At 28.7% G+C, this 49,698-nt stretch carries 13 protein-coding genes; 12 read left to right on the forward strand and 1 reads right to left on the reverse strand.

Features of this window, described 5'->3' with window-relative positions; genetic code table 11:
* Nucleotides 1–1,788 (forward strand): bifunctional diguanylate cyclase/phosphodiesterase (locus CP960_RS03395; RefSeq protein ID WP_119184485.1); only part of this gene is annotated, 1,788 nt, incomplete at its 5' end.
* Between the two features lies 1 nt (nt 1,789).
* Here CP960_RS03395 and CP960_RS03400 read toward each other — a convergent pair.
* Nucleotides 1,790–2,461: a response regulator transcription factor gene (locus CP960_RS03400; RefSeq protein WP_101183828.1), complete on the reverse strand. Its 672-nt coding sequence runs from the start codon at nt 2,459–2,461 to the stop codon at nt 1,790–1,792.
* 315 nt (nt 2,462–2,776) lie between these two features.
* On the opposite strand from CP960_RS03400, the gene CP960_RS03405 reads away from it, so the two are divergent.
* From CP960_RS03405 to CP960_RS03455, 11 genes are all read left to right on the forward strand, one after another.
* Nucleotides 2,777–4,087, forward strand: coding sequence for an ATP-binding protein (locus CP960_RS03405; protein ID WP_101183829.1), 1,311 nt, complete (start codon nt 2,777–2,779; stop codon nt 4,085–4,087).
* The gene (locus tag CP960_RS03410; protein ID WP_101183830.1) at nt 4,088–5,635 is read left to right on the forward strand and encodes a tetratricopeptide repeat protein; all 1,548 of its coding nucleotides are present in this window, start codon (nt 4,088–4,090) and stop codon (nt 5,633–5,635) included. It abuts the gene before it with no gap.
* Between the two features lie 260 nt (nt 5,636–5,895).
* Entirely contained in the window at nt 5,896–38,322 is a 32,427-nt protein-coding gene (locus CP960_RS03415) for a calcium-binding protein (RefSeq protein WP_101183831.1), read from the forward strand.
* 39 nt (nt 38,323–38,361) lie between these two features.
* Nucleotides 38,362–39,195 carry an FkbM family methyltransferase gene (locus CP960_RS03420; RefSeq protein WP_101183832.1) on the forward strand — a complete coding sequence of 278 codons (834 nt, stop codon included), beginning with the start codon at nt 38,362–38,364 and terminating at the stop codon, nt 39,193–39,195.
* A complete protein-coding gene (locus tag CP960_RS03425; protein ID WP_101183833.1) occupies nt 39,188–40,975 on the forward strand; it encodes a tetratricopeptide repeat protein in 1,788 nt (595 codons plus the stop codon). The genes CP960_RS03420 and CP960_RS03425 overlap by 8 nt, the downstream gene beginning before the upstream one ends.
* 8 nt (nt 40,976–40,983) lie before the next feature.
* Nucleotides 40,984–43,101, forward strand: coding sequence for a type I secretion system permease/ATPase (locus CP960_RS03430; protein WP_101183834.1), 2,118 nt, complete (start codon nt 40,984–40,986; stop codon nt 43,099–43,101).
* Between the two features lie 3 nt (nt 43,102–43,104).
* Nucleotides 43,105–44,376: an HlyD family type I secretion periplasmic adaptor subunit gene (locus tag CP960_RS03435; RefSeq protein ID WP_101183835.1), complete on the forward strand. Its 1,272-nt coding sequence runs from the start codon at nt 43,105–43,107 to the stop codon at nt 44,374–44,376.
* A 150-nt stretch (nt 44,377–44,526) separates the two neighbouring features.
* On the forward strand, nt 44,527–45,438 hold the full coding sequence (locus CP960_RS03440) for a hypothetical protein (RefSeq protein WP_133121130.1): 912 nt from the start codon (nt 44,527–44,529) through the stop codon (nt 45,436–45,438).
* Between the two features lie 105 nt (nt 45,439–45,543).
* Nucleotides 45,544–46,614, forward strand: coding sequence for a hypothetical protein (locus CP960_RS03445; RefSeq protein ID WP_101183837.1), 1,071 nt, complete (start codon nt 45,544–45,546; stop codon nt 46,612–46,614).
* Nucleotides 46,615–46,620: 6 nt separating this feature from the next.
* Nucleotides 46,621–47,352, forward strand: a complete 732-nt coding sequence (locus CP960_RS03450) for a hypothetical protein (protein ID WP_101183838.1) — start codon at nt 46,621–46,623, stop codon at nt 47,350–47,352.
* 4 nt (nt 47,353–47,356) lie between these two features.
* Nucleotides 47,357–49,698: TolC family protein (locus CP960_RS03455; RefSeq protein WP_133121131.1), on the forward strand; the 2,342-nt coding region annotated here is incomplete at its 3' end.

Consider the following 49,698-nt stretch of genomic DNA (forward strand, 5'->3'; position numbering starts at 1 on the left):
AAAATCTCAAATGATATGGATAAAACTTTTTCAATATTTATAGATTTTTTTAAAAGAGCAAATACAACAAATGAAAAAATTGAAACAAAAAATATGAAATTTTATGAATTTAAAGAGCTTGCAATAAATGCAAATAAAATGATAGATATTAAGTTGCAAAATGAGTACGAAATAGAGTCTAAAAATAAAGAAGTTCTTATAAATCTATCTTTACTAAATGAATACAAAAAAGCAGTTGATGCTAGTGCTATTGTTTCAAAAACAGATAAAAATGGTGTTATTACTTTTGCAAATGAAAAATTTTGTAAAATATCAGGTTTTTCAAAAGAAGAGTTAATTGGCTCAAAACATAGTTTAGTAAAACATCCAGATACTAAAACAGAAGTTTATCAAGAGCTTTGGAAAACAATTTTAAATAAAAGAGTTTGGAAAGGGGTTTTAAAAAATAGAACTAAAGAAGGAAAAACATATTATGTAAAATCTACTATTGTTCCTATTTTAGATTTACATAGTAATATTAAAGAGTTTATTGCAATAAGATATGATATTAGTGATTTAATAAATCAAGAAAAAAGAATAAAACTTCAAACAACAGATATGCTAACAAATCTTCCAAATAGACAAAAACTTTTAGAGGATTTAGAAGCAAAAGATGGAATGATTTTAAGTGTATTTAATATTTTAAGATTTAAAGAAGTAAATGAGTATTTTGGATTTGAAATTGGAGATAAACTTTTATTAGAAGTTGCTAGAAAATTATATTCTTTATTAAATGATAGTAAACTAAGTTTATATAAGCTTCAAGGAGATGAGTTTGCTATTCTTGCTCATGTAAATGAAATCTTCCTTGAAGATTTTAAAAAGAAGTGTTTTGAAATAATTAAACAAATAAAAGTAACAAAATTTGAAGTAGAAGAGAATATTTTAGAAGTGAATTTAATATGTGGAATCTCTTCTGAAAAAAACTATTTTATAAATGCAGAAATGGCTAAGAATCACGCAAAATTAGAAAATAAAGATATTATTGTATTTGATGAAAATAGAGAAATAAAAAGTAATTTAATTGAAAATATAAATTGGACTAAAAAACTAAAAAAAGCATTAAATGAAGATAGAATTGTTGTTTTTGCGCAACCAATTATTTCTAATGAAACAAATAAAATAGACAAATATGAGTGTTTAGTAAGAATGATAGATGAAGATGGCACAATTATCTCTCCTTTTAAATTTTTAAATGTTGCAAAAAAATCAAAACTTTATAGTGTTCTTACTCAAAAAGTTATAGAAAAGTCTTTTAACTATTTTAAATATAAAGATGTAGAGTTTTCAATAAATCTTAGTTTAGAAGATATTTTGCATAAACCTACAATAAGCTTTTTAGAACAAATGTTAAATGAAAATAAAAAAGCAGCTCAAAGATTTATAGTAGAAATAGTTGAAGAAGAGGGAATTGAAAACTATCAAGAAATTAGTGACTTTATAGAAAGACTTAAATATCTTGGATGTAAAGTTGCAATTGATGATTTTGGAACAGGGTATTCTAATTTTGAATATTTAATGAAGTTAAATGTTGATATAGTAAAAATTGATGGTTCGATGATTAAATATATAAATCAAGATTTAAATGCAAAAGTTGTAACAGAGCTAATTGTATCTTTTACTAAAAAATTAAATATAAAAACAGTAGCAGAATTTGTTCATTCTGAAGAGATTTTTGAGATAGTTAAAGATATGGGAATAGATTATTCACAAGGATTTTATTTAGGAACTCCAAAGGCAATAGAATAGACTAAACGTCTATTCTATATCCTATCCCTGAAACATTTTTTATAATCGTTTTTTCGATTTTTCTTCTTAAGTCTTTTACGATAGAACGTAATGCATCTTTAGTCATTTCACCTTCCCAAATGATTTGATTAAACTCTTCATAGCATACTGCTCTATCTTTATTTTTAACTAATACATCAAAAAACATTACTTCTTTACTTGATAAAGATATTAACTCACCTTTTTTAAAAAGTGCTTTATTGAATTTATCATAAGTTAATGTTTCTGATAATTTAATTACATTTGAACTATTTGAATCTAATGTTCTTACACAATCTTTCAATGAATCAAGAAGTGTATTTAAGTTAAAAGGATAAATTAAATACTTAATTAGATGTAAGTTAATTGCATCATAAAGTTTCTTTTTATCTAAGTTATCAGTTGCTATGATAACTTGTGCTTTTTCATTTACACTTCTTATTTGTTTGATAAACTCTTCATTTGAAACTTCTGGAAAAGAGACATTATAAATAACAATCTCTGGTTTTTCCTCTTTGTAGATTTCTATTGCATTGATGCAACAATCTGTTTCAATGAAGTTGTTACAATAAGATTTTAGTTCTGAAACAACATACTCCTCTTCCCTTTTCTTGTCATCCACATACAAGATTTTAATATGTTTTAAAGCGTTCATTTCCCCATTCCTAATAATAAGTCTTAGTTTAATGATAACTACAAATAATTAAAATATAATTTAACTGTTTAAAGATAAAATTATAGTTTTATTATAAATAAATCTAATAAAAATTTTTTAAAATCCTATAATATGGTACTTTGGCATATTTAAAATAGAAAAATAATAATTAATTTTAAGGAAAAAAGAATTTTCAAAAAAAAAACACAAATGTGACTTTTTTACACAAAATTAGTCATAAGAATGTCAAATTTTAAGATTAGTAAACTAAGAAATTATTATGTATAATATAAAAAACATCTAAAGAATGAGAGCATGTTACTAAATAGAAATGAACAACTAAAACAGTTACAAGACAATTTTGAAGCATTAACTTCAAAAATACATTTTATTTTTGGAAGAAAGTATATAGGAAAAACAGCATTAGTTACAAGTTTTTTGAAAAATAAAGAATCAATCTTTATTTCATTAAATGATATGAGTAGTAATTTACTCTTTTCTTCTATGGCTGATGAGATTATACGACACTTTTCAATATTTAATAGTAATCAGAATTTTAGCACCTTTGAAGATGTTTTAACTCTTTTAGAGAAACAAAATATTCAAAATAGACTTATAGTTGTAATAGAGGACTTTCAAAATATTTTAAAAGTTGATAAAACTGCTTTAGATATACTACTTTATTCTTGGAAAAAGAGATTAAGTAAAAAAAATATTTATTTAATTGTGACAAGTTCAGTTTTGTTTAAAGGTAATTATTTAGATAATATAAAAAAATATTCAACTATAACTTTTCTTAATAATTTAAGGTTTAATACAATAAACAATATTGTCAAAAATCTTTCAAAACTTGACCAACTTTGTCTTTATACTCTTTTAGGTACATCTCCTAAGTATTTGAAATATTATAATAAAAACATGAACTTAGCAGAAAATATATATGCAATATTTTTATCATCAAACTCATATTTATCAAATCTTGGAATAGATATATTAAAAGCAGAGATTCAAGATATAGGAACATATTGCTCAATTTTATATGCAATCTCTCTTGGAAAAACGAAAATTGGAGATATTGCAACTTTTTTAAATGTAAAATCAACTTATCTTACAAGATATATACAAAAGCTTCTTGATATGATGATTATAGTTAAGCAAACACCTATTAATAGTGATGAAAAAAGTAGTAAGTTTGGAAGATACTTAATACAAGATAATGCACTAAATTTTTGGTTTTATTATATCTACCCAAATAAAGCTTCCATACAAAAAGAGGATTTAACTGTTATTACTAAAAAGATTCAAGAAGATTTTATGAATAAAACTGTTCAAGAAAGTTATAAAAGATATATAAAAGAGTATATAAATAATTATAAAAGAGAAACTTTTGGTTATGAACCTATAAATATAGGAAGTTGGTGGGATAATAATGGAAATGTTATTGATATAGTTGCATATGATAAAAAGACAATAACTTTTGTACTTGTATTGTGGCAAGATGAAGACATGGCTAAGATTTCATATGGAAGACTAAAAGTGATTTCAGAAAAAGTTGAAACAACTTTACAAAAAAAGTATATTATTGTCTCTAAAAATAGTTTTTTAAATAGTAAAATAGGTATTTAATTGAATAAAGAGTTAAAAAAAGCAATATTTTATCATGAAAATAAAAAATTAAAAGAAGCCACTATAAGGTATGAAAAACTTTTAAAAAATCAAAGTAGTTTAAAAAGAAGTGATTTGAGTATTTTATATGTAAATTATGCAAATATTTTGTTTTTAGATTATGATTTTAAAAAAAGTGTTTTTTATTATAAAAAAGCTTTAAATATTGATGAGTTCTCTTATAAAACTCATTTTAATCTAGGTGTTGCTTATTTACAATTAGATAGTTTAAAAAAGGCTATTAGCTCATTTTTAGAAGCAATAAAATTAAAAAAAGATTATTTAAGTGCATACGTTAATTTAGGAGTTTGTTATAAAAGGCTAGAAAAATATGATATGGCATTACAAACATATAAAAAAGCAATTTTATTAAACCCTAATGATGTTGATGTGATTTTTAACTATTCAAATACATTATATAATTTAGAAAGATTTAATGAAGCAATAAAAGGATTTAAAAAAGTTATAAATATACAAAGATTTCATTATAAAGCTTATTATTCAATGGGAATCTCTTATTTAGCTCTTGGAAAATATAGTGATGCACTTTTTTGTTATGAAAAAGCAATAGAATTCAAACCAGATTATGCAGATGCCCATTTTGCAAAATCAAATATTCTTTTATTGTATGGAGATTATAAAAAAGGTTTTGAAGAGTATGAGTATAGATGGGAAGCTAAAAATGAACTAAAGAAGATATCATATGGTATACCTACTTATGATGGTGAGGATTTAACTAATAAAACTATTTTAATACAACAAGAACAAGGCTTTGGAGATAATATACAGTTTATTAGATTTATCAATTTAGTTTTACAAAAGGGTGCAAAAAAAGTCTATTTTGCAGTAAAAAAGGAGCTAAAACTTATATTTGAGAACTCTTTTAAAGAAGTTCATTTTGTATCAAATAAAACCTCTCTTGAAGATGTAGATTATTTTTGCTCTCTTATGTCTTTAGCAAAAGTTTTTGATATTAGAGTAAATAACTTAATTACAAATGAACCTTATTTAAAACCACTTTTAAGTAAGAAGAATATTTTAAAAAAAGGTTTTGATTATCATGTTGCTTTTGCTTGGCAAGGGAATAAGGAGCATAAAAATGATAAAAATCGTTCTGTTGATATAAGCTATTTTAAGATACTTTTCAAAGAGTTTCCAAATATTGCTTTTTATTCACTTCAATTAAATGAAAAAGAGAATTTTTATAATTATGAAAATGTATTTGATTATAGTAAATATATATCTAATTTTAATGATAGTGCACACATCGCAAATAGTATGAATTTGATAATCTCTATTGATAGTAGCCTTGCTCACTTAAGTGGTGCTTTAAAGAAAAAAACTTGGTTGATTTTGCCTTTTGTTCCTGATTTTAGGTGGATGATAGATACTGAATTTACTCCTTGGTATAGTAGTTTAAAACTGTATAGGCAAGATGAAACAAAAGATTATTTAAAAGTTTTTCAAAAAATAAAATCTGATTTAAGAGCAGAGCTTAATAAGAATTAAGTATTCATTTAAGAATAATTTTATAAAAAATACATAAAAAAACAATAAAATTAACTTAATTATGTTATATGACATAATATTATCTAATCATAATAAAACTTCTATATATAGCTTTAAAAAGTAAAAGTAATCTAAAATAATTTTATATTATGTAATGAAACATATAAAAATCATAAAAAATCATAAAAAATATATTTATATACATTAAAATTAGATATAATAAATAATAGTAACATTAAAGTGACAATTAAGGTAAAGAAATGGCAAAAGATAATGAATTAGTAAAGTATTTAAATAGAAAAGTACAAATTAAAGGTAAACCACAAAGTGGAGAAAATATTGCAGTTTATGTAAGACCTGGAGATAAAATTGACTTGCAATCAAATGAGTTAAACTTAGATGATGCAAAGTATAAACTTATTGGGGGAGATATTATCTTAGAGTTCCCTGATGGAGGTGTTTATACTTTTGTATCTATGGCTTTAATGGGATATAATGATACTCCACCAAGCTTTACTATTGGTGGGAAAGATTTAACTTTAAGTACTATATTATCTGAAATTGAAGAGATTAATAATTTGCCATTAGAAGCAGTTTTAGCTAATGAGGACATAGATGTTGTTCCTAGCTCTGCTGAAGAAGTTAAAGAGTTAGAAGATGTTACTGAACAAAGCAGTAGTGCTACACCTATAATTGTTACTGAAGTTGAAGTAGATGAAGATGAAAATGAGTTTGATACTGAGTTTGAAGAACCTTTAGATGTAGAGATTCCACCAGAAATTCCTGAAGAAACAGAACCTCCTGTTATTGCTGAGCCTCCTACTGATGATGGTACTCCTGAAAAAGAGGATAATGATGCTCCTCCTGTTGAGTTTGCTTTCTCTTTGGATATGAAACATGTTTTACAAACACAAAATGAATCAATTCAAGGAAGTGGTGCAGATGCAAGTAGGGTATTAACTGTAAATGGTGGAGGAGGTTCATATTATGAAAATATCTATCCAAATAGTAATATTTCTGCTAATCCTTCAGAAATAGTTAAACAAACTAATCAAGAAGAAATGTCTTATAAAAATGCTGGAATTAACAATTATGATAGTGTATTAATAAACTCTGATAATCCAGATTATTTTGGAGAAGGATATACTTCAAGAACTATAACTTTAAATCCTACACAAGGTGCAGGTTTTAAAATTCAAAAAGTTTGGATAAGTTCAGATGATTTGCCTGAAGGTTTTAAAATACACAATGCTACTCAATCAGGTAATAGTTGGTTAATACAAAGAGATAATCCTGATACAGATGAAATAGAAGGTTTTACTGTTGATGCACAAGGAAATATAAATATTATAATGACTATGAATACAGATGTTGATAAAGATTTTGCTTTAAATATAAAAGCACAAACTGTATTTGATATAAATAATATTTCTCCTGAATTGCAAGCAGATATAGAACCACCTAGTAAGACTACACATGAGTTTGATTTAACTATTGGAGTAAATTTAAAAAAGATAAATGATGAAAGTGATCCAAGTGAGTATAAATATCAAGAGATTGATAATGATGATATTGATTTAATTGATGGTCAATCAGAACAAACAGGTTTTGTTATTAGTTCAAATATTAATGATACAAAACTTTATGGTTCAACAACTTTAAAAAATACTATAAATGGTGGTATCTCAAATGATACTATTTATGCAGGAAATAATGATGATACTATTTATGGAAATAGTGGAGAAGACACAATTACTGCTTATGCAGGTGATGATACCATTGAATCAGGAACTGGAAATGACTTTATAGTTTCTGGTTTAGGTGATGATACTATTGATGCTGGAGAGGGTAATGATACAATAGATTTTTCTCATATTGATAGTGTTAATCCTGAGGGAATTATTGCAGATTTAGTAAATGGAACTATTACAGGTGATGGAAATGATACTATTTCAAATATTGAAAATGTAAATGGAACACAAGATATTGATATTATTATTGGTGATGATAAACAGAATATTTTAAATGGTAATAAAGGCTATGATACTATTAGTGGTGGAGCAGGAAATGATACTATTAATGGTGGAGAAGGAAATGATACTCTTGCAGGAAATGCAGGAAATGATTTTCTTGAAGGTGGAGTTGGAAGTGATACTGTAAGTTATGAAGATGCTGTAAATAATGTAGATAATCAAGGTGTAGAAGTTATTTTAGACCAAGATTTTGAAGATGGTATTTATGGAACTGCTACTGGTATTGATGGAGCAGATGAATTAAAATCTATTGAAAATGTAATAGGTTCTAATTATGATGATACTATAACAGGAAATGCTTCAAAAAACACTATATCTGCATTAGCAGGTGATGATACTATTTATGTTAGCTCAAATGATGATGTAATAGATGGTGGAACACACAATAGTAAAGGTGACACTATTGATGCATCAAATTCAAGTGTTTCTCATACAATAAATCTTAAAGAAGAGTATATCTTAGGTGAAGGATATACTCAAATTAAAAATGTTGAGAATGCCACAGGCTCAAGAGGTAGTGATACTATTATTGGTAATGATGATAATAATACACTAAAAGGTGGAATTAATAATGATACTTTAATTGGTAATGCTGGGAATGACTATTTAGATGGTGGAACAGAAAATGATACTTTAAGTGGTGGAGCAGGTGATGATATTTTAGATGGTGGAGCAGGTGATGATGATTATGCTGATTATAGTGATGAGCAAAGCTCTATTAGTGTAGATTTATCTAAAACTTCATCTCAAGATACAAAAGCTTCTGGAAATGATACTTTAAGAAATATTGAAAATTTAATTGGAACAGATTATGCAGATACACTAAAAGGTAATAGCCAAGATAACTCAATTTTTGGTGGTTTAGGTAATGATACTATCTTGACAGGTGGTGGTGATGATTATGTAGATGGACAAAGTGGTTCTGATGATTGGATAAGTTTTGAAGGTGTAAGTGATACAGTAACTTTAGATTTATCAAAAACAGATAAACAATCTTCTGGATATGGAAACTTAACTATTTTAAATGTTGAAAATATTTTTGGTGGAAGTGGGAATGATACTTTTGATGGGAACTCTTCAAATAATACAATTTTAGCAAATCAAGGAAGTGATTTAGTAAGAGGTGCTCAAGGAAAAGATTATATTGATGGTGGCTTGAATGATGATACTTTATATGGAGATAGTGGAGATGATACACTTTTAGGTAAAGAAGATGATGATACTTTATATGGTGGAATAGGAAATGATTTTCTTGATGGTGGAATAGGAAATGATACACTTTTAGGTGGAAGTGGAAGTGATATTTTAGATGGTGGAGAAGATATTGATTTAGTTGATTACTCTTTAGAAAATAGTTCTGTAAAATTAACATTAGGTGATAATGGGATACAAACAACTGCTATTGTTGGTTTAGAACAAGATATTATTAGAAATATAGAGAATGTAAAAGGCTCTACTGTTGATGATACTATTGTAGGTAATAATTTAGCAAATACAATCTATGGAAATAGTGGAAATGATACTATTGAGGCAAAAGCTAATGATGATACTGTTTTTGCTGGTGCAGATGATGATTTGATTATTGCAGGTGAAGGTAATGATGTTTATTATGGACAAGAAGGAAGTGATACGGTTGATTATAGTTTAGAAACTGGAAAAATCGATGTTACTTTAAATGAGACTAATCAAGTAGATTTAAATATAAATGGAGTAAAAAAAGACACTCTAGCTTCAATTGAGAATGTAATTGGTGGTTCAAATGATGATACTATTATTGCAGATAGTAATAAGAATATTCTTGATGGTAATAGTGGAGATGATACTTTAGATGGAAAACAAGGAGATGATACACTTCTTGGAAGAGTTGGAAATGATACTTTAGTTGGTGGAGAAGGAAATGACTATATTGATGGTGGAGAAGATATTGATACGGTTGATTATAGTTATTTAGACTCAATTTTAGGAAACGATAAAGGTATAAATGCAGACTTATCAAACAATAGAGTTGATGACCAAGTTGGGGGAACTTTTGTTGGTGTTGATAGAGTACAAAATGTAGAAAATGTTATTGGTACAAAGTTTGATGATAGTATTACTGGAAATAGTAAAAATAATAAATTAGAAGGTAAAGCTGGAGATGATGTCCTTGTAGGTTTACAAGGAGATGATACTTTACTTGCGCAAGATGGAGATGATACTTTAAAAGGTGGCTTGGGAGATGATATTTTAGATGGAGGAGATGGAGTTGATACTGCAGACTACTCTGATGCAACAGAAGATTTAAATATAGATTTAAACTCTCAAGGTTCAAAATCAATTAGTGTTAGTCAAGGAAGTGATACATTTATATCTATTGAAGGTGCAATTGGTGGAAGTGGTGATGATACTTTAAAAGGTACTACAGAAGCTAATACTTTAGTTGGTAATGAGGGTAATGATACTTTACTTGGTTCTGGTGCTAATAGTGGAGTTGATTATATAGATGGTGGACTTGGTGAGGATTTTGCAAGTTTTGCTTTTACTTCAAATGATATAACTATTGATTTATCTTTAAATGATGTAGAGCAAAATACATCTGAGGGTAAAATTATTATTAAGAATGTTGAAAATCTTGATGGCGGAGCAGGAAATGATACTATTATTGGTAATGATGAGATAAATACTTTAACTGGTGGAGCAGGAAATGATACATTAATAGGAAAAGGTAAAAATGATACTTTAGATGGTGGAACAAATGCTTATAAATTAACAATTACACCACAAAATAATGCTACATATACTTTGAATATTGCAGGAGTAACTGTAAGTTTTATTGCAAGTGCAACAACAACTCTAGCTGAAGTTTTAGATGGTTTAGTGACAAGTTTCAATAGTGATTCTATGGCTACAACTATTGGTAAAATCATGCATGATGGTACAAATATTTACTTAGAAACTAATGAGAGTTTTTCTTCTAGTTCAAATGTTTCTTTTGAATATAAACAGTATACAGATACAGCTGATTACTCAATTGTATCAGGTACAAGTGGAATTAATGTTGATATGAACTTAGGTGATGATTCTTCACGAAATGAAGGTTTAGTAACTATTGATGGAGATAATGGAAGAGATACATTAGTAGATATAGAAAATATTATTGGTACAAAAAATGATGATAAAATCACTGGAGATAGTGATGATAATATAGATAATAAATTTGAGGGACAAGCTGGAAATGATACTATAAGTGGTGGAAGTGGAAATGACACTCTTTTAGGTCAAGAAGATGATGATATTTTATATGGTAATACTGGAAATGACACTTTAGATGGTGGAAGTGGAGATGATACTCTTTATGCAGGCTTAGGACAAAATAGAGTTATTGGAGGTATAGGTTCTGATACAGTTGCTTATGATGTAGATAAAGCTATAGATGTTGATTTATCAAATTTTGGTGCACAAGATATTTTTAAAGATGGAACACAAGTTGATACTATATCAGAAGTTGAAAATGTTATAGGAACAGCTCAAAATGATAAAATAAGTGGAAATAGTGATAAAAATATTTTAAGTGGACAAGGTGGAGATGATACTTTAGATGGAAGAGTAGGAGATGATACTTTATATGGTGGAAGTGGAAATGATACATTAAAAGCTTCTACTGGAGATAATTTGCTTGATGGTGGAGAAGATATTGATACAGTTGATTATAGTGGTAATAAAGCTATAAATGTTAATTTATCAAATACAAGTTCACAAGATGTATTTAAAGACTCTACTCAAAATGATACCTTAGTAAATATAGAAAATGTTATAGGTTCAAATGCTAAAGATACAATTAGTGGAAATATTTTAAATAACTCTCTTTTTGGTTCATCAAATGATGATATTTTAAGTGGTGAGGCTGGAAATGATATTTTAAATGGTGGTGATGGAACACAAGATATTGCTGATTATACTTCTTCAACTTCTGGGATTATTGTTGATTTAAATGATACAGATAATGATGGATTTCAAGTATTAAATGATGGATTTGGAGATAAAGATAAACTAGTTGATATAGAGATAATTAAAGCATCAAATAATAGTGATAGATTAAGTGGTTCAAATACTAATGATACTTTTATAGCAAATGATGGTGATGATACTTTAAAAGGTTTATTAGGTGATGATGTTTTAAATGGTAATAAAGGAAATGATACTTTTATAGCAGGAGTTGATAGTAATAGTGATGGTATTTTAGAAAGTGGTGATGATGGTATTGATACTATTGATGGTGGAGAAAATAGTGATACTGTTGATTACTCAAACTTAGATAATACTCACTTTATTGATGTTAGTTTAGATGGTTCTACACAAGTTGATGTAGTAGTATCAAATGCTTCAAATGATAAGATAAAAAATATAGAGAATGTTTCTGGTACTCAAGGTAATGATAAAATTATTGGAGATAGTAAAGATAATACTTTATTAGGAAATGCTGGAGATGATATTTTAGAAGGTGCAGCAGGAAATGATGTTTTAAATGGAGGAGATAATAACTCTAAAGGAGATACTGTATCTTATGAAACAGCACAAAGTTCAGTAAATGTAAATCTTGGCTTAGATGGGGTTGCTCAAAATATTAGTGCAGAACAAGGGAATGACACATTAATTGATATTGAAAATGTTATAGGTTCAAGCCATGAAGATAGTTTGATTGGTAATGCTTCAAATAATACCTTAGAAGGAAGAGATTCAAATGATATTTTAATTGGATTAGCAGGAGATGATAATTTAATTGGTGGCAAAGGTAATGATACTTTAAGAGGTGGAGCCAATGATGATATTTTAAATGGTGGAGAAGGAATAGATACAGCTGATTATTCAAATGCTACTGAGGATTTAGATATAGATTTAAATTCACAAGGTTCAAAAGTAATAAGTGCTAGTCAAGGAAGTGATACTTTTATCTCTATTGAGGGTGCAATTGGAGGAAGTGGAGATGATACTTTAAGAGGAACTTCTGGGGTTAATACTTTAATTGGTGGAGAAGGAAATGATACACTTCTAGGAGGTGGCGCTGGTGATGCTTTAAACTTTGATTATATTGAAGGTGGTGCTGGAAGTGAAGATTTTGTAAGTTATAGTTATATTGATGCTTTAGGACAAAAAGTTGTAATTGATTTAGCAAATAGTGAAGTTCAAGATACTGTTGGAGCTGGGCATATAAAAATAAATACAGTTGAAAATCTTGAAGGTGGAGCTAAAGATGATACTTTATTTGGTAATGATAGTGAAAATACACTAATTGGTAGAGAAGGAAGTGATGTTTTTGCCAGTAAAAATGGAGATGATACTTTTATTGGTGGAAAAGCAACAATAGTAAACAATAAAGTAGTAGCAAATGATGATAATGAAAATGATACAGTAACATATTTGGATGCTTCTGGGCAAATTAGTGTTGATATGAATGTGGCATCAGAAGATGATACTACACTAAATATTGGTAGAGTAACTAATGATGGTTATAATAATGTAGATACTTTATATGGAATAGAAAATATCATTGGTTCAAATTATGCTGATAATATTATTGGTGATATAGATGATAATGTAAATAATAAGTTTGTTGGAGCAAATGGAGCAGATAGAATCTCAGGTGGAAGTGGCGATGATACTATTTATGGTGGATTTGATGATGCAACAGTAGAAACAACAAATGAAGAAGCTTTAAAAGATACTTTATATGGTGGAAGTGGTGATGATACTTTATATGGAAATAAAGGAGATGATACACTTTATGGTGAAGCTGGAAATGATGTATTAAGAGGTGATGAAGGATTTGATACAGTTGATTACTCAAATGAAAATAAAATTGTAGTAAATTTAAGTGAAGGTGCAACAGTTACTATTGATAGTAACAATAATAGTAGTTTTGAAAATGATGGAAGTGATGATAAAGATACTTTATATGGAATTGAAAATATCACTGGTTCAAACAGTGGAAACGATACAATAACAGGAGATAATAACTCTAATACTATAAAAGGTCTTTTAGGAGATGATACTTTAAGTGGAGCAGGTGGTGCTGATACTTTAGATGGTGGTTTAGGAAATGATACTGTTGATTTTTCATATTTAAATAGTGGTTCTTCAAAAGTAGTAGTTGATTTATCAAATAGTAGCTCTACTGTTAATACAAGTAGCAATATTGCAACTTCAGATATTGATAGTTTAACTTCAATTGAGAATGTTCAAGGAAGTAAAAACGATGATACAATAACAGGAGATAGTCAAGCTAATACTTTATATGGTAATGGGGGTAATGATACTATTTATTCAAGCTCTAACAATGATACAATAGATGGAGGAACACAAACTTCAAAAGATATAATGAGCTATGAAAATAGTAGTTCTTCTATTACTTTAAGTTCTAATGTAAATGGTTATGATGTAATTAAACAAAGTGGAGGGCTTGATTCTTTAACAAATATTGAAGAGGTTCATGGAAGTAACTATAAAGATACACTAATAGGTGGAACTTCAAATGATACTTTTAAAGCAGGTAGTGATGATGATATCTTAAGTGCTCAAGGTGGAAATAACTCTTTATATGGTGAAGCTGGAAATGATACTTTTATTACTGCACAAGGAGATGACCTTTTTCATGGGGGAGATAATCAAGATTTAGTTGATTATAGCTCTATTACTACAAATAATACTAATCCTTCAAGTTCTCATACAGGTGTGGTTGTAAGTTTAGATAATGCAAATGCACAAAATGTACATAGTAGCGCTGGAAGTGATACTTTAGTAGATATTGAAAATATTAAAACAACTAATCTAAATGATTCTATTTTAGGAAATAATGATGCAAATATTATTTATAGTTTAGATGGAAATGATACTATAAATAGTGCAGGTGGAGATGATGTTGTTTTTGCTGGAAGTGGTGATGATACGATTGAAGGTGCTTTAGGTGCTGATGAATTATACGGTCAAGCAGGAGATGATACTTTTAAGTTTTCAGCTAACTCTAATGATGGAAAAGATGATGTTATTGATGGAGGAGATGAAGCAGATAACTCAAGAGGAAAAGATAGTTTAGATTATAGTTTATTAAATGAATCTATCTCTTTAGATTTAAATGATAATAGTACTTCTTATGTAAAAGTTGGAAGTGATAATTTTCATCATCAAGTAAAAAATATAGAGAATGTTATTGGTACAAGCCATGATGATACTATAAAAGGTGATAGTGCAGATAATTTACTTGAAGGAAGAGTAGGAAATGATACTTTAAGTGGAGAAACAGGAGATGATACACTTTTAGGTGGAACTGGAAGTGATATTTTATCAGGTGATGCAGGCGATGATATTTTAGCAGGTGATGGAGATGGAACATCATCTTATACAAATGAAAATGGTGAAGTTGATACGGTTGATTATTCTAGTGAAAAAAATGAAGATTTAGTTATTGATATTTCAGATGGAGCTCATTTTATTAGTTCTTCTCAAGGTACAGATACTTTCTATGGAATAGAAGGGGTTATTGGTGGAGAAAAAAATGATACTTTAACAGGAAATAGTGGTGCTAATACTTTAGTTGGTAATAAAGGAAATGATACACTTTTAGGAGGAGGAGCTTCTTCTGGATATGATTATATTGACGGTGGAGAAGGTGATGCTGATTTTGTAAGCTTTGAATATACTGCAAAAGACATTACTGTTGATTTATCAAAAACAGATGTAATACAATCAACTGGCGATGGAGATTTGATAATCAAAAATATTGAAAATCTTGCTGGTGGATATGGAAATGATACTATTATAGGAAATACTTCAAATAATACTTTAGAAGGTGGAGCAGGAGATGATACTTTAATAGGAAACGCAGGAAATGATGTTTTAAGAGGTGGAAGTGGATATGCTCTTACAATAGCAGTTCTTACTTCTGTTATTAGTTTTGAAGTAAATGGTCAAACTATTAGTTTTGATAATACAAGTGCTTTAAAAACAAAAGCAGAGGTTTTAGATGAGTTAGTAAAAATCTTTGAAGCAAATAGTGTTGCAAGTTCTAATAATACATCTGTAAAAGTTGAAGGTGAAACTTTACATATTAAAACACAAGAGAGTGTTACTGGAAATAGCAATTTAAATATAACAAAAGATAGTGATACAGTAGATTACTCTTCTTTAAATGCAGGAATAGGTATTGAAGTTGATTTAACTACACCAGATACAAATGGTTATAACGTATATAATGATGGTTTTGGAGCAAAAGATAGATTAGAAGGCATAGAGAATATTAATGGGAGTATTTACAAAGATATAATAAAAGCTGATGATAATAATAATACAATCTTTGGAAATTTAGGTAATGATACTATTGATGGACAAGGTGGAGATGATTATATAGATGGCGGAGCTGGTGATGATAAAATAATTGGTGCTGCTGGAAATGATGAACTTTATGGACAAGCTGGAGATGATACATTTATTGCATTACAAAATGACGGAGAAGATGTAATAAATGGAGGAAGTAATAGTAATATTGGAGATACTATTGATTATACACAAGCTTCACAAGCCTCTTATCACTTAGAAGTTAATTTAAGCAATAACGAAGTAGCAAATATTGATGCAAATAGTGCAATCATGACCAATGGAACTACTTTTGTAAAAGATACTATTACAAATATAGAAAATGTTATTGGTACAAATGCAAATGATACTTTTGTAGGTAATAGTTTAAATAATAGTTTTAGTGGAGAAGGTGGTAGTGATACTATTAATTTTGCTAATTCAAATGATAAAGTAGTAGTTGATTTACAAAATAATAGTGCTTTTGGAAATGATATAGGAACTGATACAATCTCTTCTATTGAAAATGTTGTTGGTTCTAGTAGTGATGATACTATTATAATGTCAAATGAAAATGAGATAAATAGAGTTGATGGAGGTTCTCACGATACTACGGTTAGTGGTAAAGGAGATACTATCTCTTATGAAAACTATACAAGTTCAGTTCAAGTTGATTTACAAAGTGGTGTAAACAATGTTGATGATACTATTTTAAATATTGAAAATATAACAGGTGGTATTAATAGTGATACATTAAGAGCAGATGCAAATAAAAACTCACTTTTAGGTTCAAAAGGAGATGATACTTTACAAGGAAGAGGTGGAGATGACTTCCTTGATGGTGGAGAAAATAGTGATACAGCTGATTATTCAGATGCAACAGGAGATGTTGTAGTAGATTTACATAGTGCGACAAATACTGCAAGTGGAGCAGGTGTTGGTACGGATACTTTAAAAGATATAGAGAATATTCTTGGTTCAAATTTTGATGATACTTTTATTGGAAGTATAGATAATGCAAATATTTTTGATGGTGCAGGAGCTACTGATACTGTTGATTATTCAAAATTAACTGATTTAAATAATGATAAAGTTGTAGTTGATTTATCAAATGAAATAGCAACAGTAATAAGTGGTGGAACAAAACCTAGTGATACTTTGAAAAATATTGAAAATGCAATTGGTACAGCAGGAAATGATACTTTTATTGGAAATAGTGTAAATAATGTATTTGATGGTGGAGTAGGAAATGAAAGTGATAAAGCTGATTATTCAAATGTAAGTAATACAGGTATTACAGTTGATTTATCACAAGCTGTACAAACTGTTAGTGTCTCTTCTTCTAATATTGATACTGTTAAAAATATTGAAGACTTTGATGGTTCAAATCAAGATGATATTTTTATTATGAAAGGAAATGATACAACATCAAATGTAATTGATGGAAAAGCAGGAGTAGATACAATAAGCTATGAAGCATATTCAAACTCTGTTGAAGTGGATATGACTACAAATACAAATAATACTTCAGATAGTTTATTAAATATTGAAAATCTTAAAGGTGGAAGTAATGATGATACTTTAAGAGGAAATGATTTATCAAATAGTATTGAAGGTTTAAATGGAGCAGATACTTTTTATAGCTCTAAAGGTAGTGATACTTTAATTGGTGGAGATGATAGCTCTATTGATATTGTAAGTTATGAAAAAGAGACAAAAAAAGTTGTAGTTAATGCAAATGCTGATGAGTATTTAGTAACAAAAGTAGCAAATAGTAATAATGAAGATGTTTTAAAAGGTATTGAAGAAGTTCATGGAAGTGACTATGAAGATGATTTTACTGGTGGAGATAACGCTGATACTTTTAAAGGTGGAAATTCAAATGATATTTTAAGAGGTGAAGGTGCTAATGATTTACTTTATGGACAAAGTGGTGATGATACTCTTTTAGGTGGTATTGGAAATGACTATTTAGATGGGGGAACAAATAGTTTAGTTGGTGATACTGTAAGTTATGAAAATAGAAATGAGAGTGTAAATGTTGATTTAACTTTAGGTGAAGCAACAGCAACTATTGGAAGTAGTGAAACAGACACATTAAAAGATATTGAAAATATCACAGGTTCTACTGTTAAAGATGAAATCACAGGTGATGAAAATAAGAATACTTTATTGGGTATGCAAGGCAATGATACTTTAAGTGGTGAAGCTGGAGATGATTATATTGATGGTGGAAGTGGTAATGATGAGGTTATTGGCGGTGCTGGTGCTGATAGATTATATGGTGGAAGTGGAGATGATACTTTTAAAATCCATAGTGAACAAAGTGAGTTAACGGGCGATATTATTGATGGACAAGAAGATATTGATACTCTTGATTATAGCAATATAAATAGTGGTGTTAATATTAGATTAAATGGTTCAACAAACTCAAAAGCTACTATTATTAGCTCTTCTGAAGAGCATACTATTAAAAATATTGAAAATGTAATTGGAACAACTGGAAATGATACAATTCAAGGAGATAGTAACAATAATATACTAAATGGTAAAGATGGAATTGATACAATTAGCTTTGAAGATGCCACATCAAATATAAGTGCAAATATTGGAACAGATGATAAAACAATTGATTCAAATTTATTAAATGCTACTCAATCAACAGGTGATGGAAGTGTTGATACTATTGAAGAGTTTGAAAATATAATTGGTTCAAAACAAGATGATACTTTTGTAGGTAGTTCTAGCTCAAATAAAATCACTGGAAATTTAGGTCAAGATACAATTTATGGACAAGCTGGCGCAGATGATTTAAGAGGTGGAGAAGGAAATGACCTTTTAAATGGAGGAAGTGGTGCAGATGATATTTATGGAGATGGTGGAACAGATACAGTAACTTATGAAGATGCTTCAAATGTAAATGTAAATTTAAGAGGTATAAGTAATGGTATTGCTAATGAAAACTATAATGGAACAACTTCAACTGATAAATTATATAGTATTGAAAATGTAATTGGCTCAAGTGGTGATGATACAATTGAAGGTAATGAAGAGGATAATACTTTAATTGGTGGAGCTGGTAATGATACAATCAGTTTTGAAAACTCTACAACAGGAGTAACTGTTGATTTAACAAATACTACATCAAAACAAAATACAAATGATGGTAATGATTTAATTCAAGGTTTTGATAATATACTTGGTTCAAAAAATAGTGATAATTTAACAGGAAACAGTAATGCTAATATTATTCATGCGGGTTTATTAGATGATACAATTGAAGGCTTAGCTGGAAATGATACTATTTATGGACAAGCAGGTGATGATGTTATTGATGGTTCTTCTGATTTAGATACTTTATATGGAGGAAGTGGAGATGATACTTTTATTGCATCTTTATTGGATGGAAATGATGTAATAAATGGTTTTGAAACAACAGGAACTGAAAGTAGTGATGATAAAGATACTATTGATTATAGTGGGATTAATGACTCTTCGTATCATTTAGAAGTTAATTTAAGTAATAGCGATATTGCAGGAGTTTTAAATAATAGTGCAAATATAAAACAAGATTTAACCACTGAACAAACTGATACTATTTCAAATATTGAAAATATAATAGGAACAAGTGGTAATGATACTATTATTGGAAGTAGTGAAGCTAACCAATTAAAAGGTGAAGCAGGAGATGATACTTTTATTGGTGGAGCTGGTAATGACCAGATAATTGGAGGAGCACATACTGTTGGTTTAAATGGTGGAGATTGGGTAGATTATAGCTACTCTTTAAATAACATCTATACAGATTTAAATTCAGAAAATAGAGTTTATATTGATACTGATGGCGTAACAGGCTTTGGTGTAAATGATGAAGTTGATACTTTAAGTCAAATAGAGAATATCAAAGGTTCTAATATAAATAGTAAAGCAGATACTATTATAGGAAATAGTGAAGATAACTCTATTTTAGGTTTAAAAGGTGATGATACTATTGATGGTGGAGCTGGAAGTGACTATTTAGATGGAGGTGAAGGAGAAAATACTCTTTCATTTGAAAGTCTTAATGAAGGTGTTAGTGTAGATTTAAGTAATTCAAGTGCTACTACAAGTAAACATAGTGATACTATAAAAAACTTTACAAATATTATTGGTACAGATTTATCATCTCAAGAAGATATTTTAATAGGTGATAATAACAATAATACAATAAAAGGTTTAGCAGGAAATGATACTTTAGAAGGTAAAGGTGGAGTTGATAAACTTTTTGGTGGAAGTGGAAATGATACTTTTATTTTAGGTATAAATGATGGAGAAGATACTATTGATGGAGAAGATGGCTCTTCTGATACAGTTGATTATAGTAGTTTAAACTCTTCTGAGAGTCTAAATTTAGATTTAGATACTTCAACAGCAACAACTGCTACTGTTACTAATGGAAGTACAACCTTTACAGATAGTGTTGTAAATATTGAAAATATTAAAGGTGGAGCTGGAGATGATAAACTAACTGGTGATGCTTTTAAAAATAGTTTATGGGGTAATGCAGGAGATGATATTTTAGATGGTGATTATGAAGATGATAAACTATTTGGTGGAAGTGGAAATGATACTTTACTTGGTGGCTTAGGAGATGATGAATTACATGGTCAAGCAGGAGATGATAATTTAAGTGGTGGAGCAGGCAATGATATAATTGATGGTGGAGAAGCAGATGAAATATTTGGTGATACTATTGATTACTCTTCAAAAAATACAAATTTAGATATTAATCTTAAAAAAACAGATGGCTCTTATGCAACTGCTTATTTAGATACAGAACAAGATAAATTAGCAAATATTGAGAATATTGTAGGAACTATTTATGATGATAAAATCATAGGTGATGAAGGTAAAAACAGACTTGAAGGTAAAAAAGGTGATGATACATTAGCAGGAGATGCTAGTGATGATACTTTATTTGGAAATGAGGGGAATGATACTTTTATTGCTGGAATTTATGACAAAAATTTAGATGATTTTGTTTCTGGAAATGATGGAAATGATTATTATGATGGAGGAGAAGGTCAAGAAAATAGTAGTGCAGATACTTTAGACTATTCTGCTTTTGATTCTTCAAAAAATATTGAAGTTGATTTAAGTGCAACTGATTCTTTAAATAGTGATTATGCTACTGTAAATGTAAATGATGGAACAACTGATTATGTTAAAAATATTGAAAATATTATAGGCTCTAAAGGTAATGATATTATTAGTGGAGATGCACAAAATAATATCTTAAATGGTTCATTAGGAGATGATACCTTAAAAGGTAATGCAGGAAATGATACTATTATTGGAGGAGAAGGACAAGATAAGGTTGATTACTCAGACGCGTTAAAAGGTATAGTTGTTGATTTAAGAGATGCTGTTGAAGTAAGTCAAGATGGATTTGATTTTCAAGATGATTTAAGTGGTATTGAAATTCTAGAAGGTTCTAATTTTGCAGATAGTTTAACAGGTTCTAATAGTAATGATACTTTTATTGGTGCTAATGGAAATGATAAGTTTTTCTCAACAAAAGGTAGTGATACTTTTTATGGTGGGAGTTTAGATACAAATGGTACTCATACTATTGAAGCTGGAGAATATAATAAAATTGACTATGAAGAAGAGAAAAGAATATATGTTGATTTAAGCCAAACTAAAACAGATAGTGATGGAAACATATACTCAGAAGTATTAAAATCAAATAGTAATTTAACAAGTGATGGTTTTACAAATTTAGAATCAACAGATAAAGTATATTCAATTGTAAATATTAATGGTACAACTAATGATGATACAATAATTGGAAATAGTGAAACAAACTTTTTTGAAGGAGATAGTGGAGCTGATAAGTTAGAAGGAAAAGGTGGAGATGATAACTTAAAAGGTGAAGCTGGAAATGATACTTTTGTAGCTACAAGTGCAGATGATGGAAGTGATACAATTGATGGTGGAGAAGATAGTGATACAATTGATTATTCAAAACTTACATCAAACTCTATTGAAGTATCTTTAGCAGAAGATTTTACAGTATCTACTGTATTTGTTAAAAATGCAAATAATGACTCAATTGTAAATATAGAGAATGTTATTGGTACGCAAGTAGATGACACAATAACAGGAAATAGTAAAAACAATACTTTAATAGGTGAAGCAGGTGATGATACTTTAGAAGGTGGAAGAGGAGATGACCTTTTAGATGGTGGAATAAATAGTAGTAAAGGGGATACTGTTTCATACTCAAAAGCTAACTCATCAGTTAGTGTAGATTTAGGTTTAAATGGTATTTCACAAAATATAAGTGTAGAACAAGGAAATGATACTTTAACAGATATTGAAAATGTTATTGGAAGTGCTTATAATGATATATTCTACTCAAATGAAAATGCAAATAATAGTTTTGATGGAGGAATAACTGATAGTTTAGGTGGAGATACTGTTGATTACTCAAAACGTTTATTAGATAGTGATGATAAAATAGTTGCAAATTTAGAAACAAATAGTGTTCAAATAACAGATGATTTAGTTGTTACTGCAAATGATAGTTTAACATCTATTGAGAATATCACAGGTACAGCAGGGAATGATACAATAACAGGAAATAGTGATAAAAATACTTTAAAAGGTGAAGCTGGTGATGATATTATTGAAGGTGGAGCTGGAGATGATTATATAGATGGAGGAGTAGATAATCTAGGAGATACAGTCTATTATAATAACGCAACTTCTGGTGTTAATGTTGATTTAGGTATTGATGGAACTGCACAAACTGTGGGTGGAGGACAAGGTGTTGATACTTTAGTTGATATTGAACATGTAATAGGTTCTTCTTATGCAGATACATTTAAAGGAAACAATAGTGAGTCAAATACTTTTGATGGTGGAAAAGATTTAGATTCAGGTATAGAAAATATCAATGATGAAAATGATACTGTTGATTACTCTAAGCTTACAAATAGTAGTGATAAAATTGTAGTTGATTTAAGTAATACAAATAAAGATAATGTAGCAGTAACAGTTGCAAATGTAGCACAAGGTAGTGATACTTTAATAAACATAGAAAATGTTATTGGTACAAGTGGAGATGATACATTTACAGGAAATAGTGATAGTAATAATCTTCAAGGTGGAGATGGAGATGATACTTTCTTTGTAAAAGATGCTTCATCAAGTAATGAAATTGATACTATTAATGGTGGAAATAATACAAGTGTTGGAGATACAGTAGATTTTAGTAAGGTAACAAACTATTATGTAGATGTAAATTTAAGTTCACAAGATTTACTTTTAAAAGACTCTTCTAATGTTGTAGTAAGAGATGATAATGTTTTAAATATTGAGAATATTACAGGTACTCAAAATGAAGATAAAATTATAGGAGATAGTTCTAAAAATATCTTAAAAGGAGAGGGTGGAACTGATACTATAAAAGGTGAAGCTGGTGATGATATTATTTATGGTTCAGATAATACTGATAATGCATTGTCTTCTACTGATTATGAACTTTTAGATGGTGGAGAAGATAATGATACTATTTATGGTGGAGCAGGAAATGACTCTATTTTAGGTGGAACAGGAGTTGGAGAAGATTCACTTTATGGAGAAGCAGGAAATGATATTATTAAAGGTGGAAGTGGTGTTGACTTTATTGATGGTGGAGATAATGACGATTATATAAATGGAGAAGCTGGAGTAGATGAATTAAGAGGTGGACTTGGAGCTGATGAGATATATGGTGGAACAGAAGGTGATACTATATATGGAGATAATATAGACTCTAGTGATACTCAAACTTCAAATGATAATGATACTATTTTTGGAGAAGATGGTGTAGATTATATTTATGGTGGTTTTGGAGATGATACTTTAAGTGGTGGAGCAAATAATGACTATATTTATGGTGGTTTTTCACAAACTGAAGATTCAGGAACAAATGATACTGTAACTTATGAAAATGCAACAAACTCTGTAGTAGTTGATTTTGTTAATAATAAAGCAACAGGTGAAGGAACTGATGAATTATATGGTATTGAAAATGCCATAGGTTCTAAATATGATGATACATTTATCTCAAAACTCACTGTATCAAATAGATTTGATGGTGGAGATGATGAAAGTGGTGAGATAAATGGAGATAGTATTAGTTATGAAGAAGTAAATGTTGATAGTATTGATGATAAAGTAGTAATTGACTTGTCAACTAGTGCAGATGCTCAAGGTTATTATAAAGCTGATATTTATCAAGATGGAGCAGTAGTTACAAGTGATTATTTGAAAAATATGGAGAATATCACAGGAACTAATGGAAATGATACTATTACAGGTGATGATGATAAAAATACCTTAGTTGGCTTAGATGGTGATGATACTTTAAGTGGACAAGGTGGAAATGATGTAATAAACGGAGGAGCTGGAAATGATACAGCTTCATTTATTGAAAAAAATGTAGCTGTTGAGGTAGATTTTAAAACAAATAAGGCTACAACTTCAACTGAAACTGATACTTTAATAGATATTGAAAATGCAATTGGTGGTAGTTCATCTGATACTTTTAAAATGAATGAAGATAATAAAACTAATATTATAAATGGAGGAGATACAGCTCAAGAAGATACAGTATCTTATGAATATTATACTACAAATGGTGTAACTGTAAATCTAAGTACAACACAAGCTCAAACTGTTGTTGATAGTAGTGGAACTACTGATATTGATACTATTTTAAATATACAAAATATTATAGGTTCATCTAAAGATGATAAAGTTATTGGAAGCAGTGAAGATAACTCTATTGTTTTAGGAAGTGGAAATGATACTTTTATTGCTGGAACTGATACAAATAATGATGGTATTTTAGAAAGTGGTGATGATGGAGTTGACTATTTTGATGGGGGAGTTGGCACATCAGATTGGGCAGACTATTCTGTTATATTAGATGATTTAAACTCTTCTACAAATGGTATCGAAGTAACTTTAGATGGGGCAAATGAGGCTCAAGTAAATGTAAATGGACAAACAAGTAGTGATACTATATTAAACGTAGAACATATAAAAGGTACTCAAGATAGTGATAGTATTAAAGGTGATGTTCAAAATAACTCATTAGTTGGACAAGCAGGTAATGATATTTTAAGTGGTGAAGCTGGAATTGATAGACTACAAGGTGAAATAGGAGATGATACCTTACTTGGTGGAAGTGGAGATGACATCTTAGAAGGTGGAGATGGAAATGATACTTTAACAGGTGGAGTTGGAAGTGATAAAATATATGGTGGAACATATGATGATAATAGTTCAACTCATACTGATACTGGAAATGGAGTAGATACTGTTGATTATACAAATGCTTTAGAGTCTTTAACTATTGATTTAGATGTAAATGCCACTGGTGGACTAGATGCAAATGGTACAGAAGAAGGTCGTTCTGATGGTGCAATAGGAGACCAAGGTCAAGGTATTGATGAATTATATGGAATAGAGAATGTAATAGGTTCAAACTTTGCATCAGATACAATTTTTGGTAGTGATGAAGCTAATATTATTGAGTCTAAGGCTTATGATGATTATGTGGAAACAAGAGCTGGGAATGATACTGTATATGCTGGAAGTGGTGATGATACAATTGTTGCAACTAATGCAAATGATGGGGTTGATTATATTGATGGTTCTAGTGGTGTAGATACTATTGATTATAGTAAATTAAATGAGAGTATAAATCTTGATTTAAGTGGTGCAGCAAGTGTTGCTTTTGATGGAGGAGTTGTTAAGGATTCTTGGGAAGTTACAGTTTCTAATGGAGACAATGATGTTGTAAAAGATGTTGAAAATGTTATTGGTTCTAGTGTTGATGATACAATTATAGGTAACTCAAAAGCAAATGAGATTCAAGGTGGTTTAGGTGCAGATTTCTTATCAGGTAATGGTGGAAATGATGAGATTTACGGATATAAAAAAGGCCAAAGTGAAACTACAATTGAATATGATACTGTAAGTTATGAGTATCTAACTTCAAAATCAGTTGATATTGATTTACAAGCAGGAACTGCTGTTGTAGATACTAATGATAAAGATAATTTATACTCAATAGAGAATGTAATTGGTGGTAACTCAAATGATAAAATAGCTGGTAGTGATGTAAAAAATATTTTACAAGGAAATAGTGGAGATGATAGCTTTATTAGTTCTTTATCAGATGATATTATTTATGGAGGAAAACTACAAACTGATGGTTCTCATGTTGATACAAGTAATTCAGATACGATTGATTATAGTAATGAAATAAATGATAATAATAAAATATTTGTTGATTTAGGAACAACTTTAGCTGATGGCTCTTCACAAATAAAAGTCTCTTCCTCTTCTGATATGGATTTTACTACACCTAATTATACTGATAAAGTATATGGTATAGAAAATATTAATGGTACTAATAATAATGATACAATTTTAGGTAATGATGAGACTAATACTTTAGAAGGAAATGGTGGTTCTGATACTTTAAAAGGTGCTGGTGGAGCTGATAAACTTATTGGTGGAAGTGGCGATGATATGTTTATTATTGATAATACTGCTGATGCTACTGGTGATGAGATTATTGGTGGAGATAATTACGATACTGTAAATTATCAAGGCGTTGATGAAGGAATTACTGTAAATCTTGATGGAGTAACAACTGCAACTGTTGATATTGCTGGAAATACTCATACTTTAACACAAATTGAGTATGTAATTGGTACTGAATACAATGATGATATTACTGGTGATTTTAATCTAAATAAAATTCAAGGTATGGGTGGTGATGATACTATAAGTGGACAAGCTGGAAGTGATAAACTTTATGGTGGAGCTGATATTGCAAATAGTACAAACTCAGGAAATGATACTTTAGATGGAAAAGCGGGTGATGATACTATATATGCTGGAGATGGTGATGACAAACTTCTTGGTGGAGATGGTAAAGATATTTTATATGCTGAAGAAGGAGCAGATGAAATAAATGCTGAAAATGGCGATGATACTGTTTATGCTGGAAGTGGTGATGATGAGATAAATGGTGGTTTAGGTGCAGATACTATTTATGCAGGATTGGGTAATGATACTATTACTTTTGAACAAGCTGATAATAAACAAGATATAGTTTATGGAGGCGATGAATCTAATGATAGTGGTATTGATACAGTTGATTACTCTCAAGCAATTACAGGAATGACTGTAAATTTAGCAGAAGATAATGAAGAAGGAACAGCAACTTCTCAAGACCAAGGTACAGATAAACTTTATGGAATAGAAAATATTATTGGTTCAAATCTAGGAAAAGATACTATTACTGGAAATAGTGAGAAAAATATTATTTCAGGTATGGGTGCAGATGATACTATTTATGCAAAAGAGGGTGAAGACACTATTTATGGTGGAGATAATAATGATTTACTATATGGTGGAGAAGGTAATGATAGTATTGATGGTCAAACAGGAAATGATACAGTTTATGGACAAGAAGGAGATGATACATTAACTGGTGGAAGTGGAGATGATATTTTTAAAGCTACATATACAACAGATATTTTTGATGGAAATGATAAAATAGATGGAGGAGAAGATAGTGATACTATTGATTATAGTGCAATAGTTGATGTTCAATACTATGCTAATATTGATTTAACTTCTCAAACAGCGAATATCCATGACTCTAATAATTCAAACACTATTGTAAAAAGTGATACTATTGTTTCAATAGAGAATGCAATTGGAACAAGTGGAGATGATACTTTTAGAGGAAATGATAGAGTAAACTCATTAAATGGTTCAACAGGAGTTGATACTGTACTTTATACATATGCCGCTTTAACAGCAGGAATTGTTGCAAACTTAGATGCACAAACAACAACTAAAGAAGTTAATGGAAATATTTTAACAGATACAATCACACAAATAGAAAATGTTGTGGGAACAGATTTTGATGATACTTTTATTACAAAATTAGATACTACAAATATTATTGATGCTTCAGAATCAAATACAAACTCTCAAGGTCTTGAATCAAGAGGAGATACTATTGATTATAGTTCAAATGGTGCAACAAAAATAGTAGTTGATTTAGACTCTATTGATACGCAAGATTACTCAACTGTAACTGTAAGTGGAATAAACTCTTCAAATGATAAGATAAAAGATATTGAAAATATTACAGGAACAGCAGGAAATGATACTATTTTAGGTAATGCTGATAATAATACTTTATTTGGAATGGCAGGAAATGACTCTTTAGATGGTAAAGCAGGAGTAGATTATATAGATGGTGGAGCAGGTGATGATACTATAACAGGTGGAAGCTCTGGCGATAGACTTTATGGAAGTTCTGGAAATGATATTTTTATTGATAATGATTTTACAGCAGATATTATTGATGGTGGAAATGAAGATGATAGTACAAGAGGTAGTGATACAGTAGATTATAGCTCATTAGATACTACATCAATGACTACAGGAGTTAATGTAACATTAAATGATTCAACAGTATCAACAGTTACAGTAAATAGTGATACTTCAAATCATACAATAGTAAATATAGAGAATATTTATGGAACAAATAAAGCAGATATAATCACAGGAGATAGTGGAGATAATACATTAAAAGGTAATGAAGGTACTGATTATATTAATGGAAGTTTAGGAAATGATGTAATTGATGGTGGAGATAATATATCAGGAACAGAGACTTTAATTGGTGGAAGTGGACTTGATACTATTTATGGAGATGATGGAGTTGATTATATTGAAGGTGGAGATGACAATGATATTATTTATGGAGATGATAAAAATAGTAGCGCAAGTTTAATAAATGATGATACTTTAAATGGTGGAGCAGGAGAAGATACACTATTTGGAGGCTATGGAGATGACACACTAATTGGTGGAGCAAATGATGATAAACTTAAAGGTGGTGAAGGAAGTGATACTGCTGATTATAGTAATGAAAGTTCATCAATAAATGCAAATATATCTAACTCAATAGCTGTTGGAGCAAGTATTGGTATTGATACTTTTGAGTCAATAGAAAATATTACAGGTACTAATCTTGCTGTTGATGCTGATACAATAGTTGGTAATTCATTAAATAATACTTTAAAAGGTTTAGCTGGGGATGATACTATTTCTGAACTTGCAGGAGAAGATGTTGTTGAAGGTGGAGCTGGTAATGATTATATAATTGCTGGGGCTGGAGATGATATTTTAAATGGTGATGATAATGATGATACAACACAAAATGGAACAAGTGATACTTTAGATTATAGTACTATTGCTATAAATGATGATACTTCTGATAATAGATATGTAGGAGATGAGGTAGCAAATGATTTATATAGTGGTATAGAAGTTGATTTAACAGTTTCATCTGCACAAAGAGTTCATAATGAGTATGGAGTAGATACTATTACAAATATTGAAAATATTATAGGTTCTAATAAAAATGATTATATTAAAGGTAATAGTGATAATAATACTTTAGAAGGAAGAAGTGGAGATGATTATTTAGTTGGTCTTCAAGGTGCTGATAAAATAATAGGTGGAGCTGGAACTGATACGGCAAATTTTGAAGCAGGTACTGAAAATGTAATTATTGATATGACAAAGACACAAGTTGAAGGAAGTGAAGGCACTTATAGAGTTGAAAATGATGGCTTTGGTAATAAAGAGTTTTTAGATGGTATTGAAAATATAATAAGTGGAGATAAAGATGATACTATTTATGCAGATGGTGCTTCAAATGATATTAAAACTGGAAGTGGAAATGATACTATTAGAGGTGGTGAAGGTGCAGATGTTATAGATGGTGGAGATGATATTGATACAGCAGATTTCTCAGATTTAGCCTTTGGTGTAACTGTTGATTTAGACTTAGATAATGATAGCTCAAATAGCGCAGAAGGAACAGCAACTTCAAATAGCAAAACAGATACTTTAAGAAATATTGAAAATATAATAGGTACAGAAGCAAATGATAATATCATAGCAGATGAAAAAGACAATACACTAATTGGCTTAGGTGGAAATGATAGTTTTAAAGGTTTAGAAGGAAGCGATTATATTGATGGTGGAGAAGGAAATGATGATACTATTGATTTTTCTGATGGAACACAAGGTATAAAAGTTGATTTAACTGCTTCACAAACTTTAGGAACACAATCTTCTTATAAAGTTCAAGATGATGGATATGGAAACCAAGAGTTTATCTCTGGGATTGAGAATATAGTTGGAACAAATTCAAAAGATATAATTATTGGAGATTTAAAAGATAATAAATTTGAAGGGGGAGATGAACAAGATACTCTTTATGGAAATGCTGGTTCTGATACTTTAATTGGTGGAGATGGAAGTGATACTTTTAGAGGTGGAACAGGTGATGATATTATTTATGGAAATTATGAAAATATTTCAAGTAAAGATTCAAGTAGAGATTTAGTTGATTATAGTAGCTCTTCAACTGGTGTAAAAGTAAATCTATCTGAAACAAACTCAAATATAGACTTTTTTGAGGAGTCAATACTTAATCTAGCAACACAAACTTCTACAGGAGAAGGAGTTGATAGATTATATGATATACAAGATTTAAATGGTTCAAATCAAGAAGATATTTTAGCAGGAAATAGTGAATCAAATATTATAAAAGCAGGTGGTTCAAACGATACTATTATTGGTGCAGGTGGTGCTGATACTTTAATGGGAGAAGATGGAAATGATACTATTTTAGGTGGTTTAGACTCTGATACTATATATGGTGGAGATGAAACGACAGACACAGGAAATGATACTGTTGATTACTCTTATATTAAAAATGATAATGCTATTAATGTAGATTTATCAAGAGCAAACGACCAAGTTCAGCTTGTTACAGATGCAACTATAAGTGATACTTTAAATGGTATAGAAAACGTAAAAGGAACAAAAAATAGTGATATTATCAAAGGTGATGATGATATAAATAGTATAAATATTTTAGATGGATATAAAGCAGATGACTCATTTATCTCTTCAAAAGGTAGTGATACTATTATTGGTGGAGAAGGTATTGATACAGTTGATTATAGTAATGTAGATTTAGCAAATGGTGGAAATGCTGTTATTGTTGATTTAGGTTTACAAGAAGCAACAGATGATGGTTATCAAAATGCTGGAGTTGCTGTAAAAGATAGATTAGAAAGTATTGAAAGAGTCATTGGAACAACAGGTGATGATAAACTTTATGGAGATAGCAATAGTAATACACTAATAGGAAATGCAGGAGATGATATTATCAACTCAAGAGAAGGTGATGATAGTATTAGTGGAGAAGCTGGAAATGATGAGTTAAAAGGTGGAACTGGAAAAGATATAATTTCAGGTGGAAGTGATGATGATACACTTTATGGTAATGAAGGTAATGATACTTTAAAAGGTGACTCAGGAGCTGATACACTTTATGGAGGTAGTGGAAATGATACCTTTGAAGGTGGAAGTGATGTAGATACTTTAAGTTATACTAATTCAGATTCAGGAATTACGGTAACTTTAAATGAGGGTAATGGAGATTACGGTCTTATTACAAGTACTACAGATGGTGAAGATACTTTAAATGATCATATAGAAATAATCAAAGGTTCAAACTATGCAGATGTAATTTCAGGGTTTAATGGAACTGCTCTTGCAGGAGAAAATTATAATGATACATTTTATGGTGAAAGTAACAATGATACTATAAATGGTGGAATTGGAGATGATAGTATTGATGGTGGAGCAGGAAATGACACTATTAATGGTCAAGCAGGAAATGATGTAATTGATGGAAGTAGTGGTACAGATACCCTTGATTTTAGTGATGCAAATAGTAGTGTAAAAGTATATCTTGGAAAAATAGATGATAATAAAAATGCAGTTGCACATGAAGTTATGGATGATGGATTTGGAACACAAGATGATGTAACTGATATTGAGAATATTATAGGTTCAAATAATAATGATACTATTATGGGAACATCTTCAACAAATGATATTAAGGCTGGAAGTGGTGATGATACTATAATTGCAACAGATGGTGGAGATAGTATAGATGGTGGAACAAACAGTACAACTGCTGGTGGAGGAGATTGGTTAAGTTTTAAAGCTATTGATTCTAGTGTAACAGTTAGTATGCAAGATGGAACTATTTCTGGTGGATTAGGTAATACAACAATTTTAAATATTGAGAATATTTTTGGTTCAAGATTTGAAGATAGTATCACAGGTGATGAGCATAATAACTCATTAGATGGATATGAAGGTAATGATATTATCATTGGTGCAGGTGGAAATGATGCTTTAAAAGGTGGAGCAGGAGATGATACTTTAAGAGGTGGAACTGGAATTGACTCATATGATGGTGGAGAAGATGAAGATATAATCGATTTTTATGATACTACTTCAAAAGTTATTGTTGATTTATCAAAATCAAAAGTAATTGATGATGGATATGGAAATGAAGAGAGTTCTATTGTAAATATTGAAAATATTGGTGGAACTTCAACTTATGGAGATACTTTAATAGGAGATAATAACAATAATAAGATTTTTGGATATGCAGGTGAAGATAAACTTTCAGGTTTAGGTGGAGTTGATACTATTTATGGTGGAGATAATAACGATATAATCTCAACTGGTGCAGGAGTTCAAGATATTGCTTTTGGTGATGCAGGAGTTGATACTTTAACAGGTGGACTTGATGGTGATATTTTAATAGGTGCAAATGCCATTGAAGATATAGAAGAAGATTGGATTGATTATAGTTCATCTAATAATGGAATTATTGTAAATTTAGATGAAACAATTGATGAAGCAAATGATAATGCTTTAGATGCAATTTTAGAAGAGACTTATTCAAAAGTTATAAATAGTAATGATTCAAATCAAGTAGATTATATAACACAAGTTGAGAATATTAATGGTTCAAATAATGCTGATACTTTAGGTGGGAATAGTAAAAATAACTCAATTTTTGCAAATGGTGGAGATGATACACTTTATTTATCAGCTGGAGAAGATGTTTTAAATGGTGGAACACATGTAAATGGTGATTGGCTAAGTTTAGAGTATTATACTAGCGGTAATATTGATTTACAAAAGAAGACAGCTTATACTTCTCATATTTATGATATAGAAAATGTAATTGATAATAGTGCAAATAATAACCAAGTAGTAAGAGGAAGTAATATAGATAATACTTTTATTATGTATGGTGGAGATGATACTCTTGATGGTAGAGATGGAAATGACTTATATGATGCAGGTATGGGTAATGATAGAATTTATGCAAATTATGGAAATGATACAATAATTGGTGCAGATGGAATAGATACACTTGATTATGATGGAGATAATGACTACTCAGGGGAAAATCAAGGCTCAGTAATAATTTTAAAAAATATTGATTTAAATGGTGATGGAGATACAAATGATAGTAATGAATCTATTTTAACATCATCTATAAATATTAATGGAATTGATTCTTTAAGTGATGGCACTTATGATTTTTATCAAGTTAAAGATGGTAGAGGGGCAACTGATTATTTATATAAAAATAGTGATGGAACAGTTGATATTGAAAATTTTGATTTAACTGATTATAAAGACATTATGAGTGCTGATGATAATAAAAATATTATTGATGCAGAAAGTGGTAATGATACAATCTATGCAAATGGTGGAGATGATACTATTTATGGAGATAATGGAAATGATTACTTAAATGGTGGCTCTGGAAATGATGATATTAATGCTGGAAATGGAAATGATACAATCTATGCAGAATCAGGAAATGATGATTTAGATGGTGGCTCTGGAAATGACTATTTAGATGGTGGTTCTAATGATGATATTTTAAGAGGTGATGATGGAAATGATACTTTAATTGGTGGAACAGGAAATGATAGTTTATATGGAGGCTTAGACAGTGATACTTTAATTAGTGATGAAGGTGTTGATTTAATAAATGGTGGTTCAAATGCAGATGGTTTAGATGTTGATACACTACAATTTAAAGAAGGAACACAAGGAGTTATTGTAAATATAAGTGATACTTCAATCTCTTATGATGGTGGGGTATTAAATTCAAATAGATTAATTGATTCTTTTTCTAATGAAGAGAGTGTAGTAAATATAGAGAATATTGAAGGTACTTCATATAATGATACTTTTGCTGGAAGTGATGATATAAATAAAATCACTGGTGGAAGTGGAGATGATTATTTTTATGTTTCATTAGGGAATGACCAAATTATAGGTGGTTTAGGAGATGAAGATACTCTTGATTTTTCAATTATTGATACAGTAGATGGTGTTGCTGTTGATTTGCAAACACAAGATAATGCAGTATTTACAAACGCAGGAACACAATATAATCAAGCCTTAGTAAGTATTGAAAATGTTATAGGTTCTTCTAAAGATGATAAGATAACAGGTACAGATTCAAGTTCAAATGGTAATACATTAAAAGGGAATGCTGGTAATGATGAAATATATGGACTTGATGGAGATGATACTTTAGATGGTGGAGATGGCAATGATACACTAATTGGTGGAAATGGAAATGATAGATTAATTGGTGCAGATGGAAATGATACTATTGATTATACAACTTCAAATGCTGGAGTAAAAGTAAACATAGATAATATAACTCAAGGTGGATTATCTGCAAATCAAGCAACAGGAGAGGGAACTGATAGTTTAAGTTCAATTGAGAATGTAATTGGAAGTAACTCTAATGATACTATTTATGGAAACGCAAATAGTAATATATTAAGTGGTAATGCAAGTGATGATAAACTTTATGGTATGTCTGGAGTTGATACTTTAAATGGAGATGGTGGAGCTGATATATTAGATGGTGGAGTTGATAATGATATTTTAAATGGTGGCGATGGAAATGATATTTTCATTGCAAAAGCTGGAGATGGAGATGATGAAATAAATGGTGGGAATAATACAGATATTGTTGATTATAGCTCTTTTTCTTCATCTTTAAATGTAACTTTAGATGCTTTGGGAAATGCAAATATAAATCTTGCAGGAAATGATACTTTAACAAGTATTGAAGGTTTTTATGGAACTTTAGTAAATGATAGTATTACAGGAAATGATGATAAAAATGTATTTGAAGGAAGAGATGGAGCTGATATTTTAACTGGAAATGGTGGAGATGATACTATTGATGGTGGCTCTGGAAATGATACTATTTATGCAGGAAGTGGAAATGATAAAATTATTGGTGGTACAGGAGAGGATTGGATTGATTACTCTATTAGTGATTTAGGTGCAAATACTTCATCAAATGTAAATTTAAGAACACAAACTGCAAGTGGAGATAATGGAAATGATGTTATTTCACAAGTTGAGCATGTAAAAGTAGGAAATGGTACAAATACTGTTGAAGGTAACTCTTTAAATAATTCACTTATAGCAGGAAGCTCTAATAACGATACCTTAAGTTATAGTGGTGCTGCTTCTTCTGTTAGAGTTGATATAGCAAATGGTACTTCAACTGGAGATGGAAATGATACTTTTGCAAACTTTGAGAACTATATTGGTTCAAATCAAGAAGATACATTTATAAATGATTCTATAGATAATCTTGAAATTGATGGTGGAAACTCAAATGATTTAGTTGATTATTCAACTGCAATAAATCAAAACCTAACTGTAACAATTGATGGAATAAATCCTACTACTGTTACAAATGGTACAAATAGTGATATATTAAAAAATATTGAGAGTATAAAAACTTCAAATGGTGATGACAATTTTATTTTAAGTTCAACACAAAATCTTGATATTTTAGATGCTCAAGAAGGAACTGATACTTTAAGCTTAAGTGGAGATTTAGACTTATCAAATGTTACGTTATTGAATTTTGAAAAAATTGTAGTACAAGATGGGGATACTTTAACTTTAAGTGCAAAAGATTTAGATAATAAAGATATGCAAATAGAACTTCAAGGTGATGCGAACTTAATAGTTGAAGCAACATCAAATCCAAGTGAGCATGATTTTGCAAATATTTCAATTACAAAAGGAACTGGAACTGTAACTCTTGATGTAAAACAAGATGTTGATTTAAGTTCAAGAAACTTAGGAAATAATAACCTATTTGATGTTTTTGCTGTAAGTGCAGCTGCTACATTAATATTAAGTGAGGCACAAGCAGTTTCAAAAGTTATAAATGGTTCAGGAAGTGCAGTTATTGAAGTTGATTCTAATAGTTCAACAGATTTTGGTTCAATATTAAACTTAGATAATAGTATTAATGAAACAATAGAATTTAGTTCAACTACTACTTTTACAGGGAACTTAGGTGATTCTAAAGTAAAAGTAGTAAATAATGCAGTATTAAATATAGATGCATCAAAAGTAACTAATAAAGAGTTTATTGGAGAAGGTTCTTTAAATATTACAAATCTTCATGCAACACCAGATGCAGATTTTTCATCTGTTTTAGGTAGTTTAAATGTAAATGCTTTCTCAAATGGGAATGTTGTTTATACTGGTAATTTAGAAAACATAGATATTTTAACAATAGCAAATGGTACAACATTTACAACAGATGCTTCAGTTATAAGTGCAAAAATTGTAAATGGTGCTGGAACTTTAAGTGTTACAAATCTTGATGAGATGTTAAATGCTAACTTTACAAATGTAAATCCAGATATATTAAATGTAGATTGGTCAGGAACAGGTATATATATTGGTAATTTAACTAATGTAGATAATTTGACAATTAGTTCAGGAACTATGAATGTAGATGCAAATATTTTAAATAGTGCTACTACAATTACAAATAATTCAATTTTAAATATAAATAATTTAGAGTTAGCTACTTCAATGGATTTAACAAAAATAAGTGCAAATAGTGCAAATGTAGATTGGTCAGGTACAGGAACATTTACAGGAAATTTAGGTAGTTCAAATTTAACAATTAGTAATGGAGTAATGACTATTTCTGATAGTGCAACTATAAATAGTGCAAACTCAATCATAGTAGATTCACAACTAATTGCAAATGCTAGTAAAATTGATACTTCTACAATAAGTGGAAATGGAGTATTAACAGTAAATAATTTACAAGATACTTTATCTATGGACTTTAGTGATTTAACAGTTGATACTATAAATGTAAACTGGTTAGGAACGGCAACTTATAGTGGAAATTTAACTAATGTTGATAGTATAAATATTAGTTCTGGAACAATGAGTTTAGATGATTCTATTTTAGGTAATACATCTGTAACAGGAAATGGAAATTTAATAGTAAATGCAGATGATTCTAGTTTAGATTTAAGTAATGTAAGTAGCACTTTAGGAACGGTTACTATAAATGATAGTGCATCAAATGTTACTATTCAAGGAAGTAGCAATAATGATATTTTAAATTTAAGTAGTGGTGATGATGTAGCAAATTTAGGTGCTGGAGATGATACTGTAAATGTAGATATAAATAATCTTACATTAAATGATACTATAAATGCACAAGGTGGAAATGATAGTTTAAATATAACTAGTTCAGGCACAATAGATTCTGATGTTTTAACAAATGTAAGTGGTTTTGAGAATTTAAATCTATCAAATGGCAATGATATTATTTTATTTGATGATACAACACAGTTTAATGATTTTAATACAAACTTTAATAGTATAGATGCAAATGGTGGAAGTGATACTATTGAGTTTGATAGCAGTTCAGTTAATGGAAATTTAGACTTTTCAAATTTAAGTGGTTTTGAAAATCTAAATCTTTCTAGTGCTTCAGATAGTATTGTCTTAGACTTAGATGAACCAAGTAATATTGATGGAAAAGCTGGAGATGATAATTTCTCATTAGATTTTAGTAATATTGGTAACTTTACTATTGAAGGTGGAGCTAATAGTGATACTATTTCATTAAGTGGAAATGCAGTAGAAGTAACTAATGATTTAGATAAATTATTTGGAAACTTAGAGAGTTTTAATGGCATTGAACATATTGACATTTCATCACTTAATGGTGGAGCAGGTTTTAGTAGTGATTTAGATAAAGAGTTTGAAATTACAAATAGTATGGTTGAAGATTGGCTAGGAAGTACAAGTGGTGATTTAAAACTTTCATTAACTAAAGAGCAAGCTGAGAATTTAAGCTTTACAACTTCAGATTTACAAGAGCATAATAGTTCTATTTCAGGAAGTGCTAATTCAATTGATGATGGAGGAGTTTATAATTTAGATGGTGACACTACTTTAACAATTGATTTAATAGATGTGCCTTAGTCTTTATTTAAAAGGTAAAATAAAAAATGGGAATAAAATATGTTAAAAAACTTACTTGATAATAATAAATTTAATAGATTAGTAAAAGCAAAAGATGGATATGTGCTTTATAATAAAAATGATGTTTATATTGGAAAATCAATTGAAGAGTATGGAGAGTTTTCTTATCATGAAGCAGCTTTATTTGAACAAATTTGTAAAGAAGGAGATGTTGTAATTGAAGTAGGAGCAAATATAGGAGCTCATACAATTACATTATCAAAATTAGTAAAACAAAGTGGTGTTGTTTTAGCTTTTGAACCTCAAAGAGTGGTTTTTCAAACATTATGTGCAAACCTAGCTTTAAATAGTATTACTAATGTACATACTTTTCAAACGGCACTTTCAAATGAACAAGGTTATGTTGCTATTCCTGATATTGATTATTCAAAACAAGGTAATTTTGGAGGAGTAAGTGTAGATGGATTTAAAAAAGGTTCACCTGTAAGAAAAGAAAAACTTGATGATTATAAAGATAAAATATCAAGATTAAAGTTTTTAAAAATTGATGTTGAGGGCATGGAGATTGAAGTTTTAAAGGGTGCAAAAAATATAATAGAAAAATTTAAGCCTATTATTTACGTAGAGAATGATAGACAAAAGCACTCAAAAGAGTTAATTGAGTTAATAAAATCATATGATTATAGACTTTATTGGCATTTACCAACTTTATATAATAAACAAAATTTTGCCAATAATGAAAAAAATATTTTTAATAATATAGTATCTGTAAATATGGTTTGTATTCATAAAAGTTTTAATATAAATGTTGAAAAAATGATTGAGGTTAAAGATTCTAATTTTCATCCATTAAAAAGGGGAAAAAGTGAGTAAAATAATTGAGAGTTTAAATAAACAGGCATTAGAAGCATATAATAAAAAAGATTTAAAAACAGCACAAGAAAAGTATGAAGAACTAATAAAAAAACAACCAAATGTTTCGGAAAACTATTGCAATTTAGGTGTTGTTTTAAAGGCTTTAAAAAAATATCAAGAAGCTTATGATGTTTATATAAAAGCTTTAAAACTTAATAATAAAAATCAATTGGTTTTAAATAATCTCGGAAATTTATTTAAAGAGATTAAAGATTATAAAAATGCAATAAGAGCTTTTAGTGATGCTATTAGATTAAATCCAAAAGATTTTAATGCTTATAATAATTTAGGTATAGTTTATGAAGCAATAAATGATTATGATAAAGCAATTGCAGCTTATAAACAAGCAGTTAGAATTAAACCAAATTATTCAAAAGCTGTTAATAATATAGGGGTTGTTTTATATAAGCAAAAAAAGTATAAAGAAGCAATTGAGATTTTTAAAATAGCTCTTAAAGTAGACCCTGAATATAATGAACTTTATAGTAATATTGGAGCTTGTTATAATAAGCTAAAGCAGTATGAATATGCAATAGAAAATTTAGATAAAGCAATAGAACTAAACCCTAATAATGCAGGAGCATATACAAATTTAGGAAATGTATATAATAAAATGCACGATTATAAAAAAGCTGCATCTTTGCATGAAAAATCTATAAAACTAGAACCAAATGGAGTAAATGCACATAGTAATCTAGGAACCTCTTATAAAAACTTAGGATATACAAATAAAGCAATACAAAGTTATAAAAAAGCAATACAACTAGACCCAAATTTTGAAAATGCACACTTTGATTTAGCTACAATCTATCTTGCAAAAAATGACTTTAAAAATGGTTGGAGTGAGTATGAATGGAGATTTAAAAAAGAGGAGATGTTGTCTCATATTGTAAATAATAAAGATATATTTTCAAAACCTATGTTAAAAAAAGAGAATAATATAGAAGGAAAAACTTTACTTTTACACTCAGAGCAAGGGTTTGGTGATTCTATACAGTTTATTAGATTTTTGCCTTTAATAAAAGAAAAATTCAAGTGTAAAATAGCTGTAAAATGTAGAGATGAGTTAAAAGAGCTTTTTAAAACAATAGAAGAGATTGATGTTTTAGTAAATAGAAAAGAGCCTACTCCTTCTTTTGATTATCATCTTCCAATTATGAGTATGCCTTTTGTTTTACAAATGAAATCATTAGATGATTTACCAAAGCAGATGCCTTATTTAAAAGCTTTAGATGATGAATCTTTAAAAATAAAAAAAGATGAAAAGAAGATTGATATAGGAGTTTGTTGGTCGGCTTCAATAACAGGAGAGAGTTATGATGGTAAAGTCTTTGATTTAAAATATTTAGAACCTTTGATAAATCATCCTAAAATCAATGTTTACTCTTTACAAGTTGGAGAAGAGAATAAACAAATAAAGCAGTATGGTTTTGAAGATAAAATCATAGACTTAACAGATAAATTAACAGATTTTTCTAAAACTGCAAGTTTAGTAAAACAACTTGATTTAGTAATCTCTTCAGATACTTCAGTTGCTCATCTTTGTGGAGCTATTAATGCACCTGTTTGGATTCCTTTACAAAAATTTCCTGATTGGAGATGGACAAATAAATCAGAATCTACAAGATGGTATCCAAGTGCAAAACTTTTTAGACAAAAAAGTGCTAGAGTTTGGGATAGCGTGTTTCAGTCTATTTACGCTAAACTTTCTAAACAATATAAGATAAAAATTAAATAAGGTTTTAATTGGAAAATACAAAAAAGAATTTAGAAACTAATAGTGAAATTAATGCTAAAGAGTATCCTTTACTATTCTCATTTAAATATATACTGGATTTTTATTTTGGAGATATATCTTTAGAAACTATATTAACTCTTAGTGCAAATAATCAAGATGGTTTTACTCAAGAAGTAGCAATGGATGTTGCTCATGAAATTGGATTATATGCAGTTAGTAAAGAAATTAGTGCTTTAGATATTGCGAAACATTTTCTTCCTTGTATTATTTTTGATAAAGATGATAAACCTTATGTTCTTACAAATAAAGCAAAAGAAGCTACTTTGTTAGATGTAAGTACAAATAAAACTATAACAATTGATTCTTCAAAACTAAAACAATATAAAAAAGCAATATTGATTTTTAGGGATAAAAACAAAACACAACTAATAGGAAATACAAAAACAGGTAATTGGTTTTGGCAACCTGTAAAGAGCTTTTGGCGTTCGTATATAGAGATTGGAGTATTAACACTTTTTATTAATATTTTTGCATTAGCTGTTCCTTTATTTACTATGAGTGTTTATGATAGAGTTGTACCAAATAATGCAATAGAGACTCTTTTTGTTCTTGCAAGTGGAGTTGTGATAATTTTAATTTTTGATATATATTTTAAAAGTGTTAGAAATCATATAATAGAAAATGTCGGTAAAAAACTAGGAGTATATTTAGAAGAAGAGCTAATGAAAAGAATGCTAACATTAAAATCACAATATGATAATATGTTAGTAGGTTCAAAAGCAAACTTATTTAAAGAGCTAAATCAAATAAGAGATTTTTTTGCAACAAAGTCAGTTTTGCAAGTAATTGACTTACCTTTTTTCTTTATAGCAATTACAGTTATTTTTCTTATATCTCCAGCTGTTGCAGCTGTTCCTTTGACTATTGCATTTGTTATACTTATTTTTAATGTAATTATGCAAATTCCAATCTCAAATTTAAGTAAAAAAAATGTTCAAAATACACAAGCTAAGCATAGTTATTTAGTTGAAACTATTCAAGGAAGTGAGATAATAAAACTTTCAAATGCAACTTCAACAAAGCTTTTTAATTGGAGAAATATTGTTGCAGTTACTGATTCTATTTCTCAAAAGATACAGTCTTTAAATGTATTCTCAATGAACTTATCACAAACAGTAATTCAGTTTGTAACAATGCTTGTAATTGTAGTAGGTGTTTTTGAAATTGCAAACAAAAATCTAACAATTGGAGGTCTTATTGCTGTTACAATTCTTTCAAGCCGTGCAATGGTTCCTGTAATTCAAACTTCAATGATGGTAATTAGATTTAAAGAGGTAAAAGAGTCTTTAAATAATATAAATGAGTTTTGGCATTTACCTGTTGAAAATGAAAAAAACCTTGAAGTAGGAGTTGGTAAATTAAAAGGTGATATTGAATTTAAAGATGTAAGTTTTTATTATAAAGATAGTAAATATGCTTCAATTGATGAGTTTAATTTAAATATAAAAGCAGGGGATAGAGTAGGAATTATTGGACAAACAGGAGCTGGTAAAAGTACATTTTTAAGAATGCTTACAGGCTTAGAATCTCCTACTAAAGGAAGTATTTATTTAGATGGACATGAAATTTCAACTATGCATCCTGTTGAATTAAGACAAAATATTGGAGTTATGCCTCAAGAGCCATTTTTATTTTCTGGAACTTTAAAAGAGAATATTGAATTGTCAAATCCAATAAGTAAAGAAAAAATGATGCAGTTAATTAAAATTACAGGATTAGAAGAGCTTGTAAAAAAAAGTGGTCAAGGAGATGGTTTACAAGTTGGAGAAAGGGGTTCAAATTTATCAGTTGGACAAAGACACTTAGTAGCATTAGCAAGAGCGATTTTAAATAATCCTCCTATTTTAGTTTTAGATGAGCCTACAACTGGACTTGATGTAGGTTTAGAAAAGAGTTTAGTAAATCATGTAAATAAAATATCTCAAGACAAAACTTTAATTGTAATTACTCATAGATTTGCTGCATTAGAAATGGTAGATAGAGTTGTGGTTTTAAATAATGGGAAAATAGTTGCTGATGGGCCAAAAGAGAAGATATTAAATGCATTATCGCAAAAGAAGATATAAGTTATGAATAAACTATTTGAAGAGCAAAAATGGAATTACTATGTGTCTGTAATTCCTATAATGATATTTTTTATAATTTTTTTAATTTGGGCTAGTTTTAGTGAAGTTGATGAAGTTGTTAGAGGTGAAGGAAAAGTTGTACCTTCTGGGCAAACTAAAGTTTTACAAAATTTTGAGGGAGGAATTATCTCTAAAATTTTATTAAATGAAGGAGATAAAGTAAAAAAGGGTGATGTTATATATAATCTATCAAATGCCTTTTTTAAAGCTGACTTGAAAACAAAAGAGATAGAACTTTTATCATTTGAAGCTAGTGCAATTAGACTTAAAGCTTCAATAGCAAATAAAAAAAATCTTTCTTTTCCAAAGCAGATGAAAGATAAAATCCCAGATATTATAGAGAACGAAAAAAGAATCTTTTTTGAAGATTTAGATAATAGAACAAGAAAAATAGAGATAGAAAAAGATAAAGTATCTCAAAAAGAGTTAAAATTAAAAGAGGCTCAAATAAAGTTTGAAAACTTAAGTTTAGAGTTAAATCTTGCTCAATCAAATATGAAGATTTTAGAAAATTTATATAAGAAAAAAGTTGTTTCAAGAAAAGAGTACTTATCTGAACTTTCTAAAAAGCAAAGTATTGTAACAAGATTAGAAGAGACAAGAAATAGATTACCAATTTTAGAAGAAGAGATTCAAGAAGCTAGAAAAAGAGTAGAAAGTGTAAAATCTGAATTAAGAAGTAAACTTTTAAAACAGTACTCTTCTTTAAAAGTTGAAATAAATAAATTAGTTGAAAAGAATAAAGCAAATCAAGATAGAGACCAAAGAAAGTCAGTAGTTTCACCTGTAAATGGTGTAATAAATAAACTCTATTTTCATACAATTGGTGGAATTGTAAAACCAGGAGATAAAATGGCTGAAATTACTCCAATTGATGACACTTTAACAATTGAGGCTAAAATAAAAACATCAGATAGAGCATTGATTTGGAGTGGGCAAGATGTGTCAATAGAAATTACTGCTTATGATTTTTCTAAATATGGATTATTAAAGGGAAAATTAGTTTCAATCTCACCTGATAGTTTTGAAGATAGAAGTGGAAATATTTTTTATATAGCAAAAATAAAAGCAAATGATTATGAGTTTGCTCCAGATTTGCCAATACTACCTGGTATGGTGGCTAATGTAAATATTTTAACTGGAAAAAAGACTATTATTGAGTATATTTTAAAGCCTTTAAAAAATATAAAAAAGAATGCTTTAGTAGAGCAATAAAAAAACAATAGATTTAAAACTTAAAATAAAATAATAATTATTTAATAATATAGTAAGATGAATTGTTATAATATATTATACTTATTATAAGGGTGGGGAATAAAAAAAATGTTTAGTTTTATAAAGATGCTTCAAAGTTTTTTAAGGAATTTGAAGAAAAAAAAGGGTTTATGGTTTACAACTCTTTCTGTTATATCAATAATTGGTATATCTTTTTCTATGTATATTCTAATGACTATGACTCAAAATGTGTCAAAAGAAGTATATGTAACTATGTCAGAAACATATGAAACAAGTTTAAAAAATAGAATAAATAAAAAAGAAGAGAATTTTAAAAAAATAGTTGCTTCAATATATGCTAACAATGATTTCCTTACTGCCATGGAGCAAAATAATACAAATGCAGTTAATAGTATAGTTAATAGTTATAATGACAATTTCTTAAAAGCAGGATTTAATGAAATCTCTATGAAGTTTTACTCTTCTTCAAATCAAATAAATCAATATAGAAATAGTATTAACTCAGTAATTACAAATAAAAGTAAAGTATTTGGAATAGAGGTTTTAAATGATGGTATTTTTGTTATTTTAGTAGAACCAATTTTAAAAGGTGATGATTTAATTGGTGTTGTTGAAATAAAAGAGTCTATTCATACTTTAAAAGCAGAGTTTGAAAAAGATAACTCTATTTTTGTTTTCTTACTTGATGAAAAGATGATGGGAAAACTATCTTTAAAAGCAAAAACTGGTAAATATAGAGATGTGGTAAATGAGTATAAAGTAGAAGAAAAAAAATATGATGGAAATTTTTATGGAAAACTTATAGAAAATGGAAAAGAGGGGTTTAAAAAGCTAGAAGACGTAGGTTATTTAGTTGATGATACTTATTATAAAACTTATAGAAAAATCTCAGATATAAATGGAGCTACAATTGGACTTGCAATCTTAGGAGAACAAGTAGAAGGTAGTGGTGCTTTTGTAAATATCGTAGATAAAATGACCAAGACTGTAACAACTGTTGCCCTTGGATTAGTAATCTCTATTTTACTATTTATGTTTTAAAGGCATTGTATGCGAAGAATTAAGATATTAAAAATATTTGTTATATTTATGCTCTTTTTAGTTTTCTTGGTATATTCGAATTTTTCGATTATATCGACATTTTTTATGGCTACTTTAAACTTTAATATAGCTATTTTAACAATGTTTTTAATTGGTTTATTAGTTGTTTATCAATCAGCTATTAGGCTTACAATGCTTGCAGGTACTTTTGGTATTTTAGCATATAAAAAAGGTAAAGATTTAGAGTTTTATTTGCAAGGTATAACAGAATTAATGCCTGCAACTATTGCTCATATGTTTAATAGAAGAGCTCAAAAAGGAGTTTTATATTTTACAGAAAGTGAAGCAAAAGATGTAACGACATGGCTTTCTGACCAATTTTTTAATCAAAAAAGTTATACAAGTTTTTTTGTTGGTACATCTTTAATGCTTGGACTTTTTGGTACTTTTACAGGTCTTTTGGTTGCAATTGATGAGATGGGTTCAATTATTTTATCTTTAGGTGGAGATGATATTGATATAGCTGAAATTATGACAGGCTTTTCGGGACCTCTTGGTGGTATGGCAATTGGTTTTGCTTCTTCTCTTTTTGGAGTTGCATCTGCGATTATTTTAAATGTTATGCAATATATTCTTACAAGAAATCAAGCTGCATTTTTAGAAGATGTTGAAGATTGGTTAAAAGGAAAAATAATTGAGTCTCAATCTTCTGATGTATTAGAAGAGATAACAACTGCTTTTTCAAAAGAAGGAAAAGTTTTATCTCAACAATCATCTGTGCAAGGACAAGCAACTAGTGGTTTACCTGCTGGGTTTATTGATATTTTTATTGATACTATGGGAGATTTTACACAAAAACTTGAAAAATCAAATAAATCTTCTCAAGAGTTATATGAAGTAATTACTTCAAATTTGAGTGAAAATACAAAAGCAAGCGAACATGAATCTTTACTTCTTGAAAGCGTTGATAATTCATTAAAAGAGTTAAATGTAAATCAGTTTTCAAATGCAGGGATGATGGAAGATTCACTTCAAGAGATTTCAAATGTTATATTAGCTGAACATAAAACTATTAAGAAAAGTCTAGCATTACAAGAAGAGAATAATAGACTACTTGTACAATTAGTTGATTCATTAAATAAAAAAATAGATAATTTAGAGAAAAAAGTTAAGTAGGTTTTTATGGCAAGATGTGAAGATAATTTTAATCCATGGCCTTCATTTGTTGATATCTTTTCATCTGTTATATTAGTAATGTTACTATTTTTATTAGTAACTTTGGTAAACTTAGGTTATTATGCTCAGTTTAAATTTAAAGTCTCATATACAGGCTCAATTGCAACAGATGATTTGATATTAAATAGTAATCCAAGTCAAGAGCAAGACCCTGTAAGAAATAAGATTTTAAGGTCTAAAAAAGAGGTTCAAGAAGTAGTTGATAATTTGCAAAAAAAGATAGTAGTTTTACAAGAACAACTTGAACAAACTAAATCAACAGTAAAAAATACAAAGAATTTAGAATCACCAGGAATTGATTATGCTGAACAAATAGATGACCAAAAAGAGTCTGCTCAAAAAACCTTTGAAACAGATAAATATATGATTGTTACTTTTAAAGGTAATGAGGTTTTTGTTGATGATGCGATTATTAAAAAGATAAAAACTTTTACAAAAGATATTAAGACAAAAGTAGGAGAACATAAGATTTATATTACAGCAGTTGACCCTAAAAATCAAGTAAGTGCAACAGTTGCAAAGCAAATATCTTTAGGAAGAACAATAAGTACAAGAAATCTTATTAGAAAGTTTGGATACAAAAAAAGAGATGTTAGAGTTGATTTACTATCAAAAGTAGAAATCAAAGAGAGTATTGACGATAAAAATGGTTATATCGTAATAAGAGTAGAAAAGTAGGTATATGAGAAAAATAGGTTTTGTTTTAAGTTTTATTTTAATTTCATCATTAATTGCAAATGAAGAAGAATTATTTAAAGAACAGAGTATAAATAATCTTCAAATAACTAAACAAAATGATTTAAAAGAAAAACCTATTAAAAGGGTTCAAAATAAGCTTGAGTATAAAGGAACAGTTGTAAAAAAGTTTCAAAGGCTTAGAGCTACAAACTTTAGTTCTTCAAATAGTACTTCTTTAAATGATCTAAAAAAAGTCTCTTTAACAGATGTAGTTTTAGAAACACTTTCATATAGTGATATGATAAGGTCAGCAAGAGAAAAAGTTGTTCAATCACAATTAAAACTTGATGATGCTTTAGCTGATTATTATCCTACTTTAAATTTTGAGTATTCATACAGCAAAACAAGACATTACCCAGGAGAGAATGATAGTAATAAATATAAATTTTATAATGATAGAAATTATAGATTTATTATGTCACAAAATCTTTTTGCAGGTGGAGCAACATATTATAATGTTAAAAATTTAAGAGAAGCTGTTTTAGTTGCTCGAAATAAATATAAAATCACTGTTGAAGAAGAGTTAAAAAAAGCTATAAAGGCTTATTTTGGAGTTGTTTTTAGTAAAAAAGCTGTTGAAGTAAATGAAAAAAACATGATTAAGCTTCAAAAAATACTTGATATTGTAACAATTAAATATGATAATGGAGCCAGTTCAATTGGTGATTTAACATCAATTAAAGCTAATGTATCTAATGCAGAAACTAAACTAATAAAAGATAAATCAAAGCTAGAAGAGTCTTTAAGGTATTATGAGTATGTAGTAGGGAAAAAGTTTTCAAAAACACTTCCTTATGAAAGGGATTTTGAAATTCAAATTGCTGAATTTGATAGACTATTTAATAGAGCAGTAAAACAAAATCCACATTTAAAAAACTATTATTTGAATATTGAAGCAGAAAAGTATAAAGTTCAAAATGCGCAATCTAAATTTAGTCCAAAAGTTGATTTAGAAGTTACATATAATGATATTAAAGACCAAGAAGATTATGAAGGCGATGAAAACGACTTTACTGGTAGAATTAAACTTACATATAATCTTTTTAATGGTGGGAAAGATAGAAATAAAATTTTAAGAAGTTATAGTATTTTAAGAGATTTAAAATATAGATTAAATGAAGAAGTTAAAAAACTTAAGTGGAACATGTCTAAACTACATACTTCAATTAATAGTGTAAAAGATGCTTTAAAAAGTACGAAAAGTGAAGTTGTTTCTTCAAAAGAGGCCGTTGAAGCATATTGGGAAGCTTTTAAACTAGGAGAGCAAGATTTAAATGTATTACTTCAAGGTCAAAGACAACTTAATAGTGCACAGCTTGAACTACTTAAATTCCAAAAAAGTAATATACAAGACTACTTTTTACTACTTGGATATACAGGGGATTTATTGGCATATTTTAATATTGACCCAGAGAATGATAAGTTTGTAAACTTTTCTACAAGTACATATAATAAAAAACTTTATAATGATTTAAAGGATAAAAAACTTCTATTTGATGAAAAAGAAGAGATAATAAAAGAAGAAAAACCTAAAGAAGATAAAGTTAAAAAAGATAAAGAAGTAGAAAATGAACCTTCATTAAATGATAATATTGATGAATTTATTAAAAAATTTCTACAAGCAAAAGAAGATTCTATAATGATTCTTATTAAAGATTTTGATAATGTTTATGATGCATTTGCATTTATAAAAGAACAAAAAATATCTAAAAAATCTTTTGCATTTGATATATTAAAAAAACATAAAATAAAAACAGTTATTGCGTATGAAATATTTGAAAATGAGTTAGATGCAAGACAAAAGTTACAAGAAATTTCTAAAAAAACAAATAAAAATTTAGAGCTAGTAGTACTAAAAGATATAAAACAGTTATATATCAACTATTTAGAAGGTTTAGAAGTAAAAGTTGAAAAACCAAAACCAAAAGTTAAAATTGTAGAAAAAATACAAGTTTTAAAAGAGCAACAATCTTTTGAAACAAATAAAAAGTTTAAACAAAAATTCTTAATGGCAAATAAAGAGAATTATTCTATAAATATAGCAACTTTTACAAATATGAAAGAAGCAATCACTTTTGTTAAAAAAGAGCAAATATACGAAAACTCTTTTGTTTTTAAATATATAGAAGGTAAAGAGCTTGTAAAAGTAATGTATGGAGTTTTTAATACTTATGAACAAGCACAAAATGCACTTGATTTGCTTGATGATATTAAACAAAAATATTATCCAATTATTGAAAAAATTGAAACAAAACAAGAATTATATAAACAAAATAAACAGTTAAA

This window comes from Malaciobacter halophilus (assembly GCF_002837275.1).
GTDB lineage: Bacteria > Campylobacterota > Campylobacteria > Campylobacterales > Arcobacteraceae > Malaciobacter > Malaciobacter halophilus.

What these genes read in the sequence shown, in the direction of transcription:
- CP960_RS03420 (WP_101183832.1), top strand. Translation starts at nt 38,362, where the DNA reads ATGTTAAAAAACTTACTTGATAATAATAAATTTAATAGATTAGTAAAA.
- CP960_RS03400 (WP_101183828.1), bottom strand. Translation starts at nt 2,461, where the DNA reads ATGAACGCTTTAAAACATATTAAAATCTTGTATGTGGATGACAAGAAA.
- CP960_RS03415 (WP_101183831.1), top strand. Translation starts at nt 5,896, where the DNA reads ATGGCAAAAGATAATGAATTAGTAAAGTATTTAAATAGAAAAGTACAA.
- CP960_RS03435 (WP_101183835.1), top strand. Translation starts at nt 43,105, where the DNA reads ATGAATAAACTATTTGAAGAGCAAAAATGGAATTACTATGTGTCTGTA.
- CP960_RS03445 (WP_101183837.1), top strand. Translation starts at nt 45,544, where the DNA reads ATGGCTACTTTAAACTTTAATATAGCTATTTTAACAATGTTTTTAATT.
- CP960_RS03450 (WP_101183838.1), top strand. Translation starts at nt 46,621, where the DNA reads ATGGCAAGATGTGAAGATAATTTTAATCCATGGCCTTCATTTGTTGAT.
- CP960_RS03405 (WP_101183829.1), top strand. Translation starts at nt 2,777, where the DNA reads ATGTTACTAAATAGAAATGAACAACTAAAACAGTTACAAGACAATTTT.